The organism is uncultured Salinicola sp. (genome assembly GCF_937921195.1).
Lineage (GTDB): Bacteria > Pseudomonadota > Gammaproteobacteria > Pseudomonadales > Halomonadaceae > Salinicola.
In genome coordinates this window covers 1-52,551 of record NZ_CALFQK010000032.1, presented here as the reverse complement: position 1 = coordinate 52,551, position 52,551 = coordinate 1, and the positions used below count along the sequence as shown (strand labels likewise).

The 52,551-nt window shown below is 65.0% G+C and carries 43 protein-coding genes and 2 tRNA genes; 28 read left to right on the top strand and 17 right to left on the bottom strand.

Annotated elements, in window-relative coordinates:
- The 10 genes from rfbA to Q0602_RS02805 all read left to right on the top strand — a co-directional run.
- Positions 1–894: glucose-1-phosphate thymidylyltransferase RfbA (gene rfbA, locus Q0602_RS02850; RefSeq protein WP_298838627.1), on the top strand; the 894-nt coding region annotated here is incomplete at its 5' end.
- Positions 895–933: 39 nt separating this feature from the next.
- Complete coding sequence (gene rfbC, locus Q0602_RS02845; protein ID WP_295037997.1) at positions 934–1,479, top strand: dTDP-4-dehydrorhamnose 3,5-epimerase; 546 nt, start codon at positions 934–936, stop codon at positions 1,477–1,479.
- Between the two features lie 122 nt (positions 1,480–1,601).
- Complete coding sequence (locus Q0602_RS02840) at positions 1,602–2,951, top strand: UDP-glucose/GDP-mannose dehydrogenase family protein (RefSeq protein ID WP_298838622.1); 1,350 nt, start codon at positions 1,602–1,604, stop codon at positions 2,949–2,951.
- Between the two features lie 751 nt (positions 2,952–3,702).
- The gene (locus tag Q0602_RS02835; protein ID WP_295037993.1) at positions 3,703–4,749 is read left to right on the top strand and encodes a hypothetical protein; all 1,047 of its coding nucleotides are present in this window, start codon (positions 3,703–3,705) and stop codon (positions 4,747–4,749) included.
- Between the two features lie 18 nt (positions 4,750–4,767).
- Positions 4,768–7,083 (top strand): rhamnan synthesis F family protein, encoded by a 2,316-nt coding sequence (locus Q0602_RS02830; protein ID WP_295037991.1) that lies wholly within the window; start codon positions 4,768–4,770, stop codon positions 7,081–7,083.
- Between the two features lie 221 nt (positions 7,084–7,304).
- Positions 7,305–8,297 carry a hypothetical protein gene (locus Q0602_RS02825; protein ID WP_295037990.1) on the top strand — a complete coding sequence of 331 codons (993 nt, stop codon included), beginning with the start codon at positions 7,305–7,307 and terminating at the stop codon, positions 8,295–8,297.
- A 33-nt stretch (positions 8,298–8,330) separates the two neighbouring features.
- The gene (locus Q0602_RS02820; protein WP_295037988.1) at positions 8,331–10,175 is read left to right on the top strand and encodes a glycosyltransferase family 2 protein; all 1,845 of its coding nucleotides are present in this window, start codon (positions 8,331–8,333) and stop codon (positions 10,173–10,175) included.
- Between the two features lie 11 nt (positions 10,176–10,186).
- A complete protein-coding gene (locus Q0602_RS02815; protein WP_298838618.1) occupies positions 10,187–12,502 on the top strand; it encodes a glycosyltransferase family 2 protein in 2,316 nt (771 codons plus the stop codon).
- A 43-nt stretch (positions 12,503–12,545) separates the two neighbouring features.
- A complete protein-coding gene (locus Q0602_RS02810; RefSeq protein ID WP_295037984.1) occupies positions 12,546–13,574 on the top strand; it encodes a glycosyltransferase in 1,029 nt (342 codons plus the stop codon).
- Between the two features lie 74 nt (positions 13,575–13,648).
- Complete coding sequence (locus Q0602_RS02805; protein WP_298838616.1) at positions 13,649–14,599, top strand: glycosyltransferase family 2 protein; 951 nt, start codon at positions 13,649–13,651, stop codon at positions 14,597–14,599.
- A gap of 126 nt (positions 14,600–14,725) precedes the next feature.
- Here the strand turns inward: Q0602_RS02805 and Q0602_RS02800 are convergent, their stop codons facing one another.
- The 3 genes from Q0602_RS02800 to Q0602_RS02790 all read right to left on the bottom strand — a co-directional run bounded on the left by Q0602_RS02800 (position 14,726) and on the right by Q0602_RS02790 (position 20,324).
- A complete protein-coding gene (locus Q0602_RS02800; protein WP_298838614.1) occupies positions 14,726–15,976 on the bottom strand; it encodes a capsule biosynthesis protein CapA in 1,251 nt (416 codons plus the stop codon).
- Between the two features lie 245 nt (positions 15,977–16,221).
- The gene (ligB, locus tag Q0602_RS02795) at positions 16,222–17,982 is read right to left on the bottom strand and encodes an NAD-dependent DNA ligase LigB (RefSeq protein WP_298838611.1); all 1,761 of its coding nucleotides are present in this window, start codon (positions 17,980–17,982) and stop codon (positions 16,222–16,224) included.
- Positions 17,983–18,206: 224 nt separating this feature from the next.
- Positions 18,207–20,324 carry a carboxy terminal-processing peptidase gene (locus Q0602_RS02790; RefSeq protein WP_298838608.1) on the bottom strand — a complete coding sequence of 706 codons (2,118 nt, stop codon included), beginning with the start codon at positions 20,322–20,324 and terminating at the stop codon, positions 18,207–18,209.
- A gap of 132 nt (positions 20,325–20,456) precedes the next feature.
- Between Q0602_RS02790 and Q0602_RS02785 the strand changes: the two genes are divergently transcribed.
- The 4 genes from Q0602_RS02785 to Q0602_RS02770 all read left to right on the top strand — a co-directional run bounded on the left by Q0602_RS02785 (position 20,457) and on the right by Q0602_RS02770 (position 24,742).
- The gene (locus tag Q0602_RS02785) at positions 20,457–21,773 is read left to right on the top strand and encodes a M18 family aminopeptidase (protein ID WP_298838605.1); all 1,317 of its coding nucleotides are present in this window, start codon (positions 20,457–20,459) and stop codon (positions 21,771–21,773) included.
- A gap of 86 nt (positions 21,774–21,859) precedes the next feature.
- The gene (gene dgcN, locus Q0602_RS02780) at positions 21,860–22,861 is read left to right on the top strand and encodes an N-acetyltransferase DgcN (RefSeq protein WP_298838602.1); all 1,002 of its coding nucleotides are present in this window, start codon (positions 21,860–21,862) and stop codon (positions 22,859–22,861) included.
- Positions 22,855–23,835 carry an N-acetyl-D-Glu racemase DgcA gene (dgcA, locus tag Q0602_RS02775; RefSeq protein WP_298838599.1) on the top strand — a complete coding sequence of 327 codons (981 nt, stop codon included), beginning with the start codon at positions 22,855–22,857 and terminating at the stop codon, positions 23,833–23,835. Before dgcN ends, dgcA begins: the two co-directional genes overlap by 7 nt.
- A 34-nt stretch (positions 23,836–23,869) precedes the next feature.
- Positions 23,870–24,742 (top strand): D-amino-acid transaminase, encoded by an 873-nt coding sequence (locus Q0602_RS02770; RefSeq protein ID WP_298838596.1) that lies wholly within the window; start codon positions 23,870–23,872, stop codon positions 24,740–24,742.
- A gap of 112 nt (positions 24,743–24,854) precedes the next feature.
- Here the strand turns inward: Q0602_RS02770 and Q0602_RS02765 are convergent.
- From Q0602_RS02765 to Q0602_RS02725, 9 genes are all read right to left on the bottom strand, one after another.
- Positions 24,855–24,931, bottom strand: a tRNA-Met gene (locus Q0602_RS02765).
- Between the two features lie 104 nt (positions 24,932–25,035).
- Positions 25,036–26,127 (bottom strand): redox-regulated ATPase YchF, encoded by a 1,092-nt coding sequence (gene ychF / locus Q0602_RS02760; protein ID WP_298838593.1) that lies wholly within the window; start codon positions 26,125–26,127, stop codon positions 25,036–25,038.
- Between the two features lie 144 nt (positions 26,128–26,271).
- Positions 26,272–26,853, bottom strand: coding sequence for an aminoacyl-tRNA hydrolase (gene pth / locus Q0602_RS02755; protein WP_298838590.1), 582 nt, complete (start codon positions 26,851–26,853; stop codon positions 26,272–26,274).
- Positions 26,854–26,887: 34 nt separating this feature from the next.
- Positions 26,888–27,535, bottom strand: a complete 648-nt coding sequence (locus Q0602_RS02750) for a 50S ribosomal protein L25/general stress protein Ctc (protein WP_298838587.1) — start codon at positions 27,533–27,535, stop codon at positions 26,888–26,890.
- Positions 27,536–27,684: 149 nt separating this feature from the next.
- Positions 27,685–28,626, bottom strand: coding sequence for a ribose-phosphate pyrophosphokinase (locus Q0602_RS02745; RefSeq protein ID WP_295039896.1), 942 nt, complete (start codon positions 28,624–28,626; stop codon positions 27,685–27,687).
- Between the two features lie 263 nt (positions 28,627–28,889).
- Positions 28,890–28,964 (bottom strand) — tRNA-Gln (locus Q0602_RS02740).
- A 139-nt stretch (positions 28,965–29,103) separates the two neighbouring features.
- Complete coding sequence (gene ispE / locus Q0602_RS02735) at positions 29,104–29,988, bottom strand: 4-(cytidine 5'-diphospho)-2-C-methyl-D-erythritol kinase (protein WP_298838584.1); 885 nt, start codon at positions 29,986–29,988, stop codon at positions 29,104–29,106.
- A complete protein-coding gene (gene lolB / locus Q0602_RS02730) occupies positions 29,985–30,683 on the bottom strand; it encodes a lipoprotein insertase outer membrane protein LolB (RefSeq protein WP_298838581.1) in 699 nt (232 codons plus the stop codon). Before lolB ends, ispE begins: the two co-directional genes overlap by 4 nt.
- Before the next feature lie 115 nt (positions 30,684–30,798).
- On the bottom strand, positions 30,799–32,451 hold the full coding sequence (locus tag Q0602_RS02725; protein ID WP_298838578.1) for a tetratricopeptide repeat protein: 1,653 nt from the start codon (positions 32,449–32,451) through the stop codon (positions 30,799–30,801).
- Between the two features lie 379 nt (positions 32,452–32,830).
- Here Q0602_RS02725 and hemA point away from each other — a divergent pair, with 379 nt between their 5' ends.
- The 6 genes from hemA (at position 32,831) to Q0602_RS02695 (ending at position 38,442) form a co-directional block, all read left to right on the top strand.
- A complete protein-coding gene (gene hemA / locus Q0602_RS02720; protein ID WP_295039906.1) occupies positions 32,831–34,105 on the top strand; it encodes a glutamyl-tRNA reductase in 1,275 nt (424 codons plus the stop codon).
- Positions 34,106–34,121: 16 nt separating this feature from the next.
- On the top strand, positions 34,122–35,207 hold the full coding sequence (gene prfA, locus Q0602_RS02715) for a peptide chain release factor 1 (protein WP_295039908.1): 1,086 nt from the start codon (positions 34,122–34,124) through the stop codon (positions 35,205–35,207).
- A complete protein-coding gene (gene prmC / locus Q0602_RS02710; protein WP_298838575.1) occupies positions 35,207–36,037 on the top strand; it encodes a peptide chain release factor N(5)-glutamine methyltransferase in 831 nt (276 codons plus the stop codon). Before prfA ends, prmC begins: the two co-directional genes overlap by 1 nt.
- 182 nt (positions 36,038–36,219) lie before the next feature.
- Positions 36,220–36,720: an Lrp/AsnC ligand binding domain-containing protein gene (locus Q0602_RS02705; protein ID WP_298838572.1), complete on the top strand. Its 501-nt coding sequence runs from the start codon at positions 36,220–36,222 to the stop codon at positions 36,718–36,720.
- 50 nt (positions 36,721–36,770) lie between these two features.
- A complete protein-coding gene (locus Q0602_RS02700; RefSeq protein WP_298838569.1) occupies positions 36,771–37,517 on the top strand; it encodes a HesA/MoeB/ThiF family protein in 747 nt (248 codons plus the stop codon).
- A 694-nt stretch (positions 37,518–38,211) separates the two neighbouring features.
- Entirely contained in the window at positions 38,212–38,442 is a 231-nt protein-coding gene (locus Q0602_RS02695; protein WP_298838565.1) for a hypothetical protein, read from the top strand.
- A 113-nt stretch (positions 38,443–38,555) separates the two neighbouring features.
- Here Q0602_RS02695 and Q0602_RS02690 read toward each other — a convergent pair whose 3' ends face one another.
- Positions 38,556–39,101 (bottom strand): glycine zipper 2TM domain-containing protein, encoded by a 546-nt coding sequence (locus Q0602_RS02690; RefSeq protein ID WP_298838562.1) that lies wholly within the window; start codon positions 39,099–39,101, stop codon positions 38,556–38,558.
- A 397-nt stretch (positions 39,102–39,498) separates the two neighbouring features.
- The gene (locus tag Q0602_RS02685) at positions 39,499–40,758 is read right to left on the bottom strand and encodes a 6-phosphofructokinase (protein ID WP_298838559.1); all 1,260 of its coding nucleotides are present in this window, start codon (positions 40,756–40,758) and stop codon (positions 39,499–39,501) included.
- A gap of 432 nt (positions 40,759–41,190) precedes the next feature.
- Here Q0602_RS02685 and mpl point away from each other — a divergent pair, with 432 nt between their 5' ends.
- Both mpl and Q0602_RS02675 read left to right on the top strand, forming a co-directional pair.
- Positions 41,191–42,564, top strand: coding sequence for a UDP-N-acetylmuramate:L-alanyl-gamma-D-glutamyl-meso-diaminopimelate ligase (mpl, locus tag Q0602_RS02680; protein WP_298838555.1), 1,374 nt, complete (start codon positions 41,191–41,193; stop codon positions 42,562–42,564).
- Positions 42,548–43,183, top strand: a complete 636-nt coding sequence (locus Q0602_RS02675; protein WP_298838553.1) for a flavin prenyltransferase UbiX — start codon at positions 42,548–42,550, stop codon at positions 43,181–43,183. The genes mpl and Q0602_RS02675 overlap by 17 nt, the downstream gene beginning before the upstream one ends.
- 11 nt (positions 43,184–43,194) lie before the next feature.
- On the opposite strand, the gene Q0602_RS02670 is transcribed toward Q0602_RS02675, so the two are convergent.
- From Q0602_RS02670 to Q0602_RS02660, 3 genes are read right to left on the bottom strand one after another with little or no spacing between them, the layout of a single operon-like run.
- The gene (locus Q0602_RS02670) at positions 43,195–44,601 is read right to left on the bottom strand and encodes a bifunctional DedA family/phosphatase PAP2 family protein (protein ID WP_298838550.1); all 1,407 of its coding nucleotides are present in this window, start codon (positions 44,599–44,601) and stop codon (positions 43,195–43,197) included.
- A complete protein-coding gene (locus tag Q0602_RS02665; protein ID WP_298838547.1) occupies positions 44,598–45,521 on the bottom strand; it encodes a diguanylate cyclase in 924 nt (307 codons plus the stop codon). The genes Q0602_RS02670 and Q0602_RS02665 overlap by 4 nt, the downstream gene beginning before the upstream one ends.
- Positions 45,512–46,339, bottom strand: coding sequence for a hypothetical protein (locus tag Q0602_RS02660; protein WP_298838544.1), 828 nt, complete (start codon positions 46,337–46,339; stop codon positions 45,512–45,514). Before Q0602_RS02660 ends, Q0602_RS02665 begins: the two co-directional genes overlap by 10 nt.
- A 207-nt stretch (positions 46,340–46,546) precedes the next feature.
- Here Q0602_RS02660 and Q0602_RS02655 point away from each other — a divergent pair, with 207 nt between their 5' ends.
- From Q0602_RS02655 to rodA, 6 genes are all read left to right on the top strand, one after another.
- Entirely contained in the window at positions 46,547–47,830 is a 1,284-nt protein-coding gene (locus Q0602_RS02655) for a glutamate-5-semialdehyde dehydrogenase (protein ID WP_298838541.1), read from the top strand.
- On the top strand, positions 47,817–48,491 hold the full coding sequence (nadD, locus tag Q0602_RS02650) for a nicotinate-nucleotide adenylyltransferase (protein ID WP_298838538.1): 675 nt from the start codon (positions 47,817–47,819) through the stop codon (positions 48,489–48,491). Before Q0602_RS02655 ends, nadD begins: the two co-directional genes overlap by 14 nt.
- Before the next feature lie 114 nt (positions 48,492–48,605).
- Positions 48,606–48,983 carry a ribosome silencing factor gene (gene rsfS / locus Q0602_RS02645; protein ID WP_298838535.1) on the top strand — a complete coding sequence of 126 codons (378 nt, stop codon included), beginning with the start codon at positions 48,606–48,608 and terminating at the stop codon, positions 48,981–48,983.
- Positions 48,980–49,447: a 23S rRNA (pseudouridine(1915)-N(3))-methyltransferase RlmH gene (rlmH, locus tag Q0602_RS02640; RefSeq protein ID WP_298838532.1), complete on the top strand. Its 468-nt coding sequence runs from the start codon at positions 48,980–48,982 to the stop codon at positions 49,445–49,447. Before rsfS ends, rlmH begins: the two co-directional genes overlap by 4 nt.
- Before the next feature lie 105 nt (positions 49,448–49,552).
- Positions 49,553–51,448, top strand: coding sequence for a penicillin-binding protein 2 (gene mrdA, locus Q0602_RS02635; protein WP_298838529.1), 1,896 nt, complete (start codon positions 49,553–49,555; stop codon positions 51,446–51,448).
- Positions 51,438–52,551, top strand: a 1,114-nt coding sequence (gene rodA / locus Q0602_RS02630; RefSeq protein WP_298838526.1) for a rod shape-determining protein RodA, incomplete at its 3' end; no start/stop codon positions are given. The genes mrdA and rodA, both read left to right, overlap by 11 nt.

Genomic DNA, 52,551 nt, shown 5'->3' with positions numbered 1-52,551 from the left:
GGCACCCGGCTGCATCCGATCTCCCAGGGCATCTCCAAGCAGCTGCTGCCGGTCTACGACAAGCCGATGATCTACTACCCGATTTCGGTGCTGATGCTGGCCGGGATTCGCGAGATCCTGATCATCTCGACGCCGTCCGATCTGCCGCAGTACCGTTATCTGCTGGGGGATGGCGAGCAGTTCGGTCTGCGCTTCGAGTACGCCGAGCAGCCGTCGCCGGATGGACTGGCCCAGGCGTTCCTGATCGGCGAGTCGTTCATCGGCGACGATTCGGTCTGCCTGGTACTGGGGGACAACGTCTTCCATGGACAGCACTTCTCCGAGCAGTTGATGCGCGCCTCGGACATGCAGAAGGGCGCAACGGTCTTCGGCTATCTGGTCAAGGATCCGGAGCGCTTCGGCGTGGTGGAGTTCGACGCCTCCGGCAAGGCGCTGTCGATCGAGGAGAAACCGATCAAGCCGAAGTCGCCCTACGCGGTCACCGGTCTCTATTTCTACGACAACGACGTGGTGGAGATCGCCCATCAGGTCAAGCCCTCCGAGCGCGGCGAGCTGGAGATCACCAGTATCAACAACGCCTATCTGGAGCGGGGCGACCTGCGCGTCGAGCGCCTGGGCCGGGGTTTCGCCTGGCTGGACACCGGCACTCACGACAGTCTGCTGGAAGCCGGGCAGTACGTGCAGACGATCGAACATCGCCAGGGGCTCAAGGTCGCCTGTTTGGAGGAGATCGCCTGGAACCAGGGCTGGATCGACGATGCGACGCTGGCCGAGCGCGGTAGCGCCTTGAAGAAGACCGGCTATGGCCAGTATCTGTTGAAGCGTCTCGAGGATGCCCAGCGCGGCGCGGCGGTCGGCGAGGCTGCCGTGGCCGGCGTCCGTGGCAACCGGTGACCCCCGAAGACCCTCATTGCAGCCGGAGAGACGGACGACATGAACTACGAAAAACTGGCCATCCCCGACGTCGTGCTGATGACACCGAAGGTATTCGGCGACGAGCGGGGGTTCTTCCTCGAGACCTTTCGACACAGCGAATTCGTCGAGCACTGCGGCGACCATCGCTTCGTGCAGGACAACCACAGCAAGTCCGGCCAGGGCATCCTGCGCGGCCTCCACTATCAACTGCAGCAGCCCCAGGGGAAGCTCGTCCGGGTCACGCGGGGCGAGGTGTACGACGTGGCGGTGGACCTGCGCCGCAGCTCGCCCACCTTCGGCCGCTGGGTCGGCGCGCTGCTGAGCGAGGAGAACCGACGGATGCTATGGGTCCCGCCGGGTTTCGCCCACGGCTTCTATGTCACCAGCGAGGTTGCCGAGTTCCAGTACAAGTGCACGGACTACTACGCGCCGGGGGACGAGCACAGCCTGCACTGGAACGATCCGCAGCTGGCCATCGAGTGGCCCCTGGTGGGCGGAAGACCGGTGACATCGGCAAAGGACGAGGCGGGTAGCCTGCTGGCCGACGCGGCCACCTTCGCCTAGGCCATGTCCGAAAAGTACTGCGCTTGCCCATACAGCGGGTGGCGGGATAGGGCGCCGAGGCTATTGGGACTCAACCGAGCTGCCACAGGTGGCGGCTCCGATCATTGATGGGGATTGCTCGTATGAAAATCACCGTTTTCGGCACCGGCTATGTCGGCCTGGTGACCGGCGCTTGTCTGGCGGATGTGGGCCACGACGTGGTCTGTGTCGATATCGACCAGAGCCGCATCGAACGCCTGGTCCAGGGGGAGATCCCGATCTATGAACCGGGCCTGGAGTCGATGGTCCTGCGCAACGTGGAGGGGCAGCGCCTGCGCTTCACCACGGATGCGGGAATGGCGGTCGAGCATGGGGTCCTGCAGTTCATCGCCGTCGGCACCCCGCCCGACGAGGACGGCAGCGCCGACCTGCAGTACGTGCTGGCGGTCGCTTCCACCATCGGCCAGTACATGAACGGCTACAAGGTCGTCGTCGACAAGTCGACGGTGCCGGTCGGTACGGCCGACAAGGTGCGCGATCGTATCGCCGGCATACTTCAGGAACGTGCCGTCGAGCTGGCGTTCGATGTCTGCTCCAACCCCGAGTTCCTCAAGGAGGGGTCGGCACTGGAGGACTTCACGCGGGGCGCGCGGATCGTCGTCGGTACCGACTCGGACCGGGTGAGCGACCTGATGCGGGAGTGCTACGCCCCCTACAACCGCAACCGCGAGAAGCTGATGCTGATGAGCGTGCGTGCGGCCGAGCTGACCAAATACGCGGCCAACGCGATGCTGGCGACCAAGATCAGCTTCATGAACGAGATGGCCAACCTGGCGGAGCGTCTCGGCGCGGACATCGAGGACGTCCGGCGGGGCATCGGCTCCGACCCGCGTATCGGCTATCACTTCATCTACCCGGGCTGCGGCTACGGCGGCTCCTGTTTTCCGAAGGACGTCCAGGCGTTGGCCCGAACCGCCAGCAAGGTCGGCTACGAGGCCGAGCTGCTCAAGGCGGTCGAGGCGGTCAACAAGCGCCAGAAGTCGACGCTGTTCGAGAAGCTCTCGTACGCCCTGGGCGGCGAGCTGGAAGGCAAGACGATCGCGGTGTGGGGGCTGGCGTTCAAGCCCGAGACCGACGACATGCGCGATGCGCCGAGCCGGGAGCTGATGGAAACCTTGTGGGCGCACGGTGCGACGGTGCAGGCGTACGATCCCGAGGCGATGAAGGAGTGCCGGCGACTCTACGGCGAGCGGGACGACCTGGTGCTGGTGGCCGACCGTATCCAGGCGGTCAAGCGAGCCGATGCGCTGGTGATCTGCACGGAGTGGAAAGAGTTCCGCACGCTGGATGGCGAGTGGATTCGCGGCCAGCTGGCCACGCCGGTGGTCATCGATGGCCGCAACCTGTTCGACCCGGAGACGATGGCGGCGGCGGGGATCGACTACTACGCCGTGGGACGTGGCAAGAACAGCCAGGCCAAGGCGACGGCCTGACACCGCGCTCGGCCGGATCTGGCCGGCCGATGGCGGGTGGATATGGCAGGCGGGCGGTCATCGCTCGCCGACTTTTCGCGCAAATCCCAGGCCCTCGTTTCCGAAATCTCGTGAAATCCTGTTGCCGGAAAAGCCCATTGAGTTTTCAGTTTGATGAAGATCTCTCAATTAGGGTGTTTTTATTTAGTGTCTCTAACTGCTCTTTATCGCCTTCGGCGATTTATTCAGCATTTCCCTAATACCTGGGTGGTTAGACTTTTCATCTTTTCCTCGAGGCGACGGATTCATGGGTCGAGGGATGGTGAATATCGATGAGTAAAATCATCTTCACCGAAAGCCGGGTCGAGATTACCCTGACTAAAGTCTTAACGGCGGTTGCCGGACGACAAGGCACTGCAAGATCGCGAAAATAACTTGTGCTTGTCTTCTTGACGTTGTTCCGTCGTCATATGGCGACGATATGTTATTTGCAATAAAGCGTGTCCTTTTCAATAAGGCATGTCGTTTACAATAAGATATGTCATCGACAATAAATGGTTGCAAAAGAGGGCTCCGTATTCTCTGGGGCCTTGTCTCCAGGCATGACTTTTTGACGGTACTACCTGGCGACGAGAAGCTATCGAATTTCAAATAATCGCGTCATCGCCAGATATGCCGAGATCATGAAAAGGCCTGCGGTGTCGGATGACCGCGACGAAGAACAACGAGCGTCATTCATCGTGACAAATCAAATGCGAGACGAGGCATCATCATGCAAGCCAAGAGCCGAGCGTTATATGAATTCGGGGCGACCTTTCTGGGTCCCGCGCTGCACGTCTACGCCGAGTCCATAGAAGCCGAGGCCGATGGCCACCTGCCGGTCTGCCTGGCGCGGGAGGGGTGGTGCTTCCATCGCCTGCTGACCCGGCTGCAGCGCGAATCCTCGATAGCGCTCGCCAACGACCCCGTCTACCTGAGGGTCTCCCGGACGCTGCTCTTTCGCGCCATGCTGGGGTCGGAAACGATCACGCCGATGGCGCTGGGCAACGATTTCACGGGTAGTGTCCTGGATCTGATGCGCAAGCGGTTCGGTCTTCAACTGCATGAGATATTCGCGGCGTTGCCGTTCGAGCTGCTTCGCTTCAACTGCGAGCTTCCCAAGGACAAGGAGCTGGTCTTCCAGTGGTTGTCTCCGCATCTGAAAGCGTTGAAGACGGTGGTCTCTCCGACCCGGAAGGCGTTGATCGCCTATCTGGAGAGATCGGGATTGATGGATCCGGAAAAGCGGCCCCTGATGCTGGACCTGGGGTATTCCGGAACGATCCAGAAAATTCTGACCCATATCCTGGAACGCGACACCACCGGGCTCTACTTCATTGCCACCAAGCCGGGCGACGCCGAAGTCAGCCGGCATCATGCGCTTTTGAAAGGCGTTTTCCATGAAGGCGTGGGGTGGCGTAACGGCTGCATCATGCTCGATCGATCGCTGTTGTTCGAATGTCTGCTGACCGCGCCACATGGCCAGATGGTCGACATCCGGCAGAAGAGCAATCGGGAGTTCGAGTATTTCTACGGCAGGCAGGCCGCGACGCAGCGCCATTTCCAGGACCTCAAGACGGTCTTCGATGGCGCGATCGACCACGTCGTGATGTGCCGGCGCCACGGTGTGAATTACACGAAGTCGGATGTCCAGGCGCTGTACGAAGTCTTCGCGACCCGACCCAACTGTATTCCCCACGATGTCTGGCACCTTTTCAGTGTCGACGACGACATTACCGGCAATGGCATCGTCAATCCGATGCAAATGTTCGCAATATAAATCAGAGGCGGGGGCCACATGAAACCGACGGGAAAGATGATATCGCTGCTACCGTGGCTATTTCAGACCCAGTTCGCGAGTCAGGCGCGCAAACGGCGTCTGGCGGCGGAGGAAGTGGTGGGGATGGACGACAATATCGTCGTACCCGAGAGCGGTGTCGAGGACCAGCCGCGCAAGGAGCCGGTTCTCGACGACAAGAACCTGGTGACGGTGACGGAGACCTTCATCGTCACTGAGGGGGGCGCGGTCAACGACGATCTCTCCGCGCCCGGGGAAGAGCTCTCGAAGGCAGTGGCCCCTCCCGTGTCGCCGGTCGACCTGGACCCGCGTCCAGCGCCGGAGTCCGCCGAACCCGAGGTGGTCGATGCAGGCGCGAGTCCAGAGCCGGAACCCGTAGAACCCGAGGTGGTCGATCTCCCGCTGGGCAACACCGCGCGCGAGGGCGGTGGTCATGCCGCCATGATGAGTCAAGCCTTCATGGACGCGGTGAACAGCGGCCTGTTCGACCCCAAGTGGTACCAGGCCACTTACGGTCTGCGCTTCTCGACGCAGCGGGAGGCGTTCGACGACTACGTTCGCAAGTCGCGTTTCGCGCCGGTGAACCCATCGCCGAAGTTCGACAGCGAAACCTACCTCCGGATGTACATCGACGTCTTTCACGCCCAGCAGAGTCCGCTGCAACACTACCTGTTGCATGGGCGGAGCGAAGGAAGGCGACACGTGCCCGCCACGGTGCGGTGGTTTCCCCGAGAGATCGTTGCGCCCCGCAAGACGCTCTCCCCGGCGGCCGGCAAGCTGAAGGTCGCGCTCTGCCTGCACGTCTTCTACATCGATTTCCTGGATCGTTTCGCCAAGGCCATCGAACGCTTCCCGGTGACCGTGGACGTCTACCTCACGCTGGCGGACGCCAGTTTCGAGACGCGGGCCCGCCAGCTCTTCGGTGAGCATGCGCGGGTCAACAAGCTGGAGACGCGCATCGTGCCCAACCGCGGCCGGAACTTCGGCCCGGTACTGGTGGAGTATGGCCAGGACCTGCAGGAGTACGACCTCTTCTGCCACCTGCATTCGAAGAAGTCGCTCTACTCCGGCAAGGAGCAGACGCAGTGGGCGGAGTATCTGATCGAGTACCTGCTGCGCGACACCTCCGTGATCACCCGGCTGCTGAACGCGTTCGCCGCCGACGGTTCCCTGGGGCTCTACTATCCGACCACGTTTTGGATGATGCCGTCCTGGGTCAATCACCAGACCATGAACAAGGGCTTCATGCGGGAGTGGCAGCAGACGCTCGGCCTTGGACACATCCCCGAGTTCCTGAGCTATCCCGCCGGCGGGATGTTCTGGTCCCGTCCGGAGGCGATGAAGGGCGTTCTGGATCGATCCTGGCGCTACGAGGATTTTCCCGAGGAGCCGCTGCCCAACGACAACTCGATGCTGCACGCCCTCGAGCGTGTGCTGGGGCCGCTGGCCGAGCACCACGGCTTCCGGCAGCTGTACTTCTATCCGCCCACCGGCCAGTTCACCACCGACAACGGCTACATCACCGCGAGCTACCACGGTCGCCTGGAGCAGCACATCGCCAGTATCCAGGCCCACGCCTGCATCAGTTTCGATGTCTTCGACACGCTCGTGCGTCGCGAGTACACGGTGCCGGACTACGCCAAGCTGAAGCTGGGCAAGATGCTGGCCGAACAGGGGCTGGTGCCGTCCGCGCCGGCCTTCGTCAAGCTGCGCAACGAGGCCGAGTCGACGCTGCGCCAGCGCGCCAACTTCAAGGGCGACGTTCGTATCGAAGCGGTCTACGACGAGCTGGCCGATCAACTGGACGTCTCTGCCGACGTCGCCCGGGAGTGGATGGAGCTCGAGTACGAACTCGATCTGGAGATGATCCAGCCCAAGGACGAGATGGTCGAGCTGTTCAATCACCTCGCCGCCCAGGGGCACATCCTGTGGGTGATCTCCGACAGCTATTACAACCGCGAGCAGGTGGGCCTGATGCTGCGCAAGGCCGGCGTGGCCGCGGCGTATCGCCTGATGGTCTCCAGCGAGGAGCAGGCGCGCAAGGACAACGGCTCGATGTGGGTCAAGGTGAAACAGGACCTGGCCGACGAGGGCATCGATCGCCACCTGCATATCGGCGACAACGTGGTCGCCGACGCACAGGTGCCGGGGGATCTCGGGCTGACGACCTTCCATATCCTGCATCCCATGGACAAGTGGGCCGCGCTGGGATTCCCGGCGGTACTGCACGGCGCGGACGGGCTGGACGAGATGGAGATCCTCAAGTGGGGACGGCTGATCAACGAGGTGGGGAGAAATCCCTTCATCGGGGAGTGACGGGACTCGTCGCGGGAGCGGTGTCTCCTGCGGCGGTGGCGATGCCTGCCGCCGAACCGGGATGGCCGAAGTCGTTTCGGGTTCCGGTCGGAGGAGGCATCGGCACTAAAGGGTCGAGGTCGGCCGGGGCCGGGCGTCGATCCAACTTGCCGGTGCCGTGGTGATCCGCTACCGATCGCCGGCGCCAGTCCAGCGATGTGCTCAGTGGTCGAGGGGGATGCGTGACGACCGATTTACCACGCGCGGCTATCCGCGCCACGTCGAACATCTGTTTCACCGCCCTGACGATGGTGCGTGGCGAGAGCGATATCGTCTGGTCCTCCCTGTTGCACCATGCGCGGCTGGGATTCCAGCGGCTGATCGTCATCAGCTATCTGGAGCACGACTTCCTGCGCCAGTGCATCGACAAGCTGAGGGCCGGCTTTCCCGAGCTGGAGGTCGATCTCGTCGAGCTGGAGAGTCGCGGGCATTTCGGGAGGCGCAAGGCGTTCTACGTCAACCGGGCGCTGTCGATGTTCATCGATCCCAAGCTGGAGAACTACGTCTACTGCTTCGACGCCGACGAATTTCTGTCGCTGGGGGAGCACGGGTCGATCGGTGAATTCCACGCCGCGTTCGCCGCCGGGCTGCAGCGTAGCGATGGATCGGCAGGCGTGGGGGAGTGCTTCCCGCTGCCCTGGCTGAACCTGATCCCCAAGCGTCACCGCTATCAGGAGCGGGACCTGAGCGGCCAGTTCCTCGAGGGCGATTACCTCTGTGTCGATACCCGCCAGAACAGCCGGCACAAGGTGCTGTTCCGCAAGCGTCCCGGTACCCGGGTCCACATGGCCTACCACCAGGCCTTCGCGGGCGAGAAGGATGTGCCCGTGATGCCGGACCCCGAGACGCTGGCCTTCGTGGAGAGAAGCGGGGCCTGTGTCTACCACGTGCCGTTGCGCAGCCCGGACCAGTTTCGAGACCGCCTGGAAGGACCATTGAGGCGGGTCATGATCCAGTCCGACCCGGGGGCGTCTCCGGCTCACGCGGCGCTGTCCCGCGACATCGCCGATGACCTGTTCTCGGCCTGTACTGCCAGCCAGCCACGATTCAACAGTCTTGCCGAAGCCGCTGATGTCTTCGGTGAAGCCATTACCGATAGAAAGATTCGGGCCATCACTCGGTTCATTTACCGCCATCGAGTGGACGTCGGCCCGGTTCTGGGTTCCGCGAAATAGTCGCGGAGCCGAGTTGCCTGGGAATTTACGCCGATGATTTCACGCACTGCCAATCGCCCCCGTTATCGATACGCTATCGTCGCCATCGTCAAGAACGAGCGACGGTATCTTGCCGAGTGGATCGCCTATCACCGCCTGATCGGTTTCGAGCATTTCTACATTGCCGACCACGGCAGTACCGACGACTCCGACCTGTTGCTGGCGAAATGGCAACGCCAGGGGCTGGTGACCGCGCGCAAGTGGGAGCACCAGGAGCTGGCGCAGGTGCTGTGGTATCGCCATGTGCTCGAGCAGCATGGCCACGAAGCCACTTTCATGGCGTTCCTGGACGTCGACGAGTTCCTGGTGCATCCCCATTGCGATCGGCCGCTGGACTGGCTGGAACCGACCCTGGCGCCCGCTGATGTCGGCGCCGTCGCCATCAACTGGCGGATATTCGGGTCGTCCGGCATGCGGTTTCGTCAGCCCGGCGGGGTGCTGGAGCGGTTCACCATGGCCAGCGAGAGCGAGCGGGTCGTCAACTGCCACGTCAAGTCGATCGTCAAGCCGTCGCTGGTGCTGTCGATGACCGCTCACACCGCGGAGCTGAAGCCGGGCTACCGTTACCTGGGCGCCGACGGACAGGAAGCGGCCTTTCTGGATGGCAAGCCGAAGTCCGGGCGCACCGAACGGGTCATCGAGACCCCGATGCGGATCTACCACTACAACATCAAGTCCCAGGAGGAGTTCGTCGACACCAAGATGGCACGGGGCCGCGCCAACATGGGGCCGATGCACTCCCGGGACCTGGAGTATTTCCGCAAGCACGACATGAACGAGGTGGCGCTCCGCTTCTCGCCGGAGCTGCTGCGCCGGGTCGACGATGCCAGCCGCGAACTGGCGCCGGAGCTGGCCGCGGCGCCCCCGCAGCCGCGTTTCTTCGTGCATATTCCCAAGACGGCGGGGACCAGCTTCCGGCTGGGGGCCAAGGCCCATCTCGGGGAGGCGCAGGTCTGGCACGACTACGGCGAGACCCAGCGGGAGACCGCGCCGATGGTGGTGCGCTGGGCCTACGAGCGGCGCGATGTGTGGCGGCTCTGGCAGATCCTTTCCGCCCAGGACGTGAAACTGCTGGGCGGCCACGTCAAGGTGGAGAAGTACGCCCATCTGGCGGGCATGCGGAACTGCTTTTCGTTCGTGCGGGATCCCTTGCAGCGACTGGCCTCCGAATACCATCACTTCGTCCGTCATCACGGCTATCGGGATTCGTTCTCGGCGTTCTACCGGCGCCACGACATGATCAATCGCCAGAGCCGGTTTCTGGAATCGACGCGGATCGAGGCGCTGGGATTCATCGGCCTGACCGAGCGCTACGCGGACTCGCTGGCGATCCTGAACGACCTCTACGGCTGGCAGATCCCGGGCATGGCCGAAAACCTGGGACACGCCTCCGTCGACCACGTCTACGAGATCGATGCCGCCGACCAGAGCGCGCTGCGGGAATTGAACGCGGAGGACTTCCAGCTCTATCGCAACTGCGAGCGCCTGTTCGAGTCACGCCTGGCGCTTTTCCATCAAGGCCAGCCGTTCGTGCACGGTGCGATACAGCAGTGCGTTGCCGACAAGGTGGTGGGTTGGGCCTGGTGGGCCACGGACGACAGCCCGGTCGAGATCGAGGTCTGGATCAACGATCGCAAGGTGGGGCGGACACTGGCCAACGCGCTGCGGCCCGGCATGCTGCGCTGGGGAGCGCCCCGTGGCGCCTACGTCGGTTTCCACCTTCCGCTCGAAGCGGCGCACGGCGATATCGTCGACTGCCGCGTGACGCTGACCCAGCAATCGCTGGGACGGCATCGCGTGCAGCGTACCGCCGCACTCCAGCCCGTGCTGGAATCGTGAGGGAGATCGCGATGCAGACTTCCCTCTCCCCCGTACCGGAGGCCCGAGGCTGGAGGTTCTGGCGGGGCGTGAAACGCTCCACCCGATTCGTCTGTCATCCGCGGCTGAAGCCGCTCCATCAACTGGAGCGGCTGGTGCGGGACGGGTCCGACGAGAGTCGCTCCTATGGCTGGCGCTCGACGGGCAACGACCCGCAGTTCGGCTGGCGGCGCCAGATGCCAATGCCCGGCTGGAACATGCTGGAGGTCGCGATCCGGCACGATCAGCCGAGCGGATCGGTGCGGCTGTACGTGGACACGGGGCGGGGCTTCAACGAGGCGGAGAGCTTCTATCTCACCTTGAAACCGGGCCGCATCGCCAAGCGTCTCTGCTATATCGGCGCGGGCATCAGGGGGATTCGCTTCGATCCGCTGGAGACGGAAGGGTGCTTTGCCATCGAGCATCTGCGGCTGGTGTGGCTGACCCCCTGGTTCGCCTGCGACCGTCTCGCCCAGCGGCTGGCCAATCTGCATGGCCAGTGGCTCGAGACCCCCAAGTCCAGCGTCGTCTCCCGGCTCAAGCAGCTCGCCAGGAAGCAGAACACGCACTGGCGGGCGATGGCGCTCAAGCAGTACGAGGAGACCTTCGTTCGGTTGTGCCCCCGCAAGAGCTACCGGGAGTGGTTGGTGCAGCAGCCGGTAGCCTCGGAGGCGTGGCTATCGAGCCGGCTGGCGGCGTTTGCCTATCGCCCCACGATCTCCATCCTGCTGCCGACCTACGACCCGGCCCCGGAAGCGCTCGAGCGCTGTATCGAGTCGGTGCTGGCACAGCGCTACACGCAGTGGCAGCTGTGCATCGCCGACGATGCCTCCACCGATCGCCGCATCCGCGAACGCCTCCTGCACTATGCCGAGCAGGACTCCCGTATCGAGGTGACCTTCCGTCCGGTCAACGGGCATATCTGCGCCGCCAGCAACAGCGCGCTGTCCCTGGCACGAGGCGAGTACGTGGCGCTGCTGGACCATGACGACCGGCTGGTGCCCGACGCGCTCTTCCATGTCGTCGATGCGCTGCAGCACCAGCCCCGCGCAAAGCTTCTGTACAGCGACGAGGACAAGATCGACGACCACGACGCCCGGTTCGATCCGCACTTCAAGCCGGCCTGGAATCCCGATCTGCTGCTCGGGCAGAACTACGTATCGCATCTCGGGGTGTATCGGACGGCGAGGGTGAAGGCCGTCGGGGGCTTCCGCCAGGGCTACGAAGGCAGCCAGGATCACGACCTGGCGCTGCGCTTCACGGCCGGGTTGGCCGCGGATCGCATCGTCAGAATCCCGCGAGTGCTCTACCACTGGCACGCCGGGCAGGGCTCGACGGCAACCGCGGCGGTGACCAAGCGCTACACCGGCGAGGCCGGCCTGCGGGCGGTGCGGGATCATCTCTCCCGGCACGCGCCGGGGGCGACCGCCGAGCCCGGCCGGTTCCCCAACACCTATCGCGTGCGCTGGCCGCTTCCCGACCCGGCGCCGCTGGTGAGCCTGCTCATCCCGACCCGCGACCGGGTGGCGATCCTGCGGCCGTGCGTCGAGGCGCTGCTCGAGCGAACGCGGTATCCCCGCCTGGAGGTGCTGATTCTCGACAACGGCTCGACCTGCCCGGAGACCCTGGGTTTTCTGGCCGAGCTGGCCGGGCACCCCCGGGTGCGGGTGCTGCATTGGCCGCACCCCTTCAATTATTCGGCCATCAACAACTTCGGCGCCCGCCATGCGCGCGGCGAGGTGCTGGGACTGATCAACAACGATGTCGAGCCGATCAACGAAGAGTGGCTGGAGGAGATGGTCAGCCAGGCCTGCCGCGAAGAGATCGGCTGTGTCGGGGCCAAGCTCTACTACCCCGACGGCACGATCCAGCACGCCGGCGTCCTGCTGGGTGTCGGCGGGGTGGCGGGGCACGCCCACAAGTTCTTCTCGCGCCACGAGCCTGGCTATTTCAGTCGACTGCATCTCGCGCAGAACTTTTCCGCCGTCACCGCGGCGTGCCTGGTGGTGCGCAAGTCGCTGTTCGAGGCCGTCGGTGGGCTGGACGAGGCAAACCTGGCGGTCGCGTTCAATGACGTGGACTTCTGCCTCAAGGTCGACGAGGCGGGGTATCGCAACCTGTGGACGCCCTTCGCCGAACTCTACCACCACGAATCCGTCTCCCGCGGGGCCGACGACACCCATGCCAAACGGCAGCGGGCGTCCCGGGAAGCGGAGTACATGCGCCATCGCTGGCGCCATCGCCTGTTCGACGACCCGGCCTACCACCCCAACCTGACACTGACTTACGAAGACTTCTCGCTGCGATGAGTGCGCGAGGGGAATGCCAATCCAGCCTACGAGGGGACTGATCATGAGCTATCCGCGCTGGGTGGTTTTAAGTGATGGAACCTGCCCGACCGAAGACATCTACTTCCTGAAATCGGTGGCGCCGTGGCTGCAATCGCGTGGCATCGAGGTCAAGCGCATCGACACCAGCTACTGGCGGCTGCCGGTCATGTGCATGCCCTGGCTGGTGGGCGAGCTGCGTAACGCTCACATCCTCGTCTGCCGTTCGCTCAACGCGGCCTGGATCTCGTGGCTGGAGGACAACCGTCACCGGTTGGCGACCATCCGCTATCTGATCGATGACGACATCGCCGCCGCCGCCCTCGACCAGCAGCTGCCCGAGACCTACCGGCGGCGGATGGCTCATGTCTCCTCGCACCTGCAGCCTCGGCTGCTGGCGATCGCCGACGAGGTCATCGCCTGCTGCGAGCCGCTGGCGAGACACTTCAGCCGCCGCCACGATTCGGTCTCGCTGCTGGCGCCTTCGCTGATCTCGCCGATGCCGACCCACGATCATTTTTCCATGCTGGCGCCACGGGTCGGATTCCACGGCTCCCGGGCGCATCTGGCCGATCTCGAGAACATCACGCCGGCGCTGGTCGACATCCACGAGCGCAACGCGGCGTTGACCTTCGAGATCATGCTGGGGGGGTACTCGCCGCTCTCGCTGCGCGGGCTGCAGCGCGTTCGCACGCCGAAACCGCTGGGATGGCGGGCGTTCCAGCGCTATCGCGACCGGCAGCGCATGCATATCAGCCTGACGCCGATGCGCGATACCCCGTTCAATGCCGGCAAGACGTACATCAAGTTTCTCGACAACGCCGCCATGGGCAGCGTGGGGCTCTACAGCGCGCGTTCGCCGTATCGGGAGATCGTCTCTCAGGGCGAGGACGGGCTGCTGGTGGAGGACACCCCCGAGGCCTGGCGTTCGGCGATGCAGCAGCTGATCGACGATCCCGCCACGGCGCGAATGATGGCGCAGAACGCCGCCCGCAAGGCGCTCGATATCGGCAACCCGGAGAAAGCCCGGGCCTTCTGGTGGGTAAGGCGCTGAGCGGCTCCCTCAATTCCCAATTCGTGTCGCCGTCATGGCGACAAGCACTCTCAACCATGACAGGAAATCCCACCATGAAACTCGAATTCACCGCCATCACAATGGTCAGGGGGGAAGAGGATGTGGTCTTCGCTTCCTTCCTGCACCACCTGCGACTGGGGTTCGACCGACTCGTCGTGCTGAGTCATATCGAACATGACTTCCTCCGGGAGTGCGTTGCCGAACTGCGGGATCGCTATCCCGAAAAGGAGATCGCGTTCGTCGAGATCGAGGACGAGCAGGGCTTCTCGAAGCGCAAGGCCGATTACATCAATGGGGCGCTGGAGCTCTACCTGAAAAAGGATTGCTACAACGTCGTCTATGGCTTCGATGCCGACGAGTTCCTGACGTTCAAGAAGGGCCACACGGTCAAGGATTTCTACGCGGGCTTCGCCCAGCGCTTCCCGGGGGAGGAGAACCTGAAGCGGTTCTACTTCCGGTTGCCCTGGATCAACGTGATCTGCAAGGAGCACATCGACTACCAGCAGGATCTCGAGGGTAGACTGCTGGAGGCGGAGTACTGGTCGCTGGGCGAGCAGGCCTCGGACACCAAGGCGCTGTTCGTCTACCGCCAGACCCACCGCCTGCACATGGGCTACCACTGGCTCATGGCCAGGCAGGATGGCACGGTGCTGGAACCCGAAGCGGAGATCATGGACTTCGCCCGGGAGTGGGAAGCGTGCATCTACCACCTGCCGCTGCGCAGCGTGGAGCAGTTCTTCGCCCGGATCGGCAACTACGTCTCCAGTGCGGCAAAGCAGGAGAAGCACAACCGCTTGAGTCAGTTCTTCATCGACAACCCGCACATCAACCGTCAGCACTTCTTCGAGATGTGCATCGCGCCCGAACCGAGCTATCCGAGCTACGAGGTGCTCAAGCAGGAGATGGGGCCAGCCATCGAGGAGATGGTGCTGATGGCGTTCACCAAGCTGATGGTGAAGCCCCGGATCGACATCGGCCGGGCGCTGGCGCCGGCCAGCCACTGAGGGCAGCCATCGAGACGGAAGGCGCGGCATCACGGGCAGTAAAGTTCGGCGGCCAGGTGGCGATCACCTGGCCGCTGGTCGTATCGGCACCCGGGGTTTCGGTCCGGGCACAGCGGGGACGCGGGATCAGGAGGCGACCGGCAGGCGGGAGTCCCAGAGCAGGCGTTCGATGGGGGAGACGTTGGCCGTCAAGTGCGAGACGGCGTTGACCACGGCGAGATCGATGCCGGGCCGGCTGTAGAAACCACCGTTGACCTGGGTGGCGTGAATGACCGTGCGGGCGAAGCTCCCGAACAGCCGGCGATCCGGCCCGATCGGGTGGCGCCAGAAATCGTCCAGCGAACTGGGGGCGGTGAGTCCGGGCATGCGGTAGATCGCCTCGCCGAGCGCCAGGGTCGGGCACTCGCTCTCCAACGCCATCAGCCCCTCGTTGCCGTTGATCGTGATCAGGCCCGAGGCGTGCTCGATCAGCGCGGGGAGATTCCCGGCGGGTATCGAGACCAATCGCTCGCCGAGTCCGGTCGTCGCCGCGAGATCCCTCAACTGCCGGGTGCAGGCGGCATCGGCACGGCACGCAGGATCGACGATGGCCAGCCGGGTGTGGCCCGGGGCGAACCGGGCAAAGGACTCGACTACCCGGGACACGCCCGCCCGAAGGTCGGCGTAGGGTGAATGAAACCGGATTCGGGGGTCGTCGGCGGGCTGCAGCGGGAACAGGTAGTAAGGCTTCCCGCTGGCGATCAATGTCCGCTGCAGGCTGTCGGCGCGTCGACGCTGCAGACCGCTGAGTGGTGCGATCGCCCGTCCGTGGCGAATTCCCGCCGGGAACCCGGCCTGCCCCCGGTCGTGCCGGAACAGAAGCGGGGTGGCGAGATCCGCCATGCGGTAGCCGAACGCCCGGGCGGCGCACCTGGCGAACGCCGTTTCGAACGGTCGTGGGGGGAGCTGCCGGGGAAGCGTCGGGCCGATGGCGTGGTACCACTCGGGGTCCCGGGGCAGCAGCGAATGGCCGACGGTGCCCTCGCGTTCCAGGGTGATCCAGTAGGGCTGGAAGTAGCCCGGCGCCAGGATGTGGCTGCGGATGCCGCGTCGACGGGCGGCGCGTACCACTTCCTTGTGGGCTGGCCGGTTGTCGTCGAAGGCCACCTGGTCGGTGATGCCGTGGCGCCGCCAGAGATCGGTGACGAACTCTGCCAGCATCGGCCAGGGGTCTCGGAAGGTCTCGGCGTGGCGCCCCTGCCAGGCAACCTGGTCGCCGAGCGTGAAGTTGACCTTGACGACCTTATGCCCGTCGTCGGTCAGCCGCTTCCCGAGCTGGCTGAGGAACGGGGAGCCCGGGCCTTGCAGAAACAGAAAAGCTCGCCTTGCGGGGAACATCGTCTCGATCCCTCTGTGCAGGTAGACGTCGTCGGCGAAAGCGCCATGACGGGACGTGCCTTCAGCGGTATGTCCCGGGGAGAGCCAGCGACGAAGTCGGCGCAGGGGCTGCCGGTCGCCCGACGCAGGGGCAATGAGACGGGCGGTGACACCGAATCGCCATCCCGGGGGCGGGTAGGCACGGCCTGACTGTAACGCGGCACGATGGGGCTGCCATGCCGCGTTTTGGTGAATCTGGCGGTGGTTTAAATCGTCTTGGGAGGATGAGGCTTGTCAGCCTCGGCGGGCGGGGCGTTCAGCGCGGGCAGGGTCGCCAGCAGCGTGTCGATGGTGGTATCACGGAAGAAGGCGACCAGTCGTTCGCTTCGGCTCGGGCCGATGCCCGGGAACGTCTGCCAGTCCGCTGCCGAGCGTGCGCGGAGGGTCGCCAGTGGCACCGCGAGAGCGGAATCAAGCACGGCTTCGGGCAGTGGCGGCATGCCCAGCGCGATCAGCCAGCGCACTGGCCGCTTCGATTCCGCGGCGTGGAAGGCCTCGAACCACTGCCGGGCCCTTGCCTCTCCGACCCCGGGCAGCGACTGCAGCTGGTCGATCTCCAGCGTCCGCCAGGAGAGCAGGCCGTCGACCAGGCCGGCATCGACGAGGGCGCTCCAGGCGGCGGGCCCGACGCCGGTCATGTCCAGCCCCTGCTTGCCGCCGAGCCAGGCCAGGCGCGCCAGGAACTGCTCGCGACAGCCCGCTGACGGGGCGAGACAGGAGAGGGCGTCGTAGCGCGTGGCGTCCGGCAGCGACAGGGCGGCACGCGGCGTGGCCGGGATGACGACTCGCTCGATCCGGGGAATGGTGGCGCCGGCGAGAGCGACCTCCACCTGATCGCCGGGCCGCACGTCCAGCGCTTTCCAGTGGTCCACCGATCCCAGGCTGACCGAGCCGACCTCGCGGTCGTCGAGGAGAACGGGCTCCAGCCGGGCAACGGGCGTCAGGCGTCCGGTGCGTCCCACCGAGACGTCGATCGCCTCGACCACGGCCAGCGTTCGCGCGGCCGGGTATTTCCAGGCGACGGACCAGTTGGGCGGCTCCGCTTGCCAGGAGGCGCCGGGCGGCCGTTCGCGGCGCTTGATGACGACGCCGTCGGAGGCGAAGGGCAGCGGGGCGTGGTACCAGCGATCCCGCCACTGCTCCACCTGGGAGAGTCGACTGACCGATCGGGTATAGCTGGCCGTGTCGGGAAAGCCGAGCTGCGCCAGCCGCTCGAGACGGTCGTCACCGGTTCGGGGGCCATCCGGCCAGGCCCAGGCGAAGAAGCCGATCTGTCGGGCCTCCGCCGCGGTCAGCTCGCGCCGGTTCAGCAGCCCCGCCACCCGGGAGCGCGCCGAGGCGCCGCCATCCCGGGCCTGTACGTGATCGGCCAGGCGCAGGTAGAGCTCGCCCTGCAGGGTCACCGCTTCGTCGGTCGGCAACCGTTCCGGGATGCTGTCGATCCGTCTGACCGACGCGGTCCAGTCCTGTCCCTTCTCTCCATCGCCGCGACTGATGGCGCGTTGAAGGCGGCCTTCGCGATAGACGAGCGTCACGGCGACACCGTCGACCTTGGGCTGGATCCAGAGTGGCCGCTTCGGCTGTCTGGACAGCCATTCGCCGACGGCCCGGCGATCGGGAAGCTTGTCGAGCCCGGTCTGGGCGTAGGGGTGTTCGAGTTCGTCCCGAGCCGAGACGGGCGTGGGCTGTCGGGGCGGTGGGGCATCCGGGTCGAGGCAGCGGCGCCACTGCCGCCAGCGGCGTCTGGCCTCGTCGTAGACGCTGTCGTCGACCAGGCGCTCACCGCGCTGGTAGTAAGCCTCGTCCCACGCCTGCAGGCGTCGGGTCAGCTCGTCGTAGCTCGCGTGCCGTGCTGTCAGGCTCTTGCCCGGAGGGCACGCAGCGCCGGGCTCGGCTGCGTGGGCATGGGGCACTCCCGCTACGCTCAACCAGGCCAACATCACGGCCCGAATCCCTATTGCCAGCATGTCGTCATCGCTCCGGGGTCTATGACTCCTTCAACGACCGCTCGGCGATTTTCTTGATCCGCGGGATGCGGCAGGCGTGGGGGACGAGGCGAGATGAGACCAGGCCAGACGACGAAGCCCCGCGACACGAACCGACTTCACCGAGTCGGGGGTTCGAGATCGCGGGGCTCTGTCGTTTCAGGACCCGGGTTCGCCTGGCCCCGAATCGGGCCAGAGCGCGACGATCAGCTCTTGGAGGTCAGCTTCACGTAGTCCAGCAGGATCTGGGATGTCTCCTGCAGTTCGGCGCGGTCGATGGGCTTGGCGTCATCAGAATCGGGCACTTCGTCCTCACCGCCGTCCTGGCCATCGTCGTTGCCTTGGGCATCGCCATTGTCCTGGCCCGTGCCGTCGTTCCGATCCCTGGCATCGGTCCAGTCGTCGAGCGGCTCCATGCCCAGCGAGCGCCGTCGCTGATTCTCCAGCGCCAGTTGCTCGGCTTCCTGGGCGTCCATCTCGCGCTGACGCTGCTCCCTGTTGAGGCTAATGCTGGTCTGCTGCTCGCGCAGCCGCTTGCTCAGCTGCGCCTGCTTCTCCAGATAGACGAAATCGGGGTCATTGGCGATGCGCTGCTCGTGGCGATCCTGCAGCGCCTCGAGGTAGCGCCAGGGCTCGCCGTAAAGGCGATATTGCACCGGCCGCACCCGATCCCAGGGCAGGGCGTTGTCGAGGGCGCTCTCGCCGATCTCGTCCGGGTCGATCAGGCTCGGATAGATGATGTCCGGCTCGACGCCGCGGTGCTGCGTGCTCTCCCCCGAAATGCGATAGAACTTGGCCCGGGTCAGCTTGATCTGCCCATGGCTGAGGTCGGTCAGTGTCTGCACGGTACCCTTGCCGAAAGTCCGGGTTCCGACGACCAGGCCTCGGCCGTAGTCCTGAATCGCGCCGGCAAAGATCTCCGAGGCGGAAGCGGATAGCCGATTGACCAGGACGGCGAGCGGGCCGTCGTAGGCGACGCCGGTATCGGTGTCTCCGTAGAGGTTGATGCGGCCGCGGGCATCGCGTACCTGGACGGTGGGGCCGCGGTCGATGAACAGCCCGATCATCGAGTTGGCTTCCTGCAGGGCACCGCCGCCATCGTTGCGCAGGTCGAGCACGATACCCTCGACGTGTTCGGCCTTGAGCTTGTCGATCTCCTTGGCCACGTCGCGGGTGGTGCTGCGGTAGTCGGACTCTCCGGCCTGCCAGGCATCGAAGTCGACGTAGAAGGCCGGCACGGTGATGATGCCGATCTTGTGCGTCTCGCCATCGCGCTGGATCTCCTCGACCCGGCTATGAGCGGCCTGATCCTCGAGCTTGACGGTATCCCGGGTGATCTTGACGGTATGGGTCCGGGTCACGTCGACGGCCTTGGCGGGGATGATGTCCAGCCGTACCGTCGAGCCTTTCGGTCCGCGGATCAGGTCGACCACCTCATCGAGGCGCATGCCGACCACATTGACCATGTCGCCATCCTCGTCCTGACCCACGGCCACGATACGATCCGCCGGCTGCAGCACGCCGGCCTTGTCCGCCGGCCCGCCGGGGACCAGGCTCGACACCTTGACGTACTCGCCGTCGCTCTGCAGCAGCGCGCCGATGCCTTCCAGGGAGAGGCGCATCTGGATATCGAAGGACTCGCTCTGCTGCGGCGAGAAGTATTCGGTATGCGGATCCACCGTGCCGGTCACCGCCGACATCAGCAGCACCAGGACGTCTTCGGCATTGGTCTGGCGCACACGGTTGAGCTGGTTGGCGTAGCGGTCGTGGAGCGTCTTCTGGATCTCCTCCGGAGTCTGATCGCTCAGCGACAGCGTCAACGCGGCGTTCTCCAGACGCTTGTTCCAGAGATCGTCCAGCGCGCTTTCGCTGCCTGCCCAGGAGGAGTCCTCGCGGTCCAGCGCCAGACGTTCGTTGCTGGTGTAGTCGTAGTCGATGCCACGGTCGACCTTGTCCACCAGCCACTGGAGCCGTGCCTCCACGCGATCCTGATAGCGTGAATAGAATGCATAGACGCGGTCCAGATCGCCCGACTTGATGGCGTCATCGAGCGACGTGTCCAGATCGTTGAAATTATCGACGTCGCGCTGCAGCAGGTAGGCCCGCTGGTCGTCCAGCACGTCGAGCAGGCGCTGGAAGGCGCGCTTCGACCAGTCGTCGTCGAGGTCGACTCCCGAATAGGAGCCGTACTGCAGTGACTCGGCGACTTCACTCGCCGCCTGGCGCTGATCGTCGGTTGGGGTGGGACCGGCCAGCGCCGTGACGCTCCATGCCAGCAGTAGCAAACACATGGCCGCGTGCCGAGCGGCGACAGTCAGGGTCATCAATGAAGCACTCCCGGTTTCCTGTACACTCTCTGTTCCCTAGAAGACCACCGGATCCATGAATCTTTTTCAGGTCCGGGCCTATTGTAGCAGTCAGTCCGCATGACTACAGATCGACATCCGAGGAAACCCATGTCAGACCACGCCGCCGACAAGGCTCTCGAAGATCGCTTGCTCGATTTTCTCCAGCGTTCACCCTCTCCCTGGCACGCCACCGCGAATCTCGTGGCCATGCTGGAGGCGGCAGGATATCGGCCGCTCAAGGAAACTGACAGCTGGAAGTTGTCCCCGGGCGAAAAATATTACGTGACGCGCAACGATAGTGCCTTGATCGCGTTTCAGCTACCGGCATCGTCTTTCGAGACCCTGCGCATGGTGGGGGCCCACACCGATAGTCCGGCCTTGCGTCTCAAACCGCAACCGGCGATCGTCAACAAGGGCTGGCTGCAGCTGGGCGTCCAGGTCTACGGCGGCGCGCTGCTGGCGCCCTGGTTCGACCGTGACCTGGGGCTTGCCGGGCGCGTTCACGTCCGCCGTGCCGACGGGAGGCTCCAGGCGGTCCTGCTCAACGTGAAGGAGCCGGTGGCGATCATACCCAGCCTGGCGATCCACATGGATCGCGAAGCCAACAACGGGCGGCCGCTGAACCCGCAGACGCAGATGGCGCCGCTGTTGATGCAGGGCGGCGATGCGCCCGACCTGGATCGCCTGCTGAAGCAGTGGATCGAGCGCGAACACGGACTCGAAGTGGCGGATATCGTCGATTTCGAGCTGGGGTTCTATGACGTCCAGCCGCCTTCGCGGGTCGGGGTCGGCGGCGAGATGATCGCCAGCGCGCGGCTGGACAACCTGCTCTCCTGTTTCATCGGCATCGAAGCGCTGTTGGCCTGCGACGGTCGGCAGGGTGCGCTGTTCGTCGCCAACGATCATGAAGAGGTCGGCAGTGCCAGCGCCTGCGGCGCCCAGGGCCCCTTCCTGGCCGATGTGCTGCGCCGGCTCAACGCCGCGCTCGGCGAGGCGGGCGACGAGGGCTTCGTGCGGCTGATCCAGCGCTCGCTGATGATCTCCTGCGACAACGCCCATGCCGTGCATCCCAATTTCGCGGACAAGCACGACGCCAACCACGGACCGATGCTCAACGCCGGCCCGGTGATCAAGGTCAACGCCAGCCAGCGCTATGCGACCAACAGCACGACGGCAGCGCTGTTCCACGATCTCTGCCGGGAGGCGGACGTGCCCGTGCAGCAGTTCGTGACACGAGCGGACATGGGGTGCGGCAGCACCATCGGCCCGATCACCGCCACCGAGCTGGGTGTGCCGACCATCGACGTGGGTGTGCCGCAGTTCGGCATGCACTCGATTCGCGAGACCGCCGGTAGCCGCGATCCGGCGTATCTGATCCGGGCGCTGACGGCGTTCTTCGATCGGCCGTCGCTGGCGATTGATTGAGACGTCGGGCAAATTGACTGGGTAAACGCGAAACACGTTATGGTCCGGCCTTGCCGCCATCTGGCCTTCGATACAGAGAAGAAGACATGCTCAAGACTCCCTACCTGCTTTTCCTGGGCGACGTGCCCGACCCGTTGTCCGCCAAGGTGGCGCAGGGCATCCGTGACTGGCGCCCGGAATATGCGTTGGGGCAGTATCGGTTGCCGGGCTGCCAGGCGGACATGAAACTTCCCGACCTGACGATCGAAGAAGCGGTGGCGCAGGGCGCCCGGACGCTGGTGATCGGCGCGGCCAATCGTGGCGGGGTGATCTCCCGCAGCTGGATCGCGGTGCTCGAGGAGGCGCTGGCCGCCGGGATGGATATCGCTTCCGGCCTGCACAATCTGCTGCGCGACGAGCCGGTGCTGGTCGAGGCGGCGGAGAAGCATGGCGGACGCCTCGTCGATGTACGCGTACCGCAGGTCCAGTACCCGATCGGCGACGGCAAGCCGCGTCGGGGCAAACGGTGCCTGGCGGTGGGAACGGACTGCTCCATCGGCAAGATGTACACGGCGCTGGCGCTGGATATCGCGCTGCGCGAGCGCGGCGTGAAATCGAGCTTCCGTGCCACCGGCCAGACCGGGATCCTGATCACCGGCGAGGGTGTGCCGCTGGATGCCGTCGTCGCCGACTTCATGGCCGGGTCGATCGAGTGGCTGACGCCGGACAACGACGACGACCACTGGGACGTCATCGAAGGGCAGGGCAGCCTGTTCCATCCCTCCTACTCCGGCGTGACGCTGGCGCTGATCCACGGCGGCCAGCCCGATGCGCTGATCCTGTGTCACGAGCCGACGCGGACGCACATGCGCGGCCTGCCGCATTATCAGTTGCCGACGCTCGAACAGCTGCGCGATACCGCGCTGCCGCTGGCCCGGGTGGTGAACCCGGCGTGCCAGATCATCGGCGTCTCGGTCAACACCGCCGCCATGCCCGCCGAGGAGGCGGATCGCTATCTCCAGGCGCTCGAGTCGCGGCTGGGGCTGCCGTGCGTCGACCCCTATCGCCAGGGCGCCGAGCGGCTGGCGGAGGCGGTGGCGGCATGTTGAGACTGAGCGTCGAGGAGCAGGTCTTCCCGCTCGCCGAGGTGTTCACTATCTCCCGCGGTTCACGCACCGAGGCGCGGGTCGTGGTGGCGACGTTGAGCGACGGCGTTCACGCCGGACGCGGCGAGTGCGTGCCCTACGCGCACTATGGCGAGTCGATGGCGAGCGTCATCGCGCAGATCGAATCGCTGCGGGACGACCTGGCCAACGGGCTGGATCGTGAAGCGTTGCAGGCTCGGCTGCCGGCCGGTGCGGCGCGCAATGCGGTGGATTGCGCGTTCTGGGATCTCGAGGCCAAGCGCAGCGGGTCTCCGGTCTGGCAACTCGCCGGGCTGTCAGCGCCGGTGGCCGAAGTCACGGCTTTCACGCTGTCGCTCGATACCCCGGAGGTGATGCGCGACAAGGCCAGGCGTCATGCCGCGCGTCCCCTGCTGAAGCTGAAGCTGGGCGGCGAGGGCGATCTCGAGCGCCTGCGGGCGGTGCGCGAGGGGGCGCCGGATTCGCGGATCATCGTCGATGCCAACGAGGGCTGGGATCGCGACACCTATCAGCGCCTGGCGCCGGCACTGCTCGAGTTGGGAATCGACATGGTGGAGCAGCCGCTGCCCGCCGCGGATGACGCATCACTGGCGGAGATCGAGCGGCCGTTGCCGGTGTGTGCCGACGAGGCCTGTCATGACCGCACGTCGCTACCCGACCTGGTCGGCCGCTACGACATGATCAATATCAAGCTCGACAAGACCGGTGGCCTGACCGAAGCTCTGGCGCTCAGGCGCGAGGCGCAGGCCTTGGGGTTCGAAGTGATGGTGGGCTGCATGGTGGGGTCGTCGCTGTCGATGGCGCCGGCACTGCTGGTGGCCCAGGGGGCCGCCGTGGTGGATCTCGACGGGCCGCTGTTGCTGGCCCGGGATCGCGAGCATGGCATGCGCTTCGACGCCGAGGGCATCCATCCGGCTTCACCGCGGCTGTGGGGCTGAAGGGCCACGTCGCGCAAGGATCGAGACAAGAGAGATGGATGAAATGACGCAGCGCACGGTGTACGTGAATGGCGACTACGTCGCGGAGCGGGACGCCACGGTATCGATCTTCGACCGGGGATTCCTGCTTGCCGATGGCGTCTACGAAGTCTCTTCGGTGCTGGGTGGCAAGCTGATCGACTTCCCCGGCCACATGGGACGCCTGAATCGTTCCGCCGCCGCGCTCGAGCTGGCGCTCCCGTGGGACGAGGAGGCGCTACTGGCGATCCACCGCGAGCTGATTCGGCGCAACGCGCTGGACGAGGGCATGGTCTACCTCCAGTTGACCCGAGGCAGCGCCGGCGACCGGGATTTTCACTACCCCGACGCCGATACCCAGCCCACGCTGGTGCTGTTCACCCAGGCCAAGTCGCTGGTCGACGCCCGCAGTGGCAGGGAGGGCATCCGCGTGGCCACGCAGCCCGACTGGCGCTGGGCGCGGCGTGATATCAAGACGGTGCAGCTGCTCTATCCCGCCATGGCCAAGATGGCGGCCGCTGCTGCCGGGGCCGACGACGCCTGGCTGGTCGAGGACGGCATGGTGACCGAAGGGGCTTCCAACAACGCCTGGATGCTGACCCGCGACGGGGCCCTGGTGACCCGCGAACTCTCTCCCGCCATCCTGCCGGGCATTACCCGGGCCGTGGTCATGGAGCTCGCCGAAGCGCTGTCGTTGCGGATCGAGGAGCGGGCGTTCAGCGTCGAGGAGGCACGGGAGGCCAGGGAGTGCTTCGTGACATCGGCGTCTTCCTTCGTCACGCCGGTCATCGCGATCGACGACGTCCCGATCGGCGACGGACGCCCCGGCGAGGTGGCCCGGCGCTTGCGAGCGGCGTATATCGAGGAGAGTCGCCGACGCGCCCTCTGAGCCACCGTCGGCCGGCTCGAGCAGTCGGCCGATCGCGACCCAGCCAGAAACGACAAAGCTGGAAACGACAAAGCCCGCCGATCGCAAGAACGGCGGGCTTTGTCGTGGTATCTGGTGGCTACGCCCTGATTCGAACAGGGGACCCCATCATTATGAGTGATGTGCTCTAACCAGCTGAGCTACGTAGCCTGAAGGGCAGCTCGAGGCGCCCGACAACGGTTGCGAATACTACCATAACCCGATGAAACGTCAACGCTTTTCGATATCCATACGGAGTTCGGGGATGTCGATGGCTAGACGTTGAAACGGAAGTGCATCACATCGCCGTCCTGGACCACGTAGGCCTTGCCTTCGAGACGCCACTTGCCGGCTTCCTTGGCGCCGTTCTCGCCGCCCAGCGCCACGAAATCGTCATAGCTGACCACTTCGGCGCGAATGAAACCCTTCTCGAAGTCGGTATGGATGACGCCGGCCGCTTGCGGTGCGGTGGCGCCGATCTTGACCGTCCACGCCCGAACCTCCTTCACGCCCGCGGTGAAGTAGGTCTGCAGGCCCAGCAGGCCATAGCCGGCACGAATGACGCGGTCGAGCCCCGGCTCCTCCATGCCCATCTCTTCGAGGAACATGGCGCGCTCCTCGTCCTCGAGCTCGGCGATCTCCGCTTCCAGCTTGTTGCAGACCGGCACCACGACGGCGTTCTCGTCGGCGGCGATCCGGCGAACCGTATCGAGATGGGGGTTGTTCTCGAAGCCGTCCTCGTTGACGTTGGCGATGTACATGGTCGGCTTGAGCGTCAGGAAGCCGAAGCTGCGCAGCTGGCGTTGCTCATCCTCGTCCAGGCCGAAGCTGCGCAGCGGTCGACCCTCGGCGAGATGGGGCTGGATTCGGTCGAGAATGGCCTTGGTGGCGATCGCCTCCTTGTCGCCGCCCTTGACCACTCGGGTCAGACGCTGGATCGAGCGCTCGACGGCATCGAGATCGGCCAGCGCGAGCTCGAGGTTGATGGTCTCGATATCGGCGGTGGGGTCGACCTGGTTGGCGACGTGGATGACGTTGTCATCTTCGAAGCAGCGCACCACATGGGCAATGGCATCGGTCTCGCGGATATTGGCCAGGAACTGGTTGCCCAGGCCCTCGCCCTTGGAGGCGCCCTCGACCAGGCCGGCGATGTCGACGAACTCCATCGTGGTCGGCACCACCTTTTCCGGCTTGACGATCTCGGCCAGCTTGTCGAGCCGCGGGTCCGGCATCGGCACGATGCCGGTGTTGGGTTCGATGGTGCAGAAGGGGAAGTTCTCGGCATCGATGCCGGAGCGCGTCAATGCATTGAAGAGAGTCGACTTGCCGACGTTGGGAAGGCCGACGATGCCGCAATTGAAACCCATAGGAGTTACCCGAGTTGATGTACAGGGAAAGCTGAAAGAGAGGCTCGCTATTCTACGGGACGCCGCAGCAGAAGGAAGAGGAAAGAACGGCGCTGCGCGCCGGGAAGCAACGTCCCCGACCTCTTTCGTCCTCTTGCTTGTCTCTTAGCTCTTGAAGCTGTGCAGACGATTCATGGCCTTGGCCCAGTCGCCGGAGAGCGCCTCGGGGAGGGTGGCGATGATCTCGTCGATGGCAGCATCGATGGACTGGCGCTCCGCCTTGCCGGGACGGCCCAGGACGTAGTTGGTGACCAGCTTGGCACTACCGGGGTGGCCGATGCCGATGCGGAGGCGGTGGAAGCCGTTGGTATTGCCCAGCGCGCTGACGATGTCGCGCAGGCCATTGTGCCCGCCGTGTCCGCCACCCGTCTTGTAGCGGGCGCAGCCGGGTACGATATCGAGTTCGTCGTGAGCGACGAGAAGCTCGTCCGGGGCGATCTTGAAGAACTGGCACAGCGCGGCCACGGAGGCGCCGCTGCGATTCATGAAGGTGGTGGGGGTGAGCAGGTGCAGGTCGTGCCCGCCCAGCTGGATCTTGGCATACAGACCCAGGAACTTGCGCTCGGGACGCAGCGTCTGTGCTGCGTCCCTCGCGAGTTGCTCGACCAGCCAGGCGCCGGCATTGTGGCGGGTGTCCTCGTACTCCGCTCCCGGATTACCGAGACCGATGATCGCTTTCACTGCCATGCCGACTGCCTGTTATCCGGTCTTTGACGCAAGATTACGCGTCGTCTTTCGGCTCGCCATCTTCGTCGACGCCTTCACCGGCGACTTCGTCGTCACTGGCGACGGTCGGGTGGGTCACGCTGACGACACCGGCGTCGTGCTCTTCGCCATGGCTCAGCTCGACCAGGGTCACGCCTTCCGGCAGTTTGATGTCGGAGAGGTGGATGGTCTCGCCCAGGCCCAGATCGGCGACGTCGACTTCGAGGTACTCCGGCAGCTTGGACGGCAAGCAGCTGATCTGAACGTCGTTGTTCAGGACGTGGAGAACGCCACCTTCGTCCTTGACGCCCTTGCACGACTCTTCGTTCAAGAAGTGCAGCGGGACGTTCATGGTCAGCTCGTGAGTCGCATCGACGCGCATGAAGTCGGCATGAGTGACCAGCGCCTTGTACGGATGACGCTGGAGGTCACGGATGATGACCTGTTCGCTCTTGCCGTCGACATTGATATCGATGATCGAGGAGAAGAACGCCTCGTCTTCGATCGCCTTGTAGAAGGCGGGCTTGTCGATGGTGATCGGCTGCGGTGCCGCGGTGCCACCGTAGATGATGGCGGCGACCTGTTCGTTCTTGCGGCGCAGGCGGCGGCTCGCACCTTTCCCCAGCTCCTTACGAACATTGGCGGTCAGGATGTAATGGGACATTGATTGTCACCTCTAGTGGTCAAGTAAAGGAATCGGCACCGCCCGCGACCAGACGATGCCGTTCCAGCAGGGACCACCGCCATCACGGCAGTGGCCCACGTATCCGCGCGTGCTTCGCTCGTCGTCCCCGCCCCGTTTCCGGGTAGGGATCAGTGAAACATCGCGCTGACGGATTCTTCGTTACTGACACGCCGGATGGCTTCGGCGATCAGGCCGGCGACCGTCAATTGACGGATCTTGCCGCTGCGACGTGCAGGTTCGGAGAGCGGTATGGTATCGGCAACGACGAGTTCGTCAAGCACCGAACCAGTAATATTGTCCACGGCGGGCCCGGAAAGGATCGGATGCGTGGCGTAAGCGACCACGCGACGGGCGCCGTGAGCCTTCAGGGCCTCCGCCGCCTTGCACAGCGTACCGGCGGTATCGACCATGTCGTCGACCACCACGCAGGTACGGTCCTGGATGTCGCCGATGATGTGCATCACCTGGGCCTGGTTGGCCTGCGGGCGGCGCTTGTCGATGATCGCCAGGTCGACGTTGAGCTGCTTGGCGATGGCTCTGGCACGAACCACGCCGCCCACGTCGGGGGAGACCACCACCAGGTCGTCGTAGTTCTGGCGCTCGATGTCGTCGAGCAGGATCGGCGAGCCGTAGACGTTGTCCACCGGGACATCGAAGAAGCCCTGGATCTGGTCGGCGTGCAGGTCCATGGTCATGACCCGGTCGACGCCGGCCTTGACCATCATGTCCGCTACGACCTTGGCCGAGATCGGCACGCGGGCGGAGCGCACGCGGCGGTCCTGGCGGGCGTAGCCGAAGTAGGGCACCACCGCGGTGATCCGCGTTGCCGAGGCGCGGCGCAGCGCATCGACCATCAGGATCAGTTCCATCAGGTTGTCGTTGGTCGGCGCGCAGGTCGACTGGAGAATAAAGACGTCTTTACCGCGCACGTTTTCGTTGATCTCGACAGCGATTTCGCCATCGCTGAACTGTCCGACCGTGGCATGGCCGAGTCGATTATCGAGACTCTCGGCTACCTTGGAGGCGAGTCCGACATTGGCGTTACCGGTAAAAACCATCAATTTAGACACGCGCGGCCACCTTTGGGAGCTGTTGAAGGTCAGTAGGGGACATTCGGTTCGAGCCAGGACGGGTGAAAAGACTGCCGGAAGCGCACGGGACGAGAGGTGGGGGTTCCGAAACACCATGCTTGCCCGCCCGCGATGCGGGTCGGCATCGGGGTCGTGCGTCGAGACGGCAGGGAAAAGAACCGCAACGTCGGTGGGGAAATCGTGTGGGCTGAGCGGCCATCGCGTCCCGGTTTCCGTTTGCAGGCTTGTCGAAATTCAGGAAGTGGCTGGGGTACCAGGATTCGAACCTGGGAATGCTGGTACCAGAAACCAGTGCCTTACCACTTGGCGATACCCCAGCAATCATCGGTCGCGCTCATTATGCGCAAAAGCGCAAACCGTTGGCTAGGTTTGAGGGCAAAACCAGTCGTGAAGTCGTCATCCGTCTGAAAAGACTGGTGAAAACCGCGTAAGTAGTCGGTTTCCAGAGCGACGATGTCACGTTTGGGCCTGACCCAAACCTTCGGCAAGGTTCAAAGCCTGGTGCAGCGGAGACAGATTGCAACCGCGGGCCTTGAAGGCTTGCCATTCGTCCGGGACCTGCTGCAGTACCTGATCGGCCTGCCTCTCGTCGTCCAGCGGACAGAAGACGCAGGCGCCGGTTCCCGTCAGCATCGCGTTGCCGTACTGGCCAAGCCAGTCCAGCGCGCGATCGACCTCGGGATGAAGCGCTCGCACGATGCTCTCGCAGTCGTTGCGCCACACCGCTTCGGGGGCAGCCCCGTCGAGTGCGCGACGCATACTAATGACCGTGCTATCGCGTGTCAAACCGGGGTGGCCGAAAATCGCCGCGGTGGATATCTCGACGCCAGGATGGACGATGACGAACCAGGCGGGCCCGAGATCCACGGCGGTCAAGCGCTCGCCGACACCCTCCGCCCAGGCGGTGCGGCCCCGCACGAACACCGGGACATCGGAGCCCAGCGCCAGCCCCAGCGTCGCCAGTCGCTCGAGTCCGAGCCCAAGGCCCCAGAGACGATCGAGTGCCAGCAGCGTGGTGGCGGCGTTGGAGCTGCCGCCGCCCAGCCCGCCGCCCATCGGCAGGCGCTTCTCCAGCGTGACGGTCGCGCCCTGTCGACAGCCGGTCTCGCGCTGTAGCCGGCGGGCGGCGCGGACGATCAGGTTGTCCGCTTCGGTGACGCCGGCGAGCGCCGGCGACAGGGTGATGTCGCTCCCTTGGGGCTGCGTTTCGAACCGCAGCGTGTCGCCGCGGTCCAGGATCTGGAACAGCGTCTGCAGCGAGTGATAGCCGTCCTCGCGACGCCCGGTGATCCGCAGCAGCCGGTTGAGCTTGGCCGGTGCGGGCAGCGTCAGCGATCTCATGGCGACGCGTCCGCCGCCTGCCCGGATGCGCCTTCGTTCCCGCTGCCCGGTTGCCACTGGTTGACCACCAGCGTGGCGCGGATGTCGTCATAGGTCATGATCAGGCGGCTCGGCAGCCACAGCGAGTCGGCGTAGGTCCAGTCCCGGTAGCGAATGGTCCAGCCGTCCTGGCTCAGGGTCTCGGGGAAGCCGAGTTCATCGTCGCTCTGCCGATGGGCCCGGCCCGGGGCGGGGAGCCCGCGGACCCAGTAGTCCAGCGCCGATATCGGCAGCGACCAGCCCAGCTGTTGCTGCATCAGCGCTTCCGGCGACGACGCCTCGAAGCGACCGTCGCCGGTGGTCAGGGTGACGGCGCCCTGGCGGCCTTCGAGAACGCTGCGCCCGGCACCGAAGGGGCCGCTGATCAGCATGCGGTAGTGATCGGGTGCCTGGGACCAGTCCAGGTTGGCGCTGCGGCTCTCTTCCGCGGTGCGCAACCCGACCTTGCCGGCCACTTTCCAGGTATCCAGCGCGGCCAGGTCCTGCTGCTGCCGCTGCCAGTCGTCGGGCTGCCGCGGCACGTCCGGGGCCGGCGCCTGTCCGGCACAGCCGGCCAGCCAGACCAGCAGGAGCAGGGCACCCAACGGCTGCCACCGTTTTTGAAACGGGGACGACAGGTGGCGAGGCCGAGCGTTGGCGAGAAGGCTTGGAGACATGGGAAGTTCCTGTCGAGTACGGATGAGTCCGGCGTGGAAATAGGGGCGCATACGATACCAGGGGCGCCGGGCTGTCACGAGCTTCGAGTGCCACCCGTCACCCCGCGGCGTCCGGCTACGGGGCCAGTTGGGGATAGCGGGTCAACAGGTCGTCGATATCCGGGTGGACGTCGCTGTCGGCGAGCGCGGACCTCACCAGGGCTCGAGCCTCGTCCTGGTGATCGAGCACGACCAGCACCTCGGCGAGATGCGCGGCGACCTCCTGATCGGGTTGGCCGGTGTAGGCGCGGCGTAGATACCCCAGCGCCTTGCGCGTCTCCCCGCGTTTGAAATATATCCACCCCAGGCTGTCGAGGATCGCGGGGCTCTGGGGCTCGAGCGCATGGGCCCTCTCGATGAGTTCCTGCGCCTCGTCGTAGTGCTCGGTCGTGGTCGCCAGGGTATAACCCAGGGCGTTGAGCGCCGCGGCGTTGTCGGGATACCTGGCGATGAGCTGGCGCATCTGGCGCATCATCGTCTCGACGTTACCGCGTTCGAATTCGCGCATGGCGCGGGTGTAGAGGAGGTCGGCTTCGTCCGGAGCCTGCTCGAGGCTGCTGGCAAGCAAGGCATCCGCCGCCGCTGACTGATCGACACTGTCGAGGGCCTGCAGGCCGATCTGTGTCAGTGCGACGCGTTGGCCGGGATGGCGCAGAATCTCGACGCGCAGGAACTGCTGGGCTTCGTCGCTGCGGCCGTTGGCGGTCAGCATGCGGGTGGCCAGGGCGCGGGAGTCGAGGAAACCCGGACCCACGGGGACCTGGCGGTAGTAAAGCAGGGCGTTGTCGATCTCGCCCTGGGTCTCGGCGATGCTCCCCAGCACCAGATAGGTGGCCGGCGGCGTGTCGTCGCGGTCGAGCAGCGGCAGCAGCAGCCGGCGGGCGGGTTCCAGCGCACCGGCATCGAGATAGAGCTGGGCCAGGCCGATCCGCAGTGACGGCGTCGCGTCGTGCCGTTCCAACAGCCGATCGATCTGTCCTTCGGCGGCGGCGATGTCGCCATTGGCGATCTGCGCCTGGGCCAGCGCCAGCAGGAACCGGTCGTCACCGGGGGAGAGTTCTTGGCCACGCCTCGCGGTGGAGGCGGCCTGGGCGTAGTCGCCGGCTTCGAGGGCGATCTGGGATCGGGTCAGCCACAGCTCGGGTAGCTCGGCGTGGCGTCGTGCCAGGTTTTTCAGGCGCTGCTGGGCCTCATCGACCATTCCGTCGGCGGCTTCCAGCCGGGCGGTGGCCATCTGCGCGTCGGCGTGGTCCGGGAAGGCGACGGTGAAATCGCGCAGCTGGGCAATCAGCGGCGGCAGTTCCGCCCGGGACTCCACCATCAGATCGGCGAGGTCGAGCAATTGCGCGTCTTCCCCCGACCGGGCGAGTTCGAGCCTGTGCTGCAGCGCCGCCGGCCAGTTGCCGCGATCTACCGCGATCCCCGAGAGCAGCTTTTCCGGGGCCGTATCGTCGGGCGCAAGCTGCTGCCAGCGCTCTGCGGTGGCATTCAGCAGCGCCGTATCGTCGGTATAGCGCGCGGCCAGGGTGGCACGCTCGGCCAGGGCGGCGGAGCGATAGCGTGCGGCGGCCGCCAGGTAACCGGCCGCGGCACGGTGAAAGTCGCCGCGCTGGCCGGCCATCTCGGAAAGCAGTACCTGGGAGAGGCCCTTGGCATCGAAGCCGCTGGAGATCGGTGGCGCGGTTGCCAACGGGTCGTCGACGGGCGGCGACGCAGTTCCGCCTGACATGCTCTCGCAGCCAGCCAGCAGGACCGCACAGATAGCGGCGGATAACAGACTTTTAGGCATGCGGTCCTCGAGATCGATCAATGGCTCCAGCATAACGGCTGGCGGGCGGGGGTCAATCGCGGAGGCGGCTACCGCGGGCATGATTCATTGCCTGCTAAGCGTCTTCCGGGTGTGCTAAAATGGCGGCGCTTCGCCCGACGGGTCACCCTGGCTGGGACCCGCCGTCGGCTGGCATGTCTCGGCGTCTTGGCCTCAGGCCGGTCGCGAACATTGGTGGGGCGTCTGACGACCTGACATCCGTCGCGCTCCATTTCGGCGCGCCGCATCATGTTCGAAGGCGCGAGGGCCGGGTCCACGCAAGACAAACGACCGTGATTTCATGACGCTGCTAGCACTGGGTATCAATCATAGGACGGCCGCGATCGACATGCGCGAGCGTGTCGCCTTCTCGCCGGCACAAATCGAGTCTGCACTGACACAGCTGCGGGCCCTGCCCGACGTGCGTGAGGCGGCGGTGCTTTCCACTTGCAACCGGACCGAGCTGTACTGCATCACCGTGGACGAGGGTGAGCGTCAGTTGCTCGAGTGGCTGGGGGCGTTTCACGGCATGCCCGCGGAGGAGTTGCTGAACTGCGCCTACCACTATCACGAGGGCGAGGCTGCGAAACATCTGATGCGGGTGGCGGCCGGGCTGGATTCGATGGTCCTGGGCGAGCCGCAGATCCTGGGCCAGCTCAAGGACGCCTATCAGATCGCGCGCCAGCATGCCGGTCTCGGCAGCGAACTGGAACGACTGTTCCAGCAGACGTTCTCCGTCGCCAAGCAGGTCCGGAGCGAGACCTCGATCGGCGAGAACCCGGTGTCGGTCGCCTACGCGGCGGTCAGCCTGGCGAGCCGGATCTTCGACGACTTCGGCCGGGCCCGCGCGCTGTTGATCGGCGCCGGGGAGACGGTCGAGCTGGTCGCGCGCCATCTTCGCGAGGCGGGGATCATGGGGCTGACCGTCGCCAACCGCACCCTGGCGCGGGCCCAGGCGCTGGCCGATGAGTGCGGTGGCCGGGCGATCGAGCTCAGCGCCATCCCGCAGGCGCTGGAGCAGGCGGACATCGTGATCGCTTCCACGGCCAGCGAACTGCCGATCCTCGGCAAGGGCATGGTCGAGCGGGCCCTCAAGGTGCGCCGCCACCGGCCCATCTTCATGGTCGACATCGCGGTGCCACGGGACATCGAGCCCGAAGTGGGAGATCTCGCCGATGTCTTCCTTTATAGCGTCGACGATCTGCAGCAGGTGATCGCCGAAAATCGTCGTCATCGCGAGGTCGCCGCACGTCAGGCCGAGGCGCTGATCGACACTGGCGTCGAGCACTGGTTGCACGAGCGTCGGGTGCGTGGCGCAGGGGACCTGATTCGGCGTTATCGTCAGCATGGCGAGGCGCTGAGGCGCGATTCCGAAGCGGAGGCACTGGCGCAGCTGGCGCGCGGCGAGGATCCCGAGACGGTGATCAAGCGGCTCTCGCACCAGTTGGCCAACAAATTGATGCATGGCCCGACGCTGCGCCTGCGCGAAGCCTCGGGCCAGTCACGTCACGATATCATCCAGGCGGCCGATAATCTGCTCATCGAGGGGCCCGCCAAGACACAGGACTCGGTATGAAAAGACAGGACTGGGCATGAAAGCGTCTCTGCGCGAACGACTCGACGCCTTCCAGGACCGCTTCGAGGAGCTGTCCGCGCTGCTATCCGAGCCCGAGGTGATCGCCGATCAACCGCGTTTCCGGGACTATTCCCGCGAGTATGCGGAGCTAGAGCCGCTGGTCGGCGCCTGGCTCGCCTATCGCCGCACGGAAGGTGACATCGAGGCGGCCGATCAGATGCGCCAGGACAGCGATCCGGAGATGCGCGAACTGGCCGAGGAGGAGTGGCGCTCATCCAGAGCGGAACTCGAGGAGCTGGAGGAAGAGGTCAAGCGCCTGCTGGTGCCCAAGGACCCGGACGACGACAGCAACGTCTTCCTGGAAGTCCGCGCGGGTACCGGTGGCGACGAAGCGGCGCTGTTCGCCGGCGATCTGTTTCGCATGTACTCCCGCTATGCCGAGCGCCGGGGCTGGAAGGTCGAGGTGGTCAGCGCCAGCCATGGCGAGCAGGGCGGTTACAAGGAGATCATCGCGCGGGTCAAGGGCGACAACGTCTACGCGTCGTTGAAGTTCGAATCCGGTGCCCACCGCGTGCAGCGCGTCCCGGCGACGGAATCCCAGGGGCGCATCCACACCTCGGCCTGTACCGTCGCGGTGATGCCCGAGGCGAGCGAGGTGGGCGATGTCGATATCAACGCCAACGACCTGCGCGTGGACACGTTCCGCTCCAGCGGTGCCGGCGGCCAGCACGTCAACACCACGGATTCCGCCATCCGCATCACCCATCTGCCCACCGGCCTGGTGGTCGAGTGCCAGGAGGAGCGCAGCCAGCACAAGAACCGGGCCAAGGCGATGTCCCTGCTGGCGGCGCGACTCAAGCAGGCCGCCGTGGACTCGCAGCGCCAGCAGCAGGCCGATACCCGGCGCTCACTGGTGGGCTCGGGCGACCGCAGCGAGCGAATCCGGACCTATAACTTCCCCCAGGGGCGGCTCACCGATCACCGTATCAACCTGACGATCTACAAACTGGGCGAAGTCGTTGCCGGCGATCTCGACGAAGTGATCGGACCCCTGGTCAACGAGTATCAGGCGGATCAGCTGGCGGCGCTGCAGGGCGAGTGATGACGATCGACGAGGCCCTGCGCGAGGCGGCCGGAAAACTCTTCGCGTCGCCCACGGCGCGCCTCGATGCCGAAGTACTGCTGGCCCATGTCTGCGCCACGAACCGGACCTGGCTCTATACCTGGGGCGATCGCGAGCTGACGGCGGCGCAGCGGGAGGCGTTCCAGGCCCTGATCGCCCGGCGGGAGGAGGGGGTGCCGGTGGCTTATCTGGTCGGTTCGCGGGAGTTCTGGGGGCTGAGTCTCGAGACGTCGCCGGCGACGTTGATCCCGCGACCGGATACCGAGCGCCTCGTCGAGGTGGCGCTCGAGTCGGCATCGAAGCCTGCCGGCGAGCTGCTTGACCTGGGCACCGGCACCGGCGCCATCGCGCTGGCTTTTGCCAGCGAGCGCCGTGACTGGCGGGTGGTCGGAGTCGATCTCTCCGTCGATGCCGTGACGCTGGCGCAGGCCAACGCCCGGCGGCTGGCGATAACCAACGCCCGTTTCCTCCAGAGCGACTGGTTCTCCGCGCTGTCCGGTCAGCGCTTCGACCTGATCCTGTCCAACCCCCCCTATATCGCGGAAGACGATCCGCACCTGTCGCTCGACGACGTCCGCTTCGAGCCACGCTCGGCGCTGGTGGCGGCAGCAGCGGGAATGTCGGATCTGGCGTGGCTGGTCGAGCAGGCGCCGCGCCACCTGCGCCCGGAGGGCTGGCTATGGATGGAGCATGGTCATTGCCAGGCGGGCCAGGTGCGGGAAGCGCTGAGGCGTCGCGGTTTTCGGGGCGGCGCGTCGCATCGCGACCTGGCGGGTCACGAGCGAGTGAGCGGCGGCCAGTGGGCCTGACTCGAAGTGACGATGCGGGTCTGCGTTGAACGAGGGTGACCGGGCTCGCTGGAGGTTTGTAACTGCTCTGTGATAGTAATAACGCCCCCGCGAACGGCGGCGGAGTCGCGGCAACAACGAGCTGGCGGCTTCGCCCCCTTCAGGGAACACTCACCATCCATCGGCTTGGAACAATTACAGCAATGAAAGCCAAATCTCGAGCTCTCGATCGAATCGATCTCAACATACTGCGGTGCCTGCAGGACAATGCACGTATCTCCTACGTGGATCTGGCATCGCAAGTGGGGTTGTCGACCACACCCTGCCTGGAGCGCGTCAAGCGTCTCGAGCGCTCCGGTATCATCCGCGGTTACAAGGCCATACTCGACCCCCGGGCGCTGCGCGCCAATCTGCTGGTGTTCGTCGAGATCAGCCTGGAGACGCAGTCGCCGTCGGTGTTCGACGAGTTTCGCAAGGCGGTTGCCAAGCTGCCGCAGATCCAGGAGTGCCACCTGGTCTCCGGGCAGTTCGACTACATTCTCAAATGCCGTATTCCCGAAATGTCCGCCTACCGGCAGCTGCTGGGCGACGTGGTGCTGACGCTGCCCGGCGTCAAGGAGTCCAAGAGCTACGTGGTCATGGAAGAGGTCAAGGAGGAGTTGGCGCTGCCGATCCCCGATCTCCTGCCGGACGAGGATCGATGACGCGTGGAGGGCTCTGGCCGACAACGTAGCTTTCGCGCCCAGGAAGATTCATGAACGATGAAGCACTACTACGCTACAGCCGTCATATCATGCTCGACGAGATCGACATCGTCGGGCAGGAGCGCCTGCTGGCGTCCCGCGTACTGATCATCGGTGCCGGTGGCCTGGGGTCCCCCGCGGCGCTTTACCTGGCCGGAGCCGGTGTCGGTCACCTGGTCATCGCCGACGACGACATCGTCGAGCTATCCAACCTGCAGCGTCAGATCGCCCACGCGGAAGGGCGCCTCGGGCGCTCCAAGGCGCGTTCCGCGGCCGACGCGGCACGGGGCCTGAACTCGACATGCGACGTGCGGGCTCTGGAGACGCGGCTCGTCGGAGAGGCATTGATGACGGAGGTCGGGCTGGCCGATGTCGTGCTGGATTGCACGGATCGGTTCTCCAGCCGCTTCGCCATCAATCGCGCCTGTGTCGAGAACGAAACACCGCTGGTGAGCGGTGCGGCCATCCGCTTCTCGGGCCAGCTGGCCGTATTCGATCCGCGACAATCTCGATCGCCATGTTATGCCTGCCTCTACGGTGAGCAGGGGGGCGATGATGCCCTGACCTGCGCGGAGAGCGGTGTCATCTCGCCGCTGGTGGGCCTGATCGGCAGCTTCCAGGCGCTGGAGGCGATGAAGTTGATCAGTGGTGCCGGGCAGCCTCATCGTGGGTTATCGACCTTCGACGCGCTGAACGGCGAGTGGCGTCACTTCGCACTGCCGAGGGACCCTGACTGCCCGGTGTGCGCTAACCGTTAGCGCCCCTGACGTTCCAGAGGGGGCGATTCACTGCGACCCGCCGGCGCCAGTCGGCGGCGAAATGGCTCGACCGTGGTCGGGAGCGTGAACCTGGCTTGGCCACGGGATTGCGTCCTGCCCGCTGCGGATGAGGTGACGACACCCGCCCGGCAACACTAAAGTCGATGAAAATTCCCCTTTCTCTCCCTGGCGATATCCTGCTAATCTAATACCCATAGTAGTTGGTATGGGTTGGTTTCTACCATATGTTGATTTCCGGTGTGCAAAACGGAATTTCATGATTTGACGAATCGAGGTGGGTGCACCTGGCGTGCGCAGCCGTGAAGTTCATGGTCGCGATACCGCGATCTTTGGCCCGATAGACTCCAGCGCAAGCGAACGAGTCTGTCGGGCGTTTTTTTGCCCCCATCTTTAGACGACATCCTCCGGTCATTTCCCGCCTTAGCGGTTCGTGCCCGGCGTCGTTCTCAAACTTTTGATATTCATGCCGATAATACGATTAGAGCCCGGATTCCCCACTCAGACCAAGAGTCGTTTCGGTCTGCGAAACATCATACTTTTTGGTCATTGCTTGATCCAGGTTAATGGGAGAAAGAGCAACGTGAGGCAGATTAAGTTTTAATTAATCCACCGCGGGCGCTGCTCAGCCAAATTGGCATCATGGCCGTATTGGAGGCGAACATTCGGTAAGACCATGAAATTGACCGTGCGAGATTTTCAGCCCGTCCAGCAGCGGACAAAAAGTGCCCCGCGTGAGGGCAGCCTGGCCCATCACGCCCAAGTTTCGGGGATGCCGGTGGGGACATTGAAAACGCGGGTCAAGAAGCTCGTCGACAAGGGAATCGAGAGAGAGCGCGCCATCGAAATCGCGCTGAGCCAACCGATCGGGCCGCAGGGGCGCCCGAGAAAACCGACTCATCGATAGGCCCTGGGCCCGAGGGGCGGCCGTGAAGCGCGAGTTCAACCCGGCAATCTGCCGAAAGCCCCTGATCCGTCATCAGAGGCTTCGGGGTGGAAATGGAGACGGCCGTGGCCAGCTCAGGAACGAGCATCCTCCTTCCACTGGGGTTGGCCGTCGCGCATCAGGACCTTGTCGCCTTCGGGCTTTTCATCCAGCTTGGCTTCATGCACTTCACCGTCGTAGCGATACCGAACGTCGTAACCGACGGTCTCTTCCTTGCTGTCATTGACGGTGCTGCAGCGCTGCTCGGTGGTCTGGTAGGTGTCGCCCTGCTGCATCTGTTGCTGGACCTGGTTCCCTGCCACGCCACCACCGACGGCACCCGCCGCCGTCATGATCTTCTTGCCGCTGCCGCCACCGAACTGATTGCCCACGACGCCGCCGACGATGGCGCCGATCGCGGTGCCGGCGATGCGATTCTCGTCTTTCACCGGACGCTGGTGAGTCACCGTGACGTTCTTGCACACTTCGCGCGGTGTGTCGGTGGTCTGCACGATCGGCTCGACGTCGACGATCTCCGCATACCTGGGCCCGCTTTCGGAGGATTGATAGGAGCCGACGGCGATGCCCCCGGCGATACCCAGTGCGGCAATGACGCCACCAATGACGATCGGTTTGTTCATGACCTTGCTCCTCTCTGTGCTCTCCGCAACGTCGAAGCGTCATGCGTTCGGCGCTGCAGTCTTCGCAATTCTTGTGATGTCCCTATCGATTGCCGGTTGGCATGATCCTCGGAGCGCGTCATTCCATGAGCGTCTCTCCAGGGTCGAGTGATTATAGCCTCGAAACCCTCGGCGAGAGTCGGATCCATGGGTTTTTGAACACTGTTTTCATGTTGGTGACGGCAGTGTCTCCAAATGGGGACAGTCTCCGGGCGGCGAGCGCCGGCGCCGAATGGGTGGGGAGCGAAACCGCCTTGCCTGCGGTGCGTGGCGACGGAAAGGGGAAGGGTCGTGGGAAGAGCGGGGCGCGACTCGTCGGCGCCGGGGTTGCCGGCGCCGATCTGGATACCGATGTGGCTTACAGCTCGAACTTGGCCAGCTTGCGGTCGACTCTGGCCTTCTTCAGTTTGGCGACCTTGGGCAGGCCGTTCTCGAATGGGGGGAAGTCCTCGCCCAGGATCAACGGCGCGAGATAGCGGCGGCCAGCTTCGCTGATATAGAGACCATCCTCGCTGATGTAGTCCCGCGGCATGAACTTCTCGTGGTTGGCGATCTCCGCCAGCGGGGCCGGCTCGATCTTCCATTCGTAGGGGGTGTCGGAGACACGCTTGATGGCGGGCATCATCGAATTCTGGCCTGCCAAGGCAAGCTCGACGGCGGCTTCGCCTACGGCGTAGGCCTGGTCGACATCGGTCTTGGAGGCGATGTGACGAGCGGCCCGCTGCAGATAGTCGGCCACCGCCCAGTGGTACTTGTGGCCGAGATCTTCCTTGACCATCGAGGCCAGGGTGGGGGCGACTCCGCCCAGCTGCTTGTGACCGAAGGCGTCGGTACTGCCCGAATCGGTGAGAAAAGTTCCGTCGGCGTACTGGGCGCCTTCGGAGACCACGAGCACGCAGAACCCGTGACGCTTGACCGCCTCGTCGATACGCGCCATCACCTTCGCCCGGTCGAACGCGATCTCCGGGAAGATGATCAGATGCGGTGCCTGTTCCGGGGACTCTCCTGACAGGGCGCCGGCGGCGGCGATCCAGCCGGCATGCCGACCCATCACTTCGAGAATGAAGACCTTGGTGGAGGTCGAGCACATCGACTCGATGTCGAGCGCCGCTTCGCGCGTCGAGGTGGCGACGTACTTGGCGACACTGCCGAAGCCGGGGGAGTTGTCGGTGATGGGAAGGTCGTTGTCGACGGTCTTGGGAACGTGGATGGCCGTCAGCGGGTAGCCCATCGTCTCCGACAGCTGGGAGACCTTGAGGCAGGTATCGGCGCTGTCGCCACCGCCGTTGTAGAAGAAGTAGCGGATGTCGTGGGCCCTGAATACCTCGATCAGGCGCTCGTACTCGGCGCGGTGCGTCTCGATGGACTTGAGCTTGTAGCGACAGGAGCCGAATGCGCCGCCGGGTGTGTGGCGCAGTGCCGAGATCGCCTCTTCGCTCTCCTGGTTGGTATCGATCAGGTCTTCCAGCAGTGCGCCGATGATGCCGTTGTGTCCCGCGTAGAGATGGCCGATGCGATCCGAGTGGCGGCGGCAGGTTTCGATCACGCCACAGGCGCTGGCGTTGATGACGGCGGTGACGCCACCGGACTGGGCGTAGAACGCATTATGCTTGGCCATATCGGCTCTCATCTCCTGAGGTTCGGTTGTGCTGGTCTCACGTCGTCGGCCCGGCGTGCTCGGACGCACATCCGTGCGGACTTCGATGACGATCTCGCGCTGGCAATGATCGACCCTGAATCATCACGAGAGGATGAAACTGGCTGGCCAATCGTGTGACATCTCCCTGTCGGGGGCCGGGCACGAATGCGGGCCCAGCATAGCCGAAAGGCGAATGCCTGTTAATACGAGGCGGTAGTGAGGGGGGCGACCAATTTTCTGCGCCTGAGGGATGAGCCGGGTACCAGCACGACCGGTTTCCTCGAGCCGGCTTGCTGATCCGACGAGACTGGCTTCACGGCGGCCACGGTGCCCGGGGGAGCGTGGGAGGGGCCAGTGGCCCGCTCCGGGAGGCCATGCTAGGCTCGCCGGCTAATGTGAGGGGGAGTTCGAATGCACGTTCATGTAATAGGGATCTGCGGGACTTTCATGGGGAGTCTGGCACGCCTGGCCAAGATGCAGGGGCATCACGTGACGGGGTCGGATGCCAATGTCTATCCGCCGATGAGCCTGCAGCTGCGGGAAATGGGCGTCGAACTGACGGAGGGCTATCGCCCCGGCAATTTGCAGCCGTCTCCCGACCTGGTCATCGTCGGCAATGCGCTCTCCCGGGGCAACCCGGAGATCGAGGCATTGCTGAATGCCAAGCTCCCCTATGTTTCCGGGCCGCAGTGGCTGGCCGAGCAGGTGTTGCCGGGGCGGCGGGTGGTGGCGGTGGCCGGGACCCACGGCAAGACCACCACCGCCAGCCTGCTGGCGTGGATACTGGAGTGCGCGGGCCTCGAACCGGGATTCCTGATCGGGGGAGTGCTCCGCAATTTCGGCCTCTCCGCCCGGCTTGGCGGGGGCGGTGCGCCCTTCGTCGTCGAGGCGGACGAGTACGATACGGCGTTTTTCGACAAGCGTTCGAAATTCGTCCACTACAGGCCGGACATCGCCGTTCTCAACAATCTCGAGTTCGATCACGCCGATATCTTTCCCGATCTGGCGGCCATCGAGCGACAGTTTCACCACTTCGTGCGCACCGTGCCGGGTAATGGCTCGCTGCTGGTCGCGGATGACGAACCGGCGCTGGAGCGGGTGCTGGATCAGGGCTGCTGGACGCCGGTGCAACGCTTCGGGCAACTGGCCGGGAGCGAGTGGCGACTGCTGCTCGATCCGGACGATAGCCGCGCCTTCACCGTGGTCTCGGGGGGCGAGAGTCATCTCGTCCGCTGGGGGATGAGTGGCCGACACAACGCGGCCAATGCCGTCGCCGCCCTGGCCGCGGCCAGCCGCTTGGGCGTCTCCCTGGTCGAGGGTTGCCGGGCGCTGGCGACATTCGCCGCGCCCCGGCGGCGCCAGGAGGTCCGTGGCGAGGTGGGCGGAATACAGGTCCTCGACGATTTCGCCCATCATCCCACGGCCATCGCGCTGACGCTCGAGGGGCTGGACCACGACCGGCATGGGGGGCGGCTGCTGGCGGTGATCGAGCCCCGTTCCAATACCATGCGTCAGGGCAGTATGAGAGCACGCCTGGTCGACAGCGTAGCGCTGGCCGACAGCGTCTGGTGGTATCAGCCCCCCGGGCTCGACTGGTCGCTGGCCGAAGTGGTTGCCGGGCATGCGGCCAGTCGTGTCGAGACCGATCTCGACGCGCTCGTCGAGCACGTCGTCGAACAGGCGCTACCCGGCGACCGGATCGTGGTCATGTCCAATGGCGGCTTCGGCGGTATCCACGACAAGTTATTGCGGGCACTGGAGGTGCGGCATGGCAGTTCGCGATGATGCGACTTCTCGCCAATACGGGGCGCCGATCGCGGTGGCGCTCACTGGCGCTTCCGGCGTGCAGTATGGGCTACGCCTGATCGAATGCCTGATCGGCGCCGGGCACGAGGTCTACGTATTGGTCTCCAAGGCGGCCCATCGTGTGATCGCCGTCGAGACCGAGATCGATCTGCCGGCCCAGCCGGATCGACTGGCACGGGATCTGACGGCGTGGTTCGACGCCGGCGAGGGGCAGGTCCGCTGCTTCGGACGGGAAGACTGGATGGCGCCTGTGGCATCCGGATCCGGTAACTGGCAGGCGCTGGTGATCTGTCCGTGTTCGACTGGCACCCTATCCGCGGTGGCCTGCGGCGCCAGCAACAACCTGATCGAGCGCGCCGCCGACGTCGCGCTGAAGGAGCGGCGAAAACTGATCCTGGTTCCCAGGGAGACGCCGCTCTCGGCCGTCCACCTGGAGAACATGCTGAAGTTGACCAACATGGGCGGTGTGATACTGCCGGCCGCTCCCGGTTTCTATCATCGCCCCGACAGCGTCCAGGCGATGATCGACTTCGTGGTGGCGCGCATTCTCAACCAACTGGATGTCGCCCAGACGCTGATGCCGCGCTGGGGCGATTGAGCGGCAGACCCCTAGACGGGGGCAAAGAGGACGACTCGCAGGATTTCCAGTATCAGCGAGGCTGCACAGAGCCAGGCCCAGGGCGGCATGCCGCGCTCGGGCCGCTGGAAATGCTGATAACTGATGCGTGTCAGGGCGCAGACGATCAGCCCCAGCAGGGCGCCGCCAATCAAGTCACTGGCCCAGTGGACGCCGATCACGAGCCTGGACAGGGCCATGGGAGCGCACGCGACGATGCCCAGCCAGTAGGCGTACCCACGATAGCGCTGCGGCATCACCTGGGCCGCAAAGGCGGCGGTCAGCCCGACCACGACGACGATCGTCGAGGTATGGGCGCTGGGATAGGACATCGACCCCGTCAGGTAATCCGGCGTGTCCGGCCGGGCGCGGCCCGCAAGGGATTTGAAGACCGTATTGCTGACGGCGACGAGGATCAGGGCGCCGGCGATATGCAGCAGCGCGGCGAAGCGCTTTGCCCACAGTAGCCACAGTAGCCAGGGCGCCATCAGGACGCCGATGCCCAGCGCGTCGCCCACCTTGGCGAGGACCTCGCTGGTGCCGATGAGCCAGTTGCGCTGCAGCATGCCGGCGAGGGAGTGGATCTGCTGGTCCATGGGCAGCGGGCCATCGTGCATCAGGACCCACGCCGTCCAGGCGATCAGGGCGATCAGGCTCGTCACCAGCAGCGACAGCGACGCCAGCGGGAATTCGCTGGCCGGGGGTGGCGAGCACAGCGCGTGCCAGCCTCTGGCCAGTCGGGGGTTGCCCGCCATGCGCCTCTCCAGCCAAGCGTGCAAACGACCCTCGGCACTGAGCTGATAGCGAATCCACGAAAACAGCAGTGCCAGTACCAGCAGCGAGACGGACAGGGCCAGCAGCCATCGCTCGGCGCCGGGGGGCAGTTGCATCAACTCCTCCCAGGAGCGGCCGAGCAGGTAGCCGGGTAGCAGGTAAGCCGGCGCCCACGCTATCGCGGAGACGAAATTGACGAGGGTGAAACGCTTCGTCGGCATCGATAGCATGCCTGCGATCATGGGAATGAAAGGGCGAACGGGGCCGAAAAAGCGGCCGACCACAACGGACAGGATGCCGTAGCGTCGGAAGAACTCGTGGCCTTGCTCCAGCCACTGGGGATGGCGTGACAGCGGCCACCAGTGCGGAATGCGGGCGCGCTGCGTGCGGCCCAGCCAGAAGCTGAGATTGTCTCCGGCGAAGGCGCCCAGGATGCCGGCGATCAGTATCGTCCAGAGGGGAACGTCGTCGTGACCGGCGATGGAGGCTGCCGCGCCCAGCAGCACGACGCCGGGGACGACGATACCGACGACGGCGAGTGACTCGATCAGGGCCACCACGAATATGATGACCAGCAGCAGCTCGGGAGGGGGCGCGAGAGAGTAGAGCCAGTGGGTAAGATTCAAGCGTGCGGTTCCAGCAGTTTGTTGGCGGCGGTTTCCAGGCGTAGCGAAAAGCGTTCGACGTTCTCTTGAGGGCGCAGTGTGCACACCCGACTGAAGCTTTCCAGAGATCCGATCTCCGGGTGTGCGACAGATGTCACGGCACTCGAGAGCCGCTTGGCCGCTGCCACGGCACCGGGTTCCCCGGCGTTGGGTAGAATGAGCCAGAAGACATTGGCATGGTGCTCGCCGAGCAGGTCGCTCTGGCGGCTGTTGTCGGAAATCACCTCGCTGAAGCTCGCCGACAGGATTTCGCGCATGTGGCCGCCGAACTGATCTCCGGCCTGGTCCAGCTGCGGAATGTACAGTACCAGCACGCTCAGCGGTCGGTCGAGCGCGGACGCTCTGGCCACTTCCATTTCCAGGTTTCGGGTGATGAATTCACCGGCAGGCCGCCTGTCGTCCCGCCACGGTCTCAGCATGAAACGCAGCGCGCGGGACGAGCCCCCCAACGACAGGGCAAGGGTGGCCGCGGTGAGAGAGAGCCACCAGCCAAGTACCAGGTTCATGGCCGTCATGTGCTCCTCGCCGAGCGACGCCAGCAGCACGGGGACGAGAATCACGGTCAGCAGCAGTGCCGGCAGGGCGGACAGCAGCAGGTAGCTGAGCGTGATCGCCAGCCCCAGCCACAACAGGGGATTGTCGCTGCTGGGGGCCTCCAGGATACAAAGAACCAGTCCGCCGATCAGCAATATGTGGTCGGCGATGGCGGGGCGCAGGCGGCCCAGGTATTGCAGCGGTATGGAGACGAGCAGCGCGATGGCCATCAGGGTGGGCGGCAGTATCAGATCGTAGTGACGCATCAGGTGTTCCCACAGGGCAAGACCCAGCAGGAGTGCCAGAGTGAGAAGTTGCGCGATCAACTTGTATCGACTCAATGCCAAGGCTGCACCTCCGGAACCGGGGAGGATCGTTTGCCGTGACGATTCGCGAAGCGATCGCCGATCTCCGTCAGGGGGGTCGAGGAGACCTCCTTGTGCGGGGCAATGGTGTGGCGTAGCTGCTGTCGTCGCAGTCTAGCCGTCTCGGCGCTGGTGGCCACCACGATCACCGCAATGCCGTAATCGTTGAGGCGATAGGCGCGTTCGTAAGGCATCAGCGCTTCCTGAAGACGGCGGCAGAGTGCTGCCATGTCCGCTGTCGTCGAGCGAGCGCAGCCGAAAACCGTCACCTCGGCATGCAACGACTCGCGCTCGGCCCGTTTCAACTCTCGCTGAATGCCGCCATCCAGTTGGGCGGCCGGGAGAAGCCAGTTCGACTGGCCGTCCGACGGTGCCGTCGCGGATACCTTCTGTCGATCCAGGCACAGAAGCCAGACGATGGCCAGCGATACGCTGGCGACGACGGCAGTGGGCGGGGGCAGGGTCCAGCCGACGTAGATGACGCTCAGGACATAAACCAGCGCGCTGGCGGCTACCCCGGCCCTGCCCGGCGATCCCAGCAGGCACAACGGCAGTGCCCACAACCAGATATGGCTGCTGGCGTGATGGGTGGCAAGCAGCGCGACGCTCAGCAGGACGATCGTGATGGGGAGCCAGCGAGAGAGGCGCAAGGGGTAAACCGCCGAGAGGGCAAACGCGATGCACCCGGCCCAGGCGACCACGCGTGTGGCGTCCTGTGCCAGCCAGCCCGCCAGCAGGGCGAGCAGCGAGAGAAGCGATAGTAGGATTCGGGAGCCGAGGCTTTTGTACTTGCTTTGCATGGTGGCTTATATTGGACCGATTGCGAATGGCTTGCGCGACTCGTCTCTCACTATCATGTGTGCCGGGAATGATCGTGTGGCGCCTATGACAAAAGAACAAAGCCTCATCGTACCTGCGGCGTCAAGCTTCCCGGCCATTCGAGACGTTCCCGATTCGATGCCGAAGGTCGTTCGTCGCGGACTACCACTGACAAGAGATAGTACACCATGCAGCAGACTGCGACCCCACGGGTCGAGGATATCGCCGAATACATGCAGGCGTTGGGGCAGCAGGCACGCGTTGCGAGTGCCGAACTGAGGCGTGTCGACAGCGGCCGGAAGAACGCGGCGCTCGAGGCCATCGCTGCGCGCCTGGATGACGCCAGACCGGCGCTGGCGTCGGCCAATCGGGACGATCTGGCCCGCGCCCGTGAAAACGGCCTGAGCGATGCGCTGCTGGATCGCCTGGCACTGACTCCCGCACGGATCGATGCGATGATCCTCGGCGTTCGCCAGGTCGCCGCGCTTGCCGATCCCGTCGGTCAGATCGACGGCCTGAGCTACCGGCCGAGCGGCATTCAGGTCGGGCAGATGCGCGTGCCCCTGGGTGTGATCGGCATCATCTACGAGTCCCGCCCCAATGTCACCGTGGAGGCGGCAAGTCTGTGTCTGAAGTCCGGCAACGCCTGCATTCTTCGCGGCGGGTCCGAGGCCGCCTCCAGCAACGCGGCGATCGCCGAATGCGTAGGCCAGGGCCTGGCGGATGCCGGCCTGCCCGCCACCGCCGTGCAGATCGTCGCGACCACGAATCGCGCGGCGGTGGGCGAACTGATCACGATGCCGCGATTCGTGGATGTCATCGTGCCGCGCGGCGGCAAGTCGCTGATCGCGCGCATCGCCAGCGAGGCGACGGTGCCGGTCATCAAGCATCTCGACGGGGTCTGCCACGTCTATATCGATGCTGCCGCGAATCTGGACAAGGCGGTGGCGATCGCGGACAACGCCAAGACCCAGCGCTATTCGCCCTGCAACACCATGGAGACGCTGCTCGTCCATGCCGATATCGCGGCAGAGGCGTTGCCGCGGGTGGCGGCCATCTATCGTGACAAGGGCGTCGAGATGCGGGGATGCGCGCGCACGCGTGAGTGGATAGGCGATGCCGTGGCGGCAACGATCGAGGACTGGTCGACGGAGTATCTGGCACCGATCGTCTCCATCCGGGTCGTGGATGATTTCGACCAGGCCGTCGATCACATCAATACCTATGGGTCGCAGCATACCGATGCCATCGTGACGGAGAGCCTGACGCTCGCCCGGCGGTTCCTTGGCGAGGTGGACTCCAGTTCGGTGATGGTCAATGCCTCGACGCGCTTCGCCGACGGTTTCGAATACGGGCTCGGGGCGGAGATCGGCATCTCCACCAACAAGCTGCATGCCCGGGGCCCTGTCGGCCTCGAGGGTCTGACCACCCGGAAGTACGTCGTCTTCGGTGACGGCCATGTCCGGAGTTGACGTGCAGAACGCCTCGATTCCACGGATCGCGATGCTGGGTGGCACCTTCGACCCGGTTCACATGGGGCACCTGCGCAGTGCCGTCGAGCTGGGAGAGGCGTTGGCGTTGGACGCGGTTCACATGATCCCGGCTCACGTGCCCCCGCACCGCAAGGCACCGGGGATTTCCGCCGAGCACCGCCTGGCCATGCTGAGAGCCGGTATCGGCGACACGCCGGGGCTGGTGGCCGATGATCGCGAGGTGCGCCGCTCGGGCCACTCCTACTCCGTCGATACGCTGGCGTCGTTGCGTGAAGAGTGGGGCGGTCAGGCGCGGCTGATCATGGCGGTCGGCCACGATGCGTTCCTCGGCCTGCCGGAGTGGCACCAGCGGGAGCGGCTGCTGTCACTGGCGCACATCGTGGTGATCGACCGCCCCGACCACGAGGCGCCGCTGGAGCCGGCGCTGGCCTCGCTGATCGAGGGGCGTGAGGTGTCGACGGTGGCGTCGATGATGGCCGCCCCCGGGGGCCATCTGCTGCGCCTGCGCCTGCCGAGCCGCATGGCCATCGCGGCCACCGAAGTGCGGCGACGCCTGCAGCAAGGGCTCAGCGTGCGCTATCTGATTCCCGAGGCGGTGGAGCGCTATATCGCCAGCCATGCCCTCTATCGCCATTCCTGAGCGATATCGAGAGGGCGGGGCTGGCGTTAATGGTCCATCCGCGTAAAATGCGCCTCTCCCGGATCCCGGGGGTAGCGATTCCCTTCCCAGGAAGGGGTTATATGACGAGGAGCTATGCAGACAGATACGCTTAAATCATTGGTGGTGGAAGCGCTCGAGGAGCTGAAGGCGCGCGATGTCGTCGAGCTGGACGTGGCCGAATTGACCAGCGTCACCGATGTCATGGTCGTCGCCAGTGGCACCTCCTCGCGGCACGTCTCCGCGCTGGCGGACAACGTGATCGAGAAAGCCAAGGAGGCCGGCCTCCGCCCGTTGGGCGTGGAGGGGCAGCAGAGCGGGGAGTGGGTGCTGGTGGATCTGGGCGATGTCATCGCCCACGTGATGATGCCGGAGACCCGGCAGCTCTACGACCTCGAGCGCCTCTGGGCCGACCTGCCCGCCGACTCCCGGCGAGCCACTGGCGATTCGGATCGGCAAGAGCTTCGGGGATGAAGATCCGGCTGCTGGCCGTCGGCTCGCGCATGCCGGCCTGGGTCGAGGCTGGTGCCGATGAGTATCGCAAGCGTCTGCCGCGGGAAATGCCGCTCGAGGTGGTCGAGATCCCGCCCGGTGCCCGTGGCAAGAATGCCGATATCGCGCGGGCGGTCCGGTCAGAGGGCGATCGGATGCTGGAAAAGCTGAAAGATCAGGAACGTATCGTCGCGCTCGAGGTCAAAGGGCAGTCCTGGACGACAGAGCAACTGGCCGAACGCCTCGGCGCGTGGCGGCTGGAAGGGCAGGACGTGGCGCTATTGGTGGGTGGCCCGGATGGCCTCGATCCCCGCGTCGCCGCCCGGGCTCAGGTCTCCTGGTCGCTCTCCGCGCTGACGCTGCCGCACCCGCTGGTGCGCGTGGTGCTGGCGGAGCAGTTCTATCGCGCCTGGACGTTGCTTGCAGGGCACCCGTACCACCGTTGAGTCAGAGAGTCAGTCGCTTGTTTCCATTCGATATCGCCGACAGCGACGCCGTTGGACGCCATGCCCGCTCCGGGGCTTCCCATGCCCTGAACCGCCATTCCCGTCATGCGTAAGCGCCGCGAAAACATCAAGAATCACGAGCTGGAAGCCCGTGTCTTCCGTAACCGCTCGCTGGTCGCCGCTCTGGTCATCGTGCTGATGGCCGGGGCGCTGGTCTCCCGCCTGTTCTACCTGCAGGTCATCGAGCACGACGTCTTCATCACCCGGTCCGACAACAACCGCATGCGGGTCGAGCCGCTGCCGCCCCGGCGCGGGCTGATCTACGACCGCAACGGCAAGTTGCTGGCGGAGAACCGGCCGACCTACAACCTCACGATCGTGCGTGAGCGTGTCGATGATCTCGATACTACGCTGCAGCGGCTGATCGATATTCTCGATCTGCCCGAGGACGAGGTGGCGACCTTCCGCGAGCGCTCCCGTCAGCGCCAGAGACCGTACCAGCCGGCGCTCTTGATGAGCGACCTGACGGAGGGTCAGATCGCGCGTCTGGCGGTGAACCGATACCTGCTCAGCGGCGTCGAGGTCGAGGCCCAGTTGATGCGCTACTACCCCGACCCCATCGTGATGTCGCACGTGCTGGGGTACGTCGGGCGGATCAACGAGGAGGAGCTGGCCGAACTGGACTCGGGGGACTACGCGGGAACCCACTTCATCGGCAAGACCGGCATCGAGTACACCTACGAGGATCAACTCCACGGCAAGGCGGGCCTTCGCAAGGTCGAGACCAACGCGCGGGGGAGAGTCCTGCGGGAGCTGGACCGGGATTCGCCGGTGCCCGGGAAGGACATCACCCTGACCATCGACAGTCGCCTTCAGCACATGGCCTACGACCTGCTGGATGGCCGGCGGGGCGCCATCGTGGCGATCCAGCCCAAGACCGGCGACATCCTGGCGATGGTCTCGGCGCCCGGCTTCGACATCAACAAGTTCGTGACCGGCATCTCCTACGACGACTACCGGGCCCTGCAGCAGAATCTCGATCTGCCCTTGTACAACCGCGCGGTCCGGGGCCAGTACCCTCCCGGTTCCACCATCAAGCCTTTCGAGGCGCTGGCGGCGTTGCAGGATGGCGTGGTCAAGCCCAACGACGTCATCTATGACCCCGGATACTTCCAGTTGCCCAACGACACGCGGCGCTATCATAACTGGCTGCGCTGGGGGCACGGGCGAGTCGATCTCGAGCGGGCGCTGGAGGTTTCCAACAATACCTACTTCTACACCATGGCCTACCGGCTGGGCATCGACCGACTCTCCTCGTTCATGCATCAGTTCGGCTTCGGTGAGGTAACCTCGCTGGATGTGCAGGGCGCAGCCCCGGGCCTGATGCCCTCCCGCGAGTGGAAGCGCGAGAAGTACAATCAGGTCTGGTACCCCGGCGAGACGCTCTCCGCGGGTATCGGCCAGGGGTATTTCATGGCCACGCCGCTCCAGCTGGCCGCGGCCACCGCCACGCTGGCCAACCATGGCCATTGGGTTCGGCCGCATCTGGCCAAGCGGATTGGCGATCAAGTCATCGAACCGCCTTTCGCCGACACCAAGCCGGACGTTCAGGTCAATCAGGCACGCTGGTGGCAGGACGTCTACAAGGGGATGGAAGCGGTGCTCCAGGGGTCCGAGGGGACCGCCCGCAAGGCGGGAGCCGGCCTGCAGTACGAGATGGCGGCGAAGACCGGTACCGCCCAGGTGTTCTCGCTGGGGCAGAATCAGAAGTACGACGCCGACGAATTGACGGAACGACTTCGTGATCACGCGCTGTTCATCGGCTTCGCGCCGGTCGAGGATCCGCAGATCGCGCTCGCGGTCATCGTCGAGAACGCCGGCGGCGGCGTTTCCGGTCTGGGGCGCGAACTGACCGATGCCTGGCTGTTGCCGGACGGCGAACTGAAGAATCGACCGGGCACCACGGTCAACGAAGAAGTCGAGAGTATCGATGGCGATTGATTTCCAGCGCGTGGCACCGCGAACACATCGGGCACGAGTCGGGCGCAAGCGCTCGATATGGCTACGCATCCATCTCGATCCCTGGCTGCTGTCGATCCTGGTGCTGCTGATCTCCTTTGGCCTGGTGGTGCTCTACAGCGCCAGCGGGATGTCGACCTCGACGACGATGGCGCAGGCTTCCCGCATGGGGGTCGCGCTGCTCGGCGCGATCGTCATCGCGCAGTTCTCCCCCGTCACGCTACTCCGGTGGACGCCGGTCGCCTATGGCGCGGGGCTGCTGATGCTGGTCGCCGTCGAGATCATGGGGGACATCGGCATGGGGGCGCAGCGCTGGCTGGAGATCGGCCCGCTGCGTTTCCAGCCCTCGGAGCTGATGAAGATTGCCATGCCGATGATGCTGGCCGCCTATCTTCACCGCCGACCTCTGCCGCCCACATGGCGCGACCTTCTGGTGTGCGGGGTGATCGTCGGCGTTCCGGTGTTGCTGATCGCTCGCCAGCCCGACCTGGGGACCTCGCTGCTGGTCACCTGTGCCGCGGTATTCGTGATTCTGCTGGCGGGACTTTCCTGGAAGTTCATCGTGACGCTCGTGGCGATGGCCGGTGGCGCGATGCCGCTGCTGTGGATCAACATGCATGACTATCAGCGCCAGCGGGTGTTGACCTTCCTCAACCCGGAGAGCGATCCGCTGGGTGCCGGCTGGAACATCATCCAGTCCAAGACGGCGATCGGCAGCGGGGGGCTGGAAGGCAAGGGCTGGGGCTTGGGGACCCAGTCCCAGCTCGAGTTCCTGCCCGAACGCCACACCGACTTCATCGTCGCCGTGCTCGGGGAGGAGTTCGGACTGATCGGCATGGGCACCATCCTGGTTCTCTACCTGCTGCTGGTCGCGCGTGGGCTGGTGATGGCCAACAACGCGCAGGACACCTACGGACGCCTGCTGGCCGGCAGCATCGTGCTGACGTTTTTCATCTATGTGTTCGTCAATATCGGCATGGTCAGCGGCATCCTGCCGGTCGTCGGGGTGCCGCTGCCGCTGGTCAGCTACGGCGGGACCTCCAGCGTGACCTTGATGGCCGGGTTCGGTATTCTCATGTCGATTC

Coding starts and splice junctions, on each gene's coding strand:
- ligB (WP_298838611.1), bottom strand. CDS start 17,982: ATGCTGGCAATAGGGATTCGGGCCGTGATGTTGGCCTGGTTGAGCGTA.
- Q0602_RS02770 (WP_298838596.1), top strand. CDS start 23,870: ATGGATGAAATGACGCAGCGCACGGTGTACGTGAATGGCGACTACGTC.
- rsfS (WP_298838535.1), top strand. CDS start 48,606: ATGCAGACAGATACGCTTAAATCATTGGTGGTGGAAGCGCTCGAGGAG.
- Q0602_RS02690 (WP_298838562.1), bottom strand. CDS start 39,101: ATGAACAAACCGATCGTCATTGGTGGCGTCATTGCCGCACTGGGTATC.
- Q0602_RS02685 (WP_298838559.1), bottom strand. CDS start 40,758: ATGGCCAAGCATAATGCGTTCTACGCCCAGTCCGGTGGCGTCACCGCC.
- prmC (WP_298838575.1), top strand. CDS start 35,207: ATGACGATCGACGAGGCCCTGCGCGAGGCGGCCGGAAAACTCTTCGCG.
- prfA (WP_295039908.1), top strand. CDS start 34,122: ATGAAAGCGTCTCTGCGCGAACGACTCGACGCCTTCCAGGACCGCTTC.
- ispE (WP_298838584.1), bottom strand. CDS start 29,988: ATGAGATCGCTGACGCTGCCCGCACCGGCCAAGCTCAACCGGCTGCTG.
- rfbC (WP_295037997.1), top strand. CDS start 934: ATGAACTACGAAAAACTGGCCATCCCCGACGTCGTGCTGATGACACCG.
- hemA (WP_295039906.1), top strand. CDS start 32,831: ATGACGCTGCTAGCACTGGGTATCAATCATAGGACGGCCGCGATCGAC.
- Q0602_RS02830 (WP_295037991.1), top strand. CDS start 4,768: ATGAAACCGACGGGAAAGATGATATCGCTGCTACCGTGGCTATTTCAG.
- nadD (WP_298838538.1), top strand. CDS start 47,817: ATGTCCGGAGTTGACGTGCAGAACGCCTCGATTCCACGGATCGCGATG.
- dgcN (WP_298838602.1), top strand. CDS start 21,860: ATGCTCAAGACTCCCTACCTGCTTTTCCTGGGCGACGTGCCCGACCCG.
- Q0602_RS02790 (WP_298838608.1), bottom strand. CDS start 20,324: ATGACCCTGACTGTCGCCGCTCGGCACGCGGCCATGTGTTTGCTACTG.
- Q0602_RS02820 (WP_295037988.1), top strand. CDS start 8,331: ATGATTTCACGCACTGCCAATCGCCCCCGTTATCGATACGCTATCGTC.
- Q0602_RS02835 (WP_295037993.1), top strand. CDS start 3,703: ATGCAAGCCAAGAGCCGAGCGTTATATGAATTCGGGGCGACCTTTCTG.
- Q0602_RS02800 (WP_298838614.1), bottom strand. CDS start 15,976: ATGTTCCCCGCAAGGCGAGCTTTTCTGTTTCTGCAAGGCCCGGGCTCC.
- Q0602_RS02705 (WP_298838572.1), top strand. CDS start 36,220: ATGAAAGCCAAATCTCGAGCTCTCGATCGAATCGATCTCAACATACTG.
- pth (WP_298838590.1), bottom strand. CDS start 26,853: ATGGCAGTGAAAGCGATCATCGGTCTCGGTAATCCGGGAGCGGAGTAC.
- Q0602_RS02840 (WP_298838622.1), top strand. CDS start 1,602: ATGAAAATCACCGTTTTCGGCACCGGCTATGTCGGCCTGGTGACCGGC.
- rlmH (WP_298838532.1), top strand. CDS start 48,980: ATGAAGATCCGGCTGCTGGCCGTCGGCTCGCGCATGCCGGCCTGGGTC.
- dgcA (WP_298838599.1), top strand. CDS start 22,855: ATGTTGAGACTGAGCGTCGAGGAGCAGGTCTTCCCGCTCGCCGAGGTG.
- Q0602_RS02660 (WP_298838544.1), bottom strand. CDS start 46,339: ATGCAAAGCAAGTACAAAAGCCTCGGCTCCCGAATCCTACTATCGCTT.
- mrdA (WP_298838529.1), top strand. CDS start 49,553: ATGCGTAAGCGCCGCGAAAACATCAAGAATCACGAGCTGGAAGCCCGT.
- Q0602_RS02695 (WP_298838565.1), top strand. CDS start 38,212: ATGAAATTGACCGTGCGAGATTTTCAGCCCGTCCAGCAGCGGACAAAA.
- mpl (WP_298838555.1), top strand. CDS start 41,191: ATGCACGTTCATGTAATAGGGATCTGCGGGACTTTCATGGGGAGTCTG.
- ychF (WP_298838593.1), bottom strand. CDS start 26,127: ATGGGTTTCAATTGCGGCATCGTCGGCCTTCCCAACGTCGGCAAGTCG.
- Q0602_RS02750 (WP_298838587.1), bottom strand. CDS start 27,535: ATGTCCCATTACATCCTGACCGCCAATGTTCGTAAGGAGCTGGGGAAA.
- Q0602_RS02655 (WP_298838541.1), top strand. CDS start 46,547: ATGCAGCAGACTGCGACCCCACGGGTCGAGGATATCGCCGAATACATG.
- Q0602_RS02805 (WP_298838616.1), top strand. CDS start 13,649: ATGAAACTCGAATTCACCGCCATCACAATGGTCAGGGGGGAAGAGGAT.
- Q0602_RS02815 (WP_298838618.1), top strand. CDS start 10,187: ATGCAGACTTCCCTCTCCCCCGTACCGGAGGCCCGAGGCTGGAGGTTC.
- Q0602_RS02725 (WP_298838578.1), bottom strand. CDS start 32,451: ATGTCAGGCGGAACTGCGTCGCCGCCCGTCGACGACCCGTTGGCAACC.
- Q0602_RS02700 (WP_298838569.1), top strand. CDS start 36,771: ATGAACGATGAAGCACTACTACGCTACAGCCGTCATATCATGCTCGAC.
- Q0602_RS02810 (WP_295037984.1), top strand. CDS start 12,546: ATGAGCTATCCGCGCTGGGTGGTTTTAAGTGATGGAACCTGCCCGACC.
- Q0602_RS02785 (WP_298838605.1), top strand. CDS start 20,457: ATGTCAGACCACGCCGCCGACAAGGCTCTCGAAGATCGCTTGCTCGAT.
- lolB (WP_298838581.1), bottom strand. CDS start 30,683: ATGTCTCCAAGCCTTCTCGCCAACGCTCGGCCTCGCCACCTGTCGTCC.
- Q0602_RS02675 (WP_298838553.1), top strand. CDS start 42,548: ATGGCAGTTCGCGATGATGCGACTTCTCGCCAATACGGGGCGCCGATC.